This window comes from Noviluteimonas gilva (assembly GCF_009740395.1).
Lineage (GTDB): Bacteria > Pseudomonadota > Gammaproteobacteria > Xanthomonadales > Xanthomonadaceae > Noviluteimonas > Noviluteimonas gilva.
The window spans coordinates 612,139-665,489 of sequence record NZ_WOXT01000002.1 but is presented as its reverse complement, the minus strand read 5'-3'; the positions used below and the strand labels follow the sequence as shown (position 1 = coordinate 665,489).

The 53,351-nt window shown below is 62.8% G+C and carries 60 protein-coding genes and 1 tRNA gene (1 of these 61 running past the window's edge); 33 read left to right on the top strand and 28 right to left on the bottom strand.

From position 1 onward, the window contains the following. Positions 1–25: 25 nt before the first annotated feature. The 10 genes from metX (at position 26) to GN331_RS10240 (ending at position 6,495) form a co-directional block, all read left to right on the top strand. A complete protein-coding gene (gene metX, locus GN331_RS10285; protein WP_156641889.1) occupies positions 26–1,141 on the top strand; it encodes a homoserine O-acetyltransferase MetX in 1,116 nt (371 codons plus the stop codon). A gap of 48 nt (positions 1,142–1,189) precedes the next feature. Continuing rightward, positions 1,190–1,804 (top strand): cysteine dioxygenase family protein, encoded by a 615-nt coding sequence (locus GN331_RS10280; protein WP_156641888.1) that lies wholly within the window; start codon positions 1,190–1,192, stop codon positions 1,802–1,804. A gap of 4 nt (positions 1,805–1,808) precedes the next feature. Then, entirely contained in the window at positions 1,809–2,261 is a 453-nt protein-coding gene (locus tag GN331_RS10275; RefSeq protein WP_156641887.1) for a DUF2214 family protein, read from the top strand. A gap of 33 nt (positions 2,262–2,294) precedes the next feature. Next, positions 2,295–2,381, top strand: a tRNA-Leu gene (locus GN331_RS10270). 173 nt (positions 2,382–2,554) lie between these two features. Beyond that, entirely contained in the window at positions 2,555–3,769 is a 1,215-nt protein-coding gene (locus GN331_RS10265) for a tyrosine-type recombinase/integrase (RefSeq protein ID WP_156641886.1), read from the top strand. Positions 3,770–3,877: 108 nt separating this feature from the next. After that, positions 3,878–4,375, top strand: coding sequence for a hypothetical protein (locus GN331_RS10260; RefSeq protein ID WP_156641885.1), 498 nt, complete (start codon positions 3,878–3,880; stop codon positions 4,373–4,375). A 126-nt stretch (positions 4,376–4,501) separates the two neighbouring features. Then, positions 4,502–4,735 (top strand): helix-turn-helix transcriptional regulator, encoded by a 234-nt coding sequence (locus GN331_RS10255; RefSeq protein WP_156641884.1) that lies wholly within the window; start codon positions 4,502–4,504, stop codon positions 4,733–4,735. After that, a complete protein-coding gene (locus GN331_RS10250; RefSeq protein WP_156641883.1) occupies positions 4,732–4,929 on the top strand; it encodes a hypothetical protein in 198 nt (65 codons plus the stop codon). The genes GN331_RS10255 and GN331_RS10250 overlap by 4 nt, the downstream gene beginning before the upstream one ends. Continuing rightward, positions 4,926–5,393, top strand: coding sequence for a DNA primase (locus GN331_RS10245; protein ID WP_156641882.1), 468 nt, complete (start codon positions 4,926–4,928; stop codon positions 5,391–5,393). The genes GN331_RS10250 and GN331_RS10245 overlap by 4 nt, the downstream gene beginning before the upstream one ends. A 4-nt stretch (positions 5,394–5,397) precedes the next feature. Further along, positions 5,398–6,495, top strand: coding sequence for an AAA family ATPase (locus tag GN331_RS10240; RefSeq protein WP_156641881.1), 1,098 nt, complete (start codon positions 5,398–5,400; stop codon positions 6,493–6,495). Between the two features lie 91 nt (positions 6,496–6,586). Here GN331_RS10240 and GN331_RS10235 read toward each other — a convergent pair whose 3' ends face one another. From GN331_RS10235 to GN331_RS10225, 3 genes are all read right to left on the bottom strand, one after another. After that, positions 6,587–9,118, bottom strand: coding sequence for a S8 family peptidase (locus GN331_RS10235; RefSeq protein WP_156641880.1), 2,532 nt, complete (start codon positions 9,116–9,118; stop codon positions 6,587–6,589). Positions 9,119–9,129: 11 nt separating this feature from the next. After that, positions 9,130–10,110, bottom strand: a complete 981-nt coding sequence (locus GN331_RS10230; RefSeq protein ID WP_156641879.1) for an AAA family ATPase — start codon at positions 10,108–10,110, stop codon at positions 9,130–9,132. Between the two features lie 203 nt (positions 10,111–10,313). After that, positions 10,314–11,339, bottom strand: a complete 1,026-nt coding sequence (locus GN331_RS10225; protein ID WP_156641878.1) for a hypothetical protein — start codon at positions 11,337–11,339, stop codon at positions 10,314–10,316. A 234-nt stretch (positions 11,340–11,573) separates the two neighbouring features. Between GN331_RS10225 and merC the strand changes: the two genes are divergently transcribed. Together merC and GN331_RS16780 are read left to right on the top strand one after the other, a co-directional pair. Beyond that, complete coding sequence (gene merC, locus GN331_RS10220; protein WP_156641877.1) at positions 11,574–11,963, top strand: organomercurial transporter MerC; 390 nt, start codon at positions 11,574–11,576, stop codon at positions 11,961–11,963. Further along, the gene (locus GN331_RS16780; protein ID WP_231734443.1) at positions 11,951–12,163 is read left to right on the top strand and encodes a phage terminase large subunit family protein; all 213 of its coding nucleotides are present in this window, start codon (positions 11,951–11,953) and stop codon (positions 12,161–12,163) included. Before merC ends, GN331_RS16780 begins: the two co-directional genes overlap by 13 nt. Positions 12,164–12,331: 168 nt before the next feature. Here the strand turns inward: GN331_RS16780 and GN331_RS10215 are convergent, their stop codons facing one another. After that, a complete protein-coding gene (locus GN331_RS10215) occupies positions 12,332–12,955 on the bottom strand; it encodes a hypothetical protein (protein WP_156641876.1) in 624 nt (207 codons plus the stop codon). A gap of 224 nt (positions 12,956–13,179) precedes the next feature. Here GN331_RS10215 and GN331_RS17025 point away from each other — a divergent pair, with 224 nt between their 5' ends. The 3 genes from GN331_RS17025 to GN331_RS10200 are packed head-to-tail and all read left to right on the top strand — an operon-like array spanning position 13,180 to position 15,214. Then, entirely contained in the window at positions 13,180–13,788 is a 609-nt protein-coding gene (locus tag GN331_RS17025) for an ATP-binding protein (RefSeq protein WP_156641875.1), read from the top strand. 22 nt (positions 13,789–13,810) lie between these two features. Next, positions 13,811–14,644, top strand: coding sequence for a bis-aminopropyl spermidine synthase family protein (locus tag GN331_RS10205; protein ID WP_197427084.1), 834 nt, complete (start codon positions 13,811–13,813; stop codon positions 14,642–14,644). After that, the gene (locus GN331_RS10200; protein WP_156641874.1) at positions 14,645–15,214 is read left to right on the top strand and encodes a hypothetical protein; all 570 of its coding nucleotides are present in this window, start codon (positions 14,645–14,647) and stop codon (positions 15,212–15,214) included. It abuts the gene before it with no gap. A 2-nt stretch (positions 15,215–15,216) separates the two neighbouring features. Here the strand turns inward: GN331_RS10200 and GN331_RS10195 are convergent, their stop codons facing one another. Continuing rightward, complete coding sequence (locus tag GN331_RS10195; protein ID WP_156641873.1) at positions 15,217–15,864, bottom strand: hypothetical protein; 648 nt, start codon at positions 15,862–15,864, stop codon at positions 15,217–15,219. Beyond that, entirely contained in the window at positions 15,857–16,861 is a 1,005-nt protein-coding gene (locus GN331_RS10190) for an ImmA/IrrE family metallo-endopeptidase (RefSeq protein ID WP_156641872.1), read from the bottom strand. The genes GN331_RS10195 and GN331_RS10190 overlap by 8 nt, the downstream gene beginning before the upstream one ends. 231 nt (positions 16,862–17,092) lie before the next feature. On the opposite strand from GN331_RS10190, the gene GN331_RS10185 reads away from it, so the two are divergent. From GN331_RS10185 to GN331_RS10165, 5 genes are all read left to right on the top strand, one after another. Beyond that, the gene (locus GN331_RS10185; RefSeq protein ID WP_156641871.1) at positions 17,093–17,872 is read left to right on the top strand and encodes a hypothetical protein; all 780 of its coding nucleotides are present in this window, start codon (positions 17,093–17,095) and stop codon (positions 17,870–17,872) included. A 790-nt stretch (positions 17,873–18,662) separates the two neighbouring features. Further along, a complete protein-coding gene (locus tag GN331_RS10180; protein WP_156641869.1) occupies positions 18,663–19,127 on the top strand; it encodes a hypothetical protein in 465 nt (154 codons plus the stop codon). A 280-nt stretch (positions 19,128–19,407) separates the two neighbouring features. Continuing rightward, positions 19,408–19,749, top strand: a complete 342-nt coding sequence (locus GN331_RS10175; RefSeq protein WP_156641867.1) for an XAC0095 family protein — start codon at positions 19,408–19,410, stop codon at positions 19,747–19,749. 103 nt (positions 19,750–19,852) lie between these two features. Continuing rightward, positions 19,853–20,173: a hypothetical protein gene (locus GN331_RS16560; RefSeq protein ID WP_197427083.1), complete on the top strand. Its 321-nt coding sequence runs from the start codon at positions 19,853–19,855 to the stop codon at positions 20,171–20,173. 370 nt (positions 20,174–20,543) lie between these two features. Then, positions 20,544–20,783 (top strand): hypothetical protein, encoded by a 240-nt coding sequence (locus GN331_RS10165; protein WP_156641865.1) that lies wholly within the window; start codon positions 20,544–20,546, stop codon positions 20,781–20,783. A gap of 38 nt (positions 20,784–20,821) precedes the next feature. Here the strand turns inward: GN331_RS10165 and GN331_RS10160 are convergent, their stop codons facing one another. From GN331_RS10160 to GN331_RS10145, 4 genes are all read right to left on the bottom strand, one after another. Beyond that, the gene (locus GN331_RS10160; protein ID WP_156641863.1) at positions 20,822–21,154 is read right to left on the bottom strand and encodes a hypothetical protein; all 333 of its coding nucleotides are present in this window, start codon (positions 21,152–21,154) and stop codon (positions 20,822–20,824) included. After that, entirely contained in the window at positions 21,151–21,630 is a 480-nt protein-coding gene (locus GN331_RS10155) for a hypothetical protein (protein ID WP_156641861.1), read from the bottom strand. Before GN331_RS10155 ends, GN331_RS10160 begins: the two co-directional genes overlap by 4 nt. A gap of 94 nt (positions 21,631–21,724) precedes the next feature. Beyond that, positions 21,725–22,075 (bottom strand): hypothetical protein, encoded by a 351-nt coding sequence (locus tag GN331_RS10150; RefSeq protein ID WP_156641859.1) that lies wholly within the window; start codon positions 22,073–22,075, stop codon positions 21,725–21,727. A gap of 195 nt (positions 22,076–22,270) precedes the next feature. Further along, on the bottom strand, positions 22,271–22,657 hold the full coding sequence (locus tag GN331_RS10145) for a nuclear transport factor 2 family protein (protein ID WP_156642051.1): 387 nt from the start codon (positions 22,655–22,657) through the stop codon (positions 22,271–22,273). A 261-nt stretch (positions 22,658–22,918) separates the two neighbouring features. Between GN331_RS10145 and GN331_RS10140 the strand changes: the two genes are divergently transcribed. Then, the gene (locus GN331_RS10140) at positions 22,919–23,710 is read left to right on the top strand and encodes a L,D-transpeptidase family protein (RefSeq protein WP_425489286.1); all 792 of its coding nucleotides are present in this window, start codon (positions 22,919–22,921) and stop codon (positions 23,708–23,710) included. A gap of 513 nt (positions 23,711–24,223) precedes the next feature. Beyond that, a complete protein-coding gene (locus GN331_RS10135) occupies positions 24,224–24,460 on the top strand; it encodes a hypothetical protein (RefSeq protein WP_156641855.1) in 237 nt (78 codons plus the stop codon). A gap of 37 nt (positions 24,461–24,497) precedes the next feature. On the opposite strand, the gene GN331_RS10130 is transcribed toward GN331_RS10135, so the two are convergent. From GN331_RS10130 to GN331_RS10120, 3 genes are all read right to left on the bottom strand, one after another. Continuing rightward, positions 24,498–24,914, bottom strand: coding sequence for a hypothetical protein (locus GN331_RS10130; protein ID WP_156641853.1), 417 nt, complete (start codon positions 24,912–24,914; stop codon positions 24,498–24,500). Between the two features lie 161 nt (positions 24,915–25,075). Beyond that, positions 25,076–25,555, bottom strand: a complete 480-nt coding sequence (locus GN331_RS10125; protein WP_156641851.1) for a hypothetical protein — start codon at positions 25,553–25,555, stop codon at positions 25,076–25,078. Positions 25,556–26,148: 593 nt separating this feature from the next. Continuing rightward, positions 26,149–26,481 (bottom strand): MafI2 family immunity protein, encoded by a 333-nt coding sequence (locus tag GN331_RS10120; protein WP_156641850.1) that lies wholly within the window; start codon positions 26,479–26,481, stop codon positions 26,149–26,151. Positions 26,482–26,724: 243 nt separating this feature from the next. On the opposite strand from GN331_RS10120, the gene GN331_RS10115 reads away from it, so the two are divergent. Next, a complete protein-coding gene (locus GN331_RS10115) occupies positions 26,725–27,117 on the top strand; it encodes a hypothetical protein (RefSeq protein WP_156641849.1) in 393 nt (130 codons plus the stop codon). 37 nt (positions 27,118–27,154) lie between these two features. On the opposite strand, the gene GN331_RS10110 is transcribed toward GN331_RS10115, so the two are convergent. Continuing rightward, positions 27,155–27,628: a tetratricopeptide repeat protein gene (locus GN331_RS10110; RefSeq protein WP_156641847.1), complete on the bottom strand. Its 474-nt coding sequence runs from the start codon at positions 27,626–27,628 to the stop codon at positions 27,155–27,157. Between the two features lie 646 nt (positions 27,629–28,274). On the opposite strand from GN331_RS10110, the gene GN331_RS10105 reads away from it, so the two are divergent. Then, positions 28,275–31,103 (top strand): PAS domain-containing protein, encoded by a 2,829-nt coding sequence (locus tag GN331_RS10105; protein WP_197427081.1) that lies wholly within the window; start codon positions 28,275–28,277, stop codon positions 31,101–31,103. On the opposite strand, the gene GN331_RS10100 is transcribed toward GN331_RS10105, so the two are convergent. Then, on the bottom strand, positions 31,100–31,375 hold the full coding sequence (locus GN331_RS10100) for a hypothetical protein (protein WP_156641842.1): 276 nt from the start codon (positions 31,373–31,375) through the stop codon (positions 31,100–31,102). The two genes, GN331_RS10105 and GN331_RS10100, sit on opposite strands and share 4 nt — an antisense overlap. Before the next feature lie 194 nt (positions 31,376–31,569). Here GN331_RS10100 and GN331_RS10095 point away from each other — a divergent pair, with 194 nt between their 5' ends. Further along, entirely contained in the window at positions 31,570–32,709 is a 1,140-nt protein-coding gene (locus GN331_RS10095) for a calcium:cation antiporter (protein WP_156641840.1), read from the top strand. A 23-nt stretch (positions 32,710–32,732) separates the two neighbouring features. Here GN331_RS10095 and GN331_RS10090 read toward each other — a convergent pair whose 3' ends face one another. After that, positions 32,733–33,104 (bottom strand): hypothetical protein, encoded by a 372-nt coding sequence (locus GN331_RS10090; protein ID WP_156641839.1) that lies wholly within the window; start codon positions 33,102–33,104, stop codon positions 32,733–32,735. 92 nt (positions 33,105–33,196) lie between these two features. Then, positions 33,197–34,219 carry a histone deacetylase family protein gene (locus GN331_RS10085; protein WP_156641837.1) on the bottom strand — a complete coding sequence of 341 codons (1,023 nt, stop codon included), beginning with the start codon at positions 34,217–34,219 and terminating at the stop codon, positions 33,197–33,199. 142 nt (positions 34,220–34,361) lie between these two features. On the opposite strand from GN331_RS10085, the gene GN331_RS10080 reads away from it, so the two are divergent. Both GN331_RS10080 and GN331_RS10075 read left to right on the top strand, forming a co-directional pair. Next, a complete protein-coding gene (locus tag GN331_RS10080) occupies positions 34,362–36,200 on the top strand; it encodes a M28 family peptidase (protein WP_156641836.1) in 1,839 nt (612 codons plus the stop codon). A 98-nt stretch (positions 36,201–36,298) separates the two neighbouring features. Beyond that, complete coding sequence (locus GN331_RS10075; protein ID WP_197427080.1) at positions 36,299–36,580, top strand: hypothetical protein; 282 nt, start codon at positions 36,299–36,301, stop codon at positions 36,578–36,580. Positions 36,581–36,617: 37 nt separating this feature from the next. On the opposite strand, the gene GN331_RS10070 is transcribed toward GN331_RS10075, so the two are convergent. Then, positions 36,618–37,211 (bottom strand): DUF938 domain-containing protein, encoded by a 594-nt coding sequence (locus GN331_RS10070; protein WP_156641834.1) that lies wholly within the window; start codon positions 37,209–37,211, stop codon positions 36,618–36,620. 40 nt (positions 37,212–37,251) lie between these two features. Next, a complete protein-coding gene (locus tag GN331_RS10065) occupies positions 37,252–38,127 on the bottom strand; it encodes a VOC family protein (RefSeq protein ID WP_231734442.1) in 876 nt (291 codons plus the stop codon). Between the two features lie 139 nt (positions 38,128–38,266). On the opposite strand from GN331_RS10065, the gene GN331_RS10060 reads away from it, so the two are divergent. Further along, positions 38,267–38,878, top strand: coding sequence for a carbonic anhydrase (locus tag GN331_RS10060; protein ID WP_231734441.1), 612 nt, complete (start codon positions 38,267–38,269; stop codon positions 38,876–38,878). Then, positions 38,879–39,808 carry a transporter gene (locus tag GN331_RS10055; RefSeq protein WP_197427078.1) on the top strand — a complete coding sequence of 310 codons (930 nt, stop codon included), beginning with the start codon at positions 38,879–38,881 and terminating at the stop codon, positions 39,806–39,808. 69 nt (positions 39,809–39,877) lie between these two features. Here the strand turns inward: GN331_RS10055 and GN331_RS10050 are convergent, their stop codons facing one another. Both GN331_RS10050 and GN331_RS10045 read right to left on the bottom strand, forming a co-directional pair. Beyond that, positions 39,878–40,312, bottom strand: a complete 435-nt coding sequence (locus GN331_RS10050; protein ID WP_156641829.1) for a hypothetical protein — start codon at positions 40,310–40,312, stop codon at positions 39,878–39,880. 199 nt (positions 40,313–40,511) lie between these two features. Then, entirely contained in the window at positions 40,512–41,027 is a 516-nt protein-coding gene (locus GN331_RS10045) for a hypothetical protein (protein WP_156641827.1), read from the bottom strand. A 346-nt stretch (positions 41,028–41,373) separates the two neighbouring features. Between GN331_RS10045 and GN331_RS10040 the strand changes: the two genes are divergently transcribed. Then, positions 41,374–43,398 (top strand): peptide-N4-asparagine amidase, encoded by a 2,025-nt coding sequence (locus GN331_RS10040; RefSeq protein ID WP_156641825.1) that lies wholly within the window; start codon positions 41,374–41,376, stop codon positions 43,396–43,398. A gap of 4 nt (positions 43,399–43,402) precedes the next feature. Here the strand turns inward: GN331_RS10040 and GN331_RS10035 are convergent, their stop codons facing one another. Then, a complete protein-coding gene (locus GN331_RS10035) occupies positions 43,403–43,912 on the bottom strand; it encodes a M48 metallopeptidase family protein (protein ID WP_156641823.1) in 510 nt (169 codons plus the stop codon). Between the two features lie 72 nt (positions 43,913–43,984). Here GN331_RS10035 and GN331_RS10030 point away from each other — a divergent pair, with 72 nt between their 5' ends. Beyond that, positions 43,985–44,539, top strand: a complete 555-nt coding sequence (locus GN331_RS10030) for a DUF2058 domain-containing protein (protein ID WP_156641822.1) — start codon at positions 43,985–43,987, stop codon at positions 44,537–44,539. Between the two features lie 60 nt (positions 44,540–44,599). On the opposite strand, the gene GN331_RS10025 is transcribed toward GN331_RS10030, so the two are convergent. From GN331_RS10025 to GN331_RS10005, 5 genes are read right to left on the bottom strand one after another with little or no spacing between them, the layout of a single operon-like run. Next, positions 44,600–45,127 carry a hypothetical protein gene (locus GN331_RS10025; protein ID WP_156641820.1) on the bottom strand — a complete coding sequence of 176 codons (528 nt, stop codon included), beginning with the start codon at positions 45,125–45,127 and terminating at the stop codon, positions 44,600–44,602. A 55-nt stretch (positions 45,128–45,182) separates the two neighbouring features. Beyond that, complete coding sequence (locus GN331_RS10020) at positions 45,183–45,818, bottom strand: DUF2306 domain-containing protein (protein ID WP_156641819.1); 636 nt, start codon at positions 45,816–45,818, stop codon at positions 45,183–45,185. Positions 45,819–45,874: 56 nt separating this feature from the next. Further along, positions 45,875–46,273, bottom strand: a complete 399-nt coding sequence (locus tag GN331_RS10015; protein WP_156641818.1) for a hypothetical protein — start codon at positions 46,271–46,273, stop codon at positions 45,875–45,877. A 30-nt stretch (positions 46,274–46,303) separates the two neighbouring features. Next, complete coding sequence (locus tag GN331_RS10010) at positions 46,304–46,660, bottom strand: hypothetical protein (protein WP_156641817.1); 357 nt, start codon at positions 46,658–46,660, stop codon at positions 46,304–46,306. Between the two features lie 11 nt (positions 46,661–46,671). Beyond that, positions 46,672–49,005 (bottom strand): Tex family protein, encoded by a 2,334-nt coding sequence (locus GN331_RS10005; protein WP_197427077.1) that lies wholly within the window; start codon positions 49,003–49,005, stop codon positions 46,672–46,674. A 160-nt stretch (positions 49,006–49,165) separates the two neighbouring features. On the opposite strand from GN331_RS10005, the gene GN331_RS10000 reads away from it, so the two are divergent. Next, positions 49,166–51,403, top strand: coding sequence for a CocE/NonD family hydrolase (locus GN331_RS10000; RefSeq protein WP_156641816.1), 2,238 nt, complete (start codon positions 49,166–49,168; stop codon positions 51,401–51,403). A gap of 86 nt (positions 51,404–51,489) precedes the next feature. Then, positions 51,490–52,518 (top strand): alcohol dehydrogenase AdhP, encoded by a 1,029-nt coding sequence (gene adhP, locus GN331_RS09995; RefSeq protein WP_156641815.1) that lies wholly within the window; start codon positions 51,490–51,492, stop codon positions 52,516–52,518. Between the two features lie 22 nt (positions 52,519–52,540). Here the strand turns inward: adhP and GN331_RS09990 are convergent, their stop codons facing one another. Then, on the bottom strand, positions 52,541–53,351 hold the 3' portion of the coding sequence (locus GN331_RS09990) for an acetate/propionate family kinase (RefSeq protein ID WP_156641814.1). It continues 377 nt past the right edge of the window; only the last 811 of its 1,188 coding nucleotides appear in the window; its start codon lies off the right edge, out of view; the stop codon is at positions 52,541–52,543.

Genomic DNA, 53,351 nt, shown 5'->3' with positions numbered 1-53,351 from the left:
TCGCCGCCAAGGACCGACGGACCCCATGACCGAGTTCATCCCGCAAGGCACGCGCTTCCACGCCCTGCCCTCCCCGTTCCCGATGAAACGCGGCGGCGAACTGCGCAACGCGCGCATGGCCTACGAAACCTGGGGCACCCTCACCCCCGCGCGCGACAACGCCGTGTTGATCCTCACGGGCCTGTCGCCGAACGCACACGCCGCGAAGAATGCCGCCAACGCCGAACCCGGTTGGTGGGAAGACATGGTGGGCCCCGGCAAACCGATCGACACCGATCGTTGGTTCGTCATCTGCACCAACTCGTTGGGCAGCTGCAAAGGATCGACGGGCCCCGCCTCGTTGAACCCCGACACCAACGAACGGTATGGACTCGCGTTTCCCGAACTCGCGGTGGAGGACGGCGCGAACGCCGCCTACGAAGTAGTGAAAGGCCTCGGCATCGATTCACTCGCATGCGTCATCGGCAACTCGATGGGCGGCATGGTCGCCCTCGCGTACTTGCTGTTGCATCCGAACTCCGCACGCGCGCACATCAACATCTCCGGCAGCGCACGCGCGCTCCCGTTCTCGATCGCCATCCGCTCGTTGCAACGCGAAGCGATCCGCCTGGATCCGAAATGGAACCACGGCGACTACGACGATGACGTCTACCCCGAAGCCGGCATGCGCATGGCACGCAAGCTGGGCGTGATCACCTACCGCTCCGCACTGGAATGGGACGGGCGCTTCGGCCGCGTGCGCCTGGAATCGGACGACCGCGACGACGACGAACCCTTCGGCCTGGAGTTCCAGGTGGAGAGCTACCTCGAAGGCCACGCACGCCGCTTCGTCCGCAGCTTCGACCCCAACTGCTACCTCTACCTCAGCCGTTCGATGGATTGGTTCGATCTCGCCGAATACGGAGACGGCAACGTGGACGCCGGCCTGGGCCGGATCACGGTCGAACGCGCGTTGGCCATCGGGGTGGAGACCGACATCCTGTTCCCCCTCCAGCAACAGGAACAGGTGGCCGAAGGCCTGCGCGCCGCGGGGGCACAGGCCGAGTTCCTGCCCCTGCCCTCGCCGCAGGGCCATGACGCGTTTCTCGTGGATATCGCGCGTTTTGGGCCGGCGGTTAGCGAATTCCTCGCAAGGCTCTAGTTACAATCCCCGCTTGATTGCCGCCCCTCGCCCCACCCGGATCAGCCCATGAACGCGTCGCCCGCCGCCACCGACACCGCCTGTTGCCCGGACGTCGACTTCCCCGGCCGCGACAAGATGATCGCCGCGATCGACGAAGCCGTGGCCCAGGACGACGAACACAAGGTCACCGCCGCACTGCGCGACGCCCTGTGCCGCCTGATCCGCGACCGCGACGTGCGCCTGCCCGACTGCGTGCATGAGCCGATCACCGACCACTACGCCCGCCGCGAGCTCTATCGCAGCCCCGAACACGGCTACAGCATCGTCTGCATGACGTGGGGCCCGGGCCAGGGCACCCCGCTGCACGACCACTCCGGCCTGTGGTGCGTCGAAGGCGTGTGGGACGGCCAGCTGGAAATCGTGCAGTACGAACTGCTCGGCCGCGAAGGCGAGCGCTTCCGCTTCCGCGCCGCGGGCGGCATGCACGCCGGCCCCGGCAGCGCCGGCAGCCTGATCCCGCCGCACGAGTACCACACCATCCAGAACGCCAGCCCGGACCGCATCGCCATCTCGCTGCACATCTACAAGGCGCCGATGGAATGCTGCTCGAAGTTCGCGAACGTGAAGGACGAATGGTTCGTCCGCGAAAGCGCGATCCTCGAGACCGACGAAGCCGCCTGACCGCATGGCGACCGACCTCGGCCTGGCCGCCCTCCACCATCTCTTATTGTTCGGCCTCGTGGCGATGCTCGTCGCCGAAGCCGTCCTGCTCCGCGGCCCGCTGACCAGCGAGGCCATCCACCGCCTGGCGAAACTCGACGGCGGCTACGGCGCCTGCGCCGGCCTGCTGCTGATCGTCGGCCTGAGCCGCGTCTTCCTCGGCGTGAAAGGCGAAGACTTCTACCTGCACAACCCCTACTTCCACGCGAAGGTGGGCGCGTTCGTGCTGGTCGGCCTGCTGTCGATCATCCCGACCGTCAAGTTCCTGCGCTGGCGCAAGGCACAACGCACGCAACCGGCGTTCGTCCCCGCCGCCGCCGACCTGGCGAAACTGCGCACCGTGCTGCGGGTGGAACTGGCCCTGGTCGCGGTGATCTTCGTCCTCGCCGCCGCGATGGCGCGCTACGGCGGGTTCTGAAGCGCGAACAGCCGGGCTATACTTCACGCCCGCGCCGGAATGGCGGAATCGGTAGACGCAGCGGACTCAAAATCCGCCGCCCTTAAAAGCGTGTGGGTTCGAGTCCCACTTCCGGCACCAAAGATTGATCTCGGGACGTCCCACAGAATCCCGAATCACTGACAAAACCCCGCAAAACGCGGGGTTTTTTGTTGCCTAACGTCCCACCCCGCCCCACGACAGCCTGCCCCGCGAGGGGGTACGACCGGGGGTACAATCCGGCTCAATTGGGGAGTTGGGGGTACAAGGGCGCTATGGCTGCAAACACGAACAAGCTGACCGCTATCGCCATCAAGAACGCGAAACCGGGAAAACATTTCGACGGCGGCGGCCTGTTCCTCGACGTTCGCAAGAACGGGTCGAAGTATTGGCGAATGAAGTATCGGAACGGCAGCAGCGAGCAGTTGCTGTCGTTCGGCGTGTATCCGGAAGTTGGCCTTCCCGAAGCCAGGGCGCGCCGTGATGAGGCTCGCCTGTTGAAGCGGAACGGTACTGACCCTGCAACCGAAAAGCGCGCACGCAAGGTCGTCGTCAAACATGCCGCTGCGGAAGGCTTCGGCGTGATCGCCGCCGAGTGGCTGGCGAAGCAGAAGCCCAGCTTGGCCGAGGTCACGCACGCCAAGGCAGAGTGGATGATCAGTCTGGTCCCGACGTTGCACTCGTTGCCCCTCTCGCAGATCACGGCCCCCGAGGTGCTCGCCGCCCTTCAGAAGATCGAGGCTACCGGACGCAACGAAACCGCTCATCGCGTCAAGACGCGAATCAGTCAGGTTTTTCGCTACGCCATCGCGACGGGCCGCGCGCAGCGCGACCCCACCGCCGATCTTCGTGGCGCGCTGGCGCCCGTGGTTTCCAAATCCCATGCGGCCGTTACGGACCCTGCGGCGGTCGGCCAACTGCTGCGCGCGCTGCACGGGTACAAGGGGCAACCCGTCACGGCGGCCGCACTGAAACTCGCTCCGTTGGTGTTCGCCCGCCCTGGAAATCTTCGCGCGATGGAATGGTGCGAAATCGATTTTGATGCGGCGGAATGGCGCATCCCGGCGGGCAAGATGAAGATGCGCGAAGCGCACGTCGTGCCACTGCCGTCGCAGGCACTGGAAGTGTTGCGCGATTTGCACCCCCTTACCGGACACGGACGCTACTGCTTCCCTAGCGTTCGCTCGCTGCAACGCCCTATGAGCGAGAACACGATCAATTCCGCGCTACGTGGTCTCGGCTTTGACGGCGACACGATGACCGGCCATGGTTTTCGCTCAATGGCGTCAACCCGTCTTAACGAACTAGGTTGGAATCCTGACTGGATTGAAAGGCAGCTCGCGCATGCTGAACGCAACAAGGTCCGCGCCTCGTACAACCGCGCACAATACATGGCCGAGCGAGCGAAGATGATGCAGGCGTGGGCGGACTATTTGGACGGCCTGCGCGCTGGCGCCAACGTGATCCCACTCAAACGAAAGGCCGTCTAGCCGAGCGACGCCACGTCGCAGGCAAGGCCGTGCCCCCGCGTTGACTGGACGAATACAGCCCAGCATCGAACATCGTGAGCTCCCCCGCAGTCAGGGAGCGTACGTCGCGTGGCCCACGAGAATCCGAGAACGCCGATCACAAGTGGCTCGTCGGAAGACGAGCGTGAACTTCGTCGGTGGGAGCGGGTTTTCGCTTGGGCGCTGCGGCAGGAGAGGCACGAGCTGGCCGGATATGTTGCGTCGTTGGCGAACCAGCTTTTGGCCCACCGCCGCCTGGCGCGGCTGCAGCGCCGGCTGGAGCGTGCCCTGAAGGCGCAACAGTCGCGCATGCATGAGCGCGAGGCTGGGCTTACCTCCGCGGTCGCGGGGCATCGTGCGGCCCGACAAAAAGGCGCGCGTGTAAAGCTCGCCAACGACCCGAAGCAAGCCGCCAAGGTTGAGGTGAAGCGCCTTTGGTCGGACTGGCAAAGGGGGACGACGACGCACAGGTCAGGAGCCGCATTTGCGCGCTACGCCGTCGAACGGACCGCCATTGAAAGCCCCGACACCGTGACTCGCTGGGTCCGGGAATGGCAGAAGGAACGCAAGGGGAGAAGACACGACTGAGCTAGCTGCGTCAGTGTTGTTCTAGCTGCAGTCTTGGCGCGATTTTTTTATTGCATTTAATGGGTGCCGCTGCGTCCTGCAGCGCCGCGTGCCATTCGGCAGCGGCTCGCATACTAGGAAGCTACGATGCCCCGCAAGTTCAACTCGCCGCCCGTGGTGGCAGCAATTGCTTTAGAGCGGTTGCCGAGGGTCAAAGAACGGACCTGTCTGTCCCGGTCCGAAATCTACCGCCGCATCGCGACCGGCGACTTTCCCACGCCCGTAAAGCTTGGCGAACGCGCCAGCGCATGGGCTGCGCACGAGGTCAGCGCCTGGATCGCTGCCCGCATAGTCGCACGCAACGAGGCGCACTCGGAATGAAGAAGCGCGCAAGTAAAAAGGTGGGAATCAGCACAAGAGATGCGCGCGAAATGGCCATGCGACTTCTCATGGTGGCGGCAAGTCGCCAGCTGAATCATTACCTGAAGAACGTCGAGTTCCCTGACCCCCGTATTGCCGATGCTGCGGATTTGCTGAAGGCATCCAATCAAAGCTGGGGATGGGGACGCCGATGACGGATCAATCGATTATGCGGGCGCCACTTGGCGCCCGCGAGTTGCTCGCACGACTTGAGGGCGTTCGGAGCACGGGCAAGGGATGGCGCGCACGCTGCCCGGCGTGCGGCGGAAAGTCGGACAAGGTCAGCGTCAGTGAGGCCGACAACGGCGCCACGTTGTTGCACGCTTTTTGTGGATGCTCGCCGGCCGATGTATTGGGAGCGATCGGACTTGGACTTGCCGACCTGTTCCCGGCGCGGTTGCGTGCGATGACCGAACCAGAGCGCCGGGAAGCGCGCCGACGGGCAAAGGAAGCTGGCTGGGCGGCGGCGCTGGACGTCGTCGCCAGGGAAGCAGCGATCATCGAGATCGCGGGGCGGCAAATCGAAAATGGGCAGGGTCTGTTGCCTGAGGATCGCAAACGGCTCGTGGCCGCCTGTGAACGCGTGGGCGAAGCACGGACGGTGCTCAATGGACGCTGACCGCATGACGTTGGAAGAAAGGGCGGATCAAGCGGCCGCTGAGGCGCTGGCTCGCAACGCCGATTCGGCATATTTCGATGTCGCGCGGGATACGAAATGCATTGTGCCGTGCGCCCGCCCTGTTGTAGTCGGGGCTGCTGATCTGCTGTCGGCAACGTTCCCGCCTCGCGAACGACTGCTTTCGCCTTGGCTTCAATCGCAAAGCTTAAGCATGATCTACGCGCCCCGCGGCATCGGAAAAACGCACGTCGCGCTTGGCGTTGGATTTGCCCTGGCGAGCGCCGGCGAGTTCCTCGGTTGGCGGGCGTCCAAGCCGGTGCACGTGCTTTATCTGGATGGGGAGATGCCGGGAGCGGACCTTAAAGACCGACTCGCGGGAATCATCGCGGCCAATGGTGGCGGCGAAGCGCCGGACACGCTGAAGCTTATGACACCGGACCTGCAACCCGACGGGATCATGCCGAATCTGTACACGCCGGCCGGACAGGATGCCATCACGGCCGCTGCTGGCGACGCGCGGGTGATCATCGTGGACAACCTGAGCTGCTTGGTTCGGGGCGGCAAGGAGAATGAGGGTGAAAGCTGGCAACCGGTTGCGGAATGGGCACTGCGGATGCGATCAAACGGGCGGAGCGTGGTGTTCATCCATCACGCCGGCAAGGGCGGACAACAGCGCGGAACTTCGAAGCGCGAGGATCTTCTCGATACCGTAATCGCGCTGAAGCGGCCGGCCGATTACATGCCAGATCAAGGAGCACGATTCGAGATTCATTTCGAGAAAGCTCGCGCGCTCTACGGGCAGGAGGTCACGCCGTTCGTGGCGGCACTACAAGCGACGTCGGCAGGTGCGCAAGAGTGGGCCATACGTGCGGTATCGGAAGCGTCAGAAGCGCAGATGATTGAGCTTGCTGCACTTGGCCTGACCATGCGTGAGATCGGCAGCGAACTTGGCGTAAGTCATTCCACTGTAATCCGCGCATTGAACAAGGCGAAGGACGAGGGACGGTATTCGCCGAAGGCCAAAAAAGGAACGCGGTCGCAATCTATGCCCGCTAAGGATCACGGCGCTGATGCCTATCGCCGGGCGTCCGGCGGAGAATGAAAATGCTGGTGCATGGTGCGCCGCTAGGAAACGCACCATGCACCAAGCGATTGGCCACGCGCTTGGGTCGCACCCCCGATGCGTTCGCGGGTTAGACCGGGATCTCAATTGGAACCGCAACCTGCAGTGCCTGCTCAACTCCCACATACAGATCAACTTCGGTGGGCAGCTGCGGCGCGTGAATCGATACAACGAGCGAATACCGTGCCGTGCGCTCGAATCGCTGCAACGCCTCTCTGCTCTTCCACCATCCGCCTACCGGAAAAACCGCAATGTGTTCGCGCGAAGCGAGCTCCGGTGCCGAGCACGTCAAACGGTCGTGATGTAGGGACCCTCTAAATCGTTTGCGCGGACCCAGCAGCCAACGGGGATCCGCCCCCTCAAAACGCTCGAACGCTTCATCGTCTTCACGAGCAAGGGCGTTGATGCGTCTTTGAAACTGTCCAACAGTCTCGGCGGGACGCTGAACTGCGAATCTCAATCCGTGCGAGGCGTATCGAAAGCGGTCGCTACGTCCGCGCTGCCCGGGGTTCGGCTCGATAAAATAAGACAACGAAACGCGCAACTCGACATCCGTTTCCAGCAATGCCTGGAGCGCGTCACGCGGCCACGGCAAGCGGTGAAGCCGCATGTCATGCGCAGTAATAGATGCTCGCGGACGCCGACGGCCATAAGGTTGCAGCTCGGCCTGTGCGATCAACGTCAGAGAATCGGATCCGCTGTGGAGCGCCGACGCGAGATCCGGCTCGCCCCACCCGCAGTGTCGCAACCGACGCTCAATATTGTCTCTCCCGCCGGGAAACTGTGCCTGTAGCGCGGGGGTCCATTGCGCGCTATGGACCATTAGTGCGCGAACGGTTTCCGGCCACAGAGCGGGATACTCCGCCATCACTTGCGCAGCAAAACGCGAAGCCAATGCGGTTGCGGCGCTTGTCGCCCACGTCGTTGCAAACTGTCGATTGATGGGCCGATGGTGGGTCGTCAGAAGGCTCAAGCTATCCATCTGACTGCACAACATCCCGTCGTCACCCATGTTGCCACCTTCAAAAACAACATCAGGCTTGAATGGCGCTTCCCGGTCCCATGTGAAAGACGTGCTGCTGTATGGGCTCAAACCGCCAGATGGCGCAACGGGATCGTAAGCGTCGGCATAAGGCTCAGTGATATCAACCTTTGCAGTGATTGCGCCCACCGTGACGGCGTTCCAGGCGTTTGCTGGGTCCTCAATTGGAGATCCGGAATTGGTGGCGAAATACCCGCCTGGCTTGATCCCAACAACGTTGCCGCCGCTCAGGATCATGAGCCGTGGCGCCTCCCCGTTTCCACTCCAATCCGATGCCAACGCATCAACTTCAGCCGACCAAGCAGTTGGTCTGCCTGTCATCACATGAGTGTCGCTAGTAACGGCCATTGAGAACAAACGCCGCCGATGCGGTGCATGAATCTCCGGCCGACTAACTGCTTCTGCGGTCAACGGGCCGAAATGCTCCTCATCATTTGCACCTTCGTCCGGCAACAGCTTCACGGACTCCAGCCGATGCGCAATCCGAATTCGGTCAACACCTGACAACGCAATCGAAAGGTCGCCCCATAGTGCCAATCCCGACTGAGCTGTCCCGTGGCCGTCCTCGTCCCCGGCACCCCAATCCGCATCAACCGTGTGGACATCGTCTGCCGACAGAGATGCAGCAATCAACGGGTGACCCTGCGTGCATCCAGTATCCAGCACACACACATACGGCACATCTTCATTCGGCTGAGCAAATTGAGTTCGTGGAATGAGTTCATCAACCCAATCGCGTTGCTGTTCTGGGTTGAGCTCCATGAAAAACTCGGCAGGCTCCGGCGCGAGGCGCAGCTCCGCAAGTTGACCCAGCAAGTTGGCGGAATCTTTGAATTGGGCAATCGTCCCGCGCACCTGCAGAACAGCGCGCTCAGGAAATTGGAGAGCACGCTGGCTCACCCTTAGTTCAACCTGTTCGGCCACGGCCCGAAAGCGTTCGATGCGCTCCGTTGCGGTCAGACGCAGCGCATTGCGACCCGTAGCCACGAGGGGAATAACAGGCGTGCTAAACCATGCTTCGAAGGTCGCGACGCGGTCGTCCGCGGGGATCGGCGCCTCGTCGGTCCAAAGGTCCTCAATGGCGGCGGCGCGAATCTCGCGAATCGCATCCAGCAACTTCCGATTGTCCTGAACGGTAGCGGCAGCACCTGGCGCCGCAAGATACGCTGTGATCTTGCGCTCGAACAGCTCGAGCTGACCTTCCGGGATCCAGACAGTTGCCAGGGTGACGCCTTCCGATTCGCGCACATTGAGTAACTCAATACCGGCGCTCTTCAGGTCCAAGCTGTCGATTGCGAGCTGCACATCCGGAAAGCTCGAAAAAACCACGCGAAGCCCCAAGCCTTCCTGCCAGCCTGCTGCACGCTGCTGTTCGGAGGCAACTGGGAAAAGGTGCTCCAGCACCTCCAGATCGCCCCGCAGTTCGGCAGCATGCGCCGGCCGATACCGTGGGGGAATCAGCCCGCTACGACCGAAGGCATTTACAGCCTGGTACGGCTCGGTGCTTACGAATGTTTCGGGAAGAACGAAATGCGGGCGAGGATTTCTCGGCTCAGGCATTCATCACGACCTTAAGGTGAAAGCTGTCCCCATGCCGACCGCATGAGCTTTCGCTCTTCAAGCATTTCACCTACATGCCGCGGGTCGACTTCCTGTGCACCATGAATCAAGGCTTCCTTGATTGCATCTTCAGCCGCCTTTGAAATTTCGGCGTAGCTGAGGCTCTCTGCTTGTTTCACTAACGTTTTCCAAGGCGCACGGGATGGCATGAAGTTCGCCAGCCTCCCCCTAAGGAGCGATTCGATTTGCGAACCGTTGGGAAGTCGATAGTGGAGAACGTCGTCAAATCGACGCAGAAGCGCGGAATCCAAGATATCTGGATGGTTTGTAGCTGCGATAATGAGACTCTGCGATTGATCGTGCTCAAGCATTTGAAGAAAGCTATTCAAAATGCGTCGCACTTCACCGACGTCGTTAGGGGCGCCTCTTTGAGAGCCAATCGCATCAAATTCATCAAAAAAGTAAACGCCGCGCGTCGCAGCAATCGCATCAAAAACCTGTCGTAGGCGGGCAGCCGTTTCGCCCATGAATTTCGTAATCAACACATCTAAGCGAATCAAAAACAGCGGCAGCCCCAGCTCACCCGCTAGCGCAGTCGCCGTTAATGTTTTCCCCGTGCCCGGCGGCCCAACCAGCAACAGTTTGCGTCGCGGTGAAAGCCCGTGAGCAACAAATCGGCTCACGTTACGCTGCTCGCGAATCACTCGGGTCAGTTGCCGCTCAAGCACGGCGTCCGTAACGATGTCACTCAACCTGGTCGCAGGATATGACGCCAGCAAGAGAGCGCCGAGCTCGCCGCGCGGCTGGTGGAGAGCAACGGTCTTCGCGCGGGATTTGGCCGAGTCGACCAGCTGCCGAATCTCCTCCGCCAGCTTGGTATGCCCTCGGCGGGCTTCCTGTGCAGCCAATTGGAGGGCGACCGCATAGAAATGGGCTTCGTCGCCATCGCGATGGGATTGAACCAGTGCCCTTAGTTGTTCCGCACTAGACATGAGCCCTCCCCCCGAACAGCGCCTCGCAGGCAATCGTACCTGTCGGCACGGCGGTTTGCACGGCAGACCGGGCGGACTGCCCCCCCGGGCCACCTACTCGTACCGCCAACCGCAACCGCAACGGCCACCGCCACCGATGTTCACCCCGACTCGCGATGCGCATGCCAAGTCGATCTTCTCGCAGATGCCAGGTGATCGGCGGGTCAAACCGAAACAAGGTCGGCAAAGTCAGTCATCGGCCCAATTGACAAAAATGTAGGCTCAATGTTCGTCGGGATTCGTCGGCGAGGACGAAACGCAATTCGAAACTCCTTCTGGTACCCATAGCCGAAATGCTTCGCCATTTCCGGCACCCGGAACTTTGTGTAATCACGATACGGATCGTAGTAGATCACCTTTCCCTCCATGGGAACCCATTGGGGAAAGCGGGCCAAGAACGTCGAGATCAAACGCTGTTTGAAGAGGTTCGGATCGCGAATGACAATCGCCGCGTCCGCATCGAAATCCGTTGGCATTCGATAATGAATGTGCTCGCACAGACTGAAGAGAAAATAATCCTCGATGACGAGCGGAATCTCGAGATCGTCATCTCCAATTTCGATTCGATGTCCCTGCAATTCGATGTGCCGCTTGCCTTCAAGCCGTTCCTTGTAAGTCGGAATAAAAAACGTTCGGCTCGTTTCATCATCCCGAATGGCATCAATCAGGCTAGCTTGGTTGTACGACCTCGCATTAGCCAGCCGGATGGTGCCGAACTTCAGCATCGGTTCGAGAAACTCGCGCTTTCCGTACTTCACAAGGATCGGCGTTTTGGGCGCCTTGTACCCTTCGAACATCGTCACGCCAATCGGCGTGCCTTGGGCAAAATACTTGAAGAACGGCGCCCTCGCGGTCTGAATCAGATCCTTCGGAACATCACCACAACGCGACCCAAATTCCTCAAGCATGTGTGTAAACACCTGCATGTATTCATCGGTCTCTTCGAATGAAATCATTCGAATCCTTCCGTCCGACCCGATCTCGCACACGTTCAGGAAGATGCTACGGAATCGCTCGGCAACCCGTTCATCGTTAGCGCCGATTAGGTACGGCCTCGCCAGGTACGTGTGGCGCCACACCTCGTGACGGAACAGGCGATTGGGCTGCTCTGACTTCCATTCAAACCAACGACGCCGTTGATCGATAGATTCAAGCCGTCGGCGGATTTGCTCGGTTGCAACTTGTGTCATCGCGTGATTATGAGGAGCGAAGGTTCAGAGAGAAGCCCAGAAGGGCTGAAATTGAGCCAGAGGTATTTCTCACCGTGTGAGACGGGGGGGGGTAGAAGTTCAGACAAAATGCATCCAGACCGCGCGCCCCGTAGTTTCCGTACGGCCGCGAATTGATGCTTGGGGGGTCGCCTAGCACGGTGCGTTGCCGGCATTCTCATTGACGGCGCCGGCGATCCTCGCGACCATTTGCCAATGCAAATCACCAAAGCAATCGACAAGGCCAGCAGCGCCGGCGCGCTGTTAAGCGCGCTCTCCTGCGCCGGCTGCTTCCCGGCCCTCGGCTCGCTCGGCGTCGCCATCGGGCTGGGTTTCCTTGCGCCCTACGAAGGGTTGATGTTCCGCAAGCTCCTGCCCGCCTTCGCGGCGCTGGCGCTGCTGGCAAATCTCGTCGCCTGGTATCGCCACAAAAATCCCGTTCGCGGCGGCCTATCCGTCGTGGGTCCGGTGGCGGTGCTGCTGGCGCTGCTCGTGTTCTGGCACCACGACTGGGGCATCTTCCTGTTTTATGTCGGCTTGGCCCTAATGGTTTGTGTTTCGCTATTGGACCTGTTCAAGCCGGTGGCGCCCAAATGTCCGACGTGATCCTCGAATCGAAAATCACATGCCCTCATTGCGGACATTCGCAAGTGGACACGATGCCGACAGAGGCATGCCAGTGGTTCTATGACTGCGCGGGTTGCGGCAAAGTCTTGGAGCCGCTCGCCGGCGACTGCTGCGTCTACTGCTCGTACGGCACGGTGAAGTGCCCACCCATGCAACAAGATCGCGCCTGCTGCTGCTAGGCCGACGAAACTTGGGGGTATCTCTGGGGGTGCATTCCCAGACGAACTCAAGCAAGAGTCACTACAATCAGTGGCTTGCACCCACTTTGGGGCGCCCACTTCCGCACCAGTATTGAAGGCCCAGCCGAATGGTTGGGCCTTTAACTTTTGGGCATGCGGTCCGGAGCCTCATTGGGCCGAGCGCATGTCTGTGCCGAAGGCATCAACGCTGCGCCAGCCAAGCAGTGTCACAACTTCGAAAGCCAAATTCCGCGTTCGGTAAGCGGCGAATTGCGCGCCGCAATCTTTGGCTAGCGCATCAAAACATGCGACCACTGGGTCCCGCGGCTTTCCCTCTTCCCAATGCTCCGCCTGATTCCTAGCCTGAAGGACCACGGTGCTAAGCCCCTGGCTTCCTACCATGCGCCCAGTTGGCCAGTTCTTCGGTTCACCGTATGCCGCGGACAGACCTTGTTTCGCAAACTGCAGGAGACTTCCTGCGAGTGAAGAGCGTGAGAACTCTCGAAGCTTCAGCTTCTCTAGGATTCCAACGAGTTCCGCTTGCGTACGAGCTGCCGCTTTATCATCCCCGAAATAGGTTTCCCACTGCATCGCCGTTGCAAGCATTACATCGTCAGGCGTTTCAGCATCTCTGGCGATAGCTTCAGCGCGCCTATATTGATCTTGCACAGTTCTTTGCAAGGCATTGAGCTGCTTTTGAAGGTCATCAACGGCATCCTGCTCATGCCAGAGCGCATTAATCACGCCTGACAAGGCGTAATTCAATTCGTTCAAGTAGTCGTCGATAGTCACGTCGTCGCCAAACTTCCCATCTGCGTTGATATTGCTTACGTTCTAGCAGATGGCAATGCGGCCAAAATTCGCGGCAGCACATTCAGCGCACCCGCAGCCGCCGCCGTGTGCTCAGCACCCCCGAACGAGTGGCCTATCGGAACGTTGTACGACGTTTGATAGTGAGAGAATACCTGTCTGCTTTCGGTAGCGCCGGGTGAACTCCGAAGTAGAACTAAATTGCCATGCGACAAAGTCCAGGGGGACGTGTGGGCAAGATCGTTTACATCACAGGCGCGCCCGCGACTGGAAAGTCGACCCTATGCGATGCATTGGCTAGCGATCCCAGAGTCGTAGTGTTTAGCTATAGCCTGCGGCTTCGTGATCATATTAGTCGCCAATCGGGGGACGGGCTGACAGAAGTAGACGTGCGGAGCAGGTCCGCTCAGATCATCACTCCAACGCACGTCGCGGAAATCGATGACATTCTCCTCGCAGAGGCTCGGACTTGTCGCGATAACGACAAAGTCTTGCTCATTGATAGCCATCCCGTGACAAAAGAAGATTTTGGATTCCGCGTTACCCCATTCAAAACCGAGCAGCTGGCGAGGCTCGAAGTTGATCGCTTCCTTTGCCTCTACGCCTCGCCTGAAGAGCTAGAAAGGCGAATTACGCGGAGTCCTGAGGGGCGGCCAAGGCCCTCGCTGTTTGAACTTTCCATGCATGTCGAGTTGCAGGCCTCCGTGGTCGCAACTTACGCGATTCTTTCGGGGCGCCCTTGTCACCTGATTGATAGCGGAATACCTCGCGACGAACTGGTACTGCGAGTACGCGCCCTGATTGGGATGGACTGAAACTCAGCGGATGGAGTAGGACGTGGCCTCACGCGAAATCAATCTAAAAGACGCAATCAATGCGGTCTCTGACGTTGTGCAGAACCGACCGCGACCATTGCGCGACTTTGACCAGATCTACATGAAGACTGGCGACATGGTCATGCAGAGCGAGCTAGTGGCGCGATGGGCAAACGGCAAGAACCTGGCCTTCATTGGCGATGGAGACGCAATTAGCGTCTGTGTCGCGATACTCAAAGAACGCGGAATCTTCGATGAGGGGCCGAAGCAAATCACCGTGTTTGACTTCGACGAACGTATTTGCAGCGCCATCGCTCGCTTCGCCGATCACGAGGGCATCAGTTCCTTGGAGTCGCGGCTGTACAACTGCGCAGACGCCTTCCCCACGGAGTCGATTGCGCAGTTCGATTGCTTCTACACCAACCCCCCGTGGGGTGCCAGCAATGCTGGAGAGAGCGTGAAGGTTTTCATGCAGCGCGGCTTTGAGGCCACCGGCTATGCGGGCGAAGGGCTTGTCGTAATTGCCGACGATCACGAAAGAGAATGGCCCCAACAAGTGCTTGCGCAGGTTCAACGGTTCGCCTTGGATAACGGGCAGTTCGTGCAGAAGATGCAATCCAAAATGCACCTGTACCACCTTGACGACGACCCCGATCTGCGCTCTTGCAATCTGTTCTTCAAAGCACTGCCCGCGGACGCCAGGGTCGTATCGAGTTCGCCACTCGATCGCAACCGCCTCGATAACTTCTACGGCAAAGATCAGCCACTAAAAATCCGCTACGTTCGTGAACGCAAGCGCGTTGACTATGGCAAGGCTCATGACGAAGAGTACGCCATTGAATCTATGGAGCTATAAATGAGCGCTATCATTCAACCTGGCAACCACGTTCTTTTCATGAAGATCGGAATTCATGCCAAAGAGCCCCTAGAAAGCATTATCAAGCGAAAGCTCAAAGAAATTGACGACGCCGGCATGGCCTTCTGGGGGTATGGCGGCAGCACTTGCCACCCCACCGCCATGGTGCAGCCGTTTGCTCAGGAGCAGGCTAAGCAAGGAAATCCGATTCACTTGGTAATGCAAAAAATGGATTCCAATCATTGGGCAGAAGGCAATGCCCAGCAGTATTCCATCGATGGCCAGAGCTGGCTTGCAGTGCCGAAGGGAATTGAGGTGCGTGGTTCCCGCTACGCATTAGTTATCGATGATCTGCAAGAGGCAGATTTCGACCTCCCGCTGACTAGGACAATAATTGCTCGCGGACCTAGCATGGGTAAAAGTGGGCGAGCCTACATCCAAGGCCGAGTTGACAAAGCCTGCCTCGAGCTCGGGCCAGATGTGGATGTGCCGTTGGGGCCAGACGAGGAGGCAACCAACATTGGGTTGGTCGCGACACTCAAGGCGCCCTATGCTGTGTTTCTCAAATGAGATCAAGCAACAAGGATATCGCCCGAGTGCGAACGCAGGTCCTCAATGTGGCTTTCGAGACAAGCGAGCCATGACTCTTTCTCCACTTCAGGAGAAGCACAACTAAAGCAAACGCGCATGGCGATATCTACGTCCCGCTCGGCGCATATCGCGCTCTTGATAGGCGCCGCTCCCTTAGAGCTCATTAGGAAGCGAACCGCCTGCTCAAAGCAGATGAACTTTCCGGAGAGCTTCGCCGGGTCAATACCGGCGGCCGACGCGACAGGCCCTACCGCCACGAGTGCAGCTTTATCTCCGGTGAGCACATGATTAAGCGCCCGAACGACAAGTATGGCGATCAACTGGCACTCGCCCACGTGCATCGGAAGGCTAAGGAGCTGCGCTTCGTACTCAAGCTGCGCTGCTAACAGCGTCTCATCCGGCGTGGGTTCAAGGATCTCCAATGATTCGAGCGCAGTCGAAAGGTCACTTTTTGCTTCCTCTACGCGAACGGGCGGGCGCTTCTTCAGCACCTTAGGAAGGACGTACTTCGCTGTGCCCAGAACTCCGTAGTCGAACGGCGCTCCAGGGATGGAAGCGAGAAGGTCGTCGATGAAGCCATAGGAGACGCCCTTCAATAGCGCGTCATTATCAATCGCGGCGTCAGCCATGTGGCAGGCCCATGACTGCTCGCACAAAGCTTTCGGACTCGTCGGGAAAGTCACGCCAAGCGAGCTGCCCGCTAGCGATTGTGTTAACGACTCCCGACACGTCTAGTGGTCGTCCGTAGATATGCTGCAACGCTGCTATCGCTGTAGGCCACGCCTTGGCGGCGTAGCCGAAGGCAAGTGCGAGCGTTCCTGGTTCGATCCTTTCAATTTGCCCCACTCGGGCCGCCTCCCGCGCTAGCTGCTGCGCGCCTCGGCCTTCCCCTTGAACTACCAACTCCGGTTGCGCGCGCCCTGTAAGCAATTCAAGCGCAAAGGCATCCGCCTGCATCTCTTCCGAATCCTCAGCCGTGCCGAGGTCTTCAAGCATTTCCATGTCCACGATTGAGCAACCATCCTCAAGATGGCCCAATAGGATGTGACCCATTTCATGGGCAAGGTAGAAAGCGATTGGAGCAGGATACTGAGCATCGCGCGCCAGCAAGATGGCGTATCTATCGCCAACCCGAACACTCATTGCGCTCATGCGTTTCGCGCTAAGTGGGTACACGCGAAGATGGATGACCGGAATACCCAGCCCCCAGCACGTGGACAAGAGCTCAATCAGACCGACGCTTTGACTGGTCGCCAAGATCGCATTTCTCAAATCCGTCGCATGAATAGCCTCCGTATTTGGGGCGCCCGGAACTCCTTGCAGAAGTAGGCGCGTCAGGGCTGTACCAAATGACGAGATGATCGGCCTCTCACCTGGAGCTCCTTCCTTCAAGTTCTTAAAGCGAGCGGAGTCGTTCCAAATGAACCTAGGCTCATTTTCGGAAATCAGAGATCGAGGGTCGAGACCGAGCTTGCGCGCAATAGAAAATCGCAACTCGGCGGCGGCTGACGGAGACCCCTCCGCTTCTACGCTCCACCATTCGGGCCACGCTGCCGTGACGGCGTCTGAACTCAAACCGGTCCGCCGAATCAACCGCGCCTTAAATTCAGCCGAGCTCTCGGTCATATCGCTCTCCCCGTAGCAGCAGCGACGAGACTACCCACGGCACCGATTGAGACCAGGTGCCCCCTTTTTGAGTTACGTAGATTGCCAACGGGTCTAGCTGTTGCGCGTCAAGGCCCCTGTCTTGTGCCCGAAAATCTGGAACTGAGTCAATGATGACAGCGACGCCGATCCAAACGCATCGGCCGCCCGCCCGCCTCTATAATATGGCTCGGGTCAGGTACGCTAGCAGCCATGGGATCGATTCTCTCTTCACCGCGCGCGGCTCAAGAAGCGACCGAGCAGGAGATTCCACCTATTTTCTGTTGGACGAAAATGGGAGCGGAGTCAGGTCAGCCGCTCTCAGACATCATTCGTCGCAAGGACTTGGAGCGCGAGAGCGGCGGCGGCGTGTTTGGATGGGGCATTGGCAACTCTGTCGGGCCGGCCATCCAACATGCACGAATGGCGGAGCGCGTTTCCAACCTGCAAGCGCTGTTCACACCGATGAAGGCGGCACCCAAGACGATCGACTCGGCGCCTACGTCAATTGTCATGTGGCTCGCTCAGGTTGGACGCAATGAGCAAATTGAGCCATTACCGGAACACATGCTGATTACTAGTCGGGGGCAATCCGGTAGCGGTGAGGAGAAGAGAGGTCACTACGCGCTGATTTGCCGTTCCACCGAGCCCCTTGCTGCTCAACGCCTCCGGCACTCGATCGATCATCGCGCTGTTTGCAATTTGGTGAGTTCAAACCCAGTTGGTTCCTCCCAGGTCACTTCGGTCGTTCGCTATTGCAACAAGGCTTCAAGTGGAATTCGCGAGTATCCCGTCTTGTTCCGAGCAGACCTGATAGGGCAGGCATTTGTTCGCTTGGCACACCCTGTAACCCTTAGTGGCGAATTGCTCGACAAGTACCGCGCACTCTGTGACTCCAGCGGTCCGGATGAATGGATGATGGGCATCAAGGGTCTTAAGCGAGCTGCATTGAACGCCACGCCTGAGAAGCGACAGCAGCCGCAACTTTTCTAGCCGCCTCCCAGTGGCCAATGCGCGCAACGCTGCTATGGCCCAACTGTCTGTTGCAACTCGCGCACTCGCGCAGCCTGAGGTTGGCGCAGGCACCTGGCGGCTCTGTCGCAACCGCTCCGATGCCCCGTCCTTACCGCTCGACGCGCTAATCCATTGTCCGAGGTCCGAGCACATGCCTCATAGGTCTTGCGCAAGCCTCTGGGTCTCGTCGCACTAGCCTCAGAAGTCGTATGGCAAGCCTCCGAGCTCCTAGCGCAAGCATCCGGGCTCCTAGCGCAAGCCTCCAAGGTCCTACCGCAAGCCCCTGAGGTCCTATCGCAAGCCTCTGAGGCCCTAGCGCAAGCATCCGTGGTCCTAGCGCAAGCCTTCGTGGTCCTACCGCAAGCCTCCGTGGCCCTAGCGCAAGCCTCCGCGGTCCTAGCGCAAGCCTTCGTGGTCCTACCGCAAGCCTCCGTGGCCCTAGCGCAAGCCTCCGTGGCCCTAGCGCAGCCCTCCGCGGTCCTAGCGCAAGCCACCGTGGCCCTACCGCAAGCCACTGCAGTCCTAGCGCAAACCAATTCGGTCCTAGCGCAAGCTTCCGTGGCCCTAGCGCAAGCACTTCAGGTCTTAGCGCAAGCCTCCAAGGCCTTAGCGCAACGTTTTGAACCTCATCGCAATCTCGCAACACCCCATCGCAACCCGCGTCTCGCCTGCGAACAGACGAAATACGCACGCGAACTTTCCTCTGTTGCCTTCCACTTTCTTGCGATCAAACACTCCGTGCGAGATTTCTCTCAACGGAGTTACCGCAATGACGCAAGACCTCGCCTCCATGAAGATCACGCAGGAAATCGAGGACCAGGTGATGGCCCTCTTCGCGCAGATCGAAGCCCTGCTTCCCGGGTTGATCAACACGCCCGACAAGGACCGTTCGAACTCGATGGGGGCGAAGAGCGAGCGCTACGTGCGCGCCACCATGGACCTGGCGAATCAGAACGCCGGCCTGATTCCGCCGGACGCCGACCTGGCCGGCGCCAATGCAGACCTGGAAGCGCGCGACCGTATGATGCGCATCACCCAGCGCGCAAAGCAGTTCCTCGACAAGTGCGAAGACACGACGTACGCGCTCGGCAGCGACCTGATGGTCTTCTCGCAGATCGCCTACGCGGTGCTCAAACTGCTCGGCAAAGCGACCGGGCTGGACGAGGCCGTCAAGGATCTGGGACATCGCTGGTCGCGGGGCAAGAAGAAACCCGCGCCGGCCAACGAGCAATGATGCAACGGTGGTGATTCGTCGGACGCGCGTTGCGCGCGCGTCTGATTACGTTGCGCACCTCTCGACGGTCACGATGGCGATGCGAGGTTAGAAGGCTTCGCTTCGACCAGCATCAACGACATAGTCGCAACGCATGTCCTCTGCGTCGGGAGGGGACCAATACAAGACCTCGTTCGCGAGGGAATACGTCCACCGCATTGGTCGAAGCGCGGCTTTCTACCTCCCGACACTCTTGCGCCGCACGCGCGGCGCAAGTCATTTCCCGTCCGAGGAGACTGTCATGTCCAAAGTAGACGACACGCGCCCTGCCCCCACTGTCTATACGATCCCCGAGCAAGCGCACATCGCGCTCGTGGAGATGGCCTACTTCCTGCGCATGATGGCGCACCTCACCGAGCCTGGTTCCAAGGCCAGCGACTACGAGGCGAAACTCCGCCCGACTGCGTTGAGTTGGTGTTTTTCCAGTCTGTCGAAGGAGATCGATACGATTCTTGGGGCTACGTATTGCGCGGAGGAACCTGCGAAGGCTTCGCGTTCGGCTAAAGCGAGGAAGCGGCTCTCCACGATTGCGGCCAGGATTGGGCAATCGCAAATGCCGATGCGGCAGAAGCGGGCGCTCTGAGTTGACGCTTCAGAGACACGGAGTTGAGCGCCCGGGCAAGGGGCACCCGAGAGGCGAAGACTCGCTGGCACCGGGATACCCGATCGAGGATCTGATCGCACAGATGACTAAGGAAAACAGCCACGCTCTGCACGAGATCGGCGATCGCGGTGCCGAGCGCAAGCTAGCGGATGCCCCGGTCTGGCGCTATTCTCAAGGCGTGAAATACGTCACCGTCGTCATCGCCAAAGATCCGTTGACCGGTCAGCTGACCATCGACAAAGCAGCCACCCAAGCGCGCGTGGCTGCGGTCAGGAAGGCTGCGACAACGCGCGCGCCAAGCGGGCTTGGCACCTCCAGGAAGGTGGCGAAGAAAGCCGCCACCAAGGCAGCCAAGAAGGTTACGAAGAAGACCGCCAAGAAAGCTGCCGCCAGGAAGGCCTGATGGATCGCCCCGGTCATCTGCTCGTGGCCTACCACGGCTGCGACGAAAGCGTGCGCGACATGTTGCTCGCCTCCGGCGAGGAAACGATCGATGTCAAAGAGAGCAAGAACCCCTACGACTGGTTAGGGACGGGTGCCTACTTTTTCGAGGATGACTGGAAGCGCGCACTCCTTTTCGCGCAAGCCGCCAACGAGCATCCGATATTGAGTAAGGGCGCGATAAAAACGGCCGCGGTGATCGGCGCGGTGGTCCGGGTCCACCGTTGGCTGGACCTGGCAACATCTGAAGGGCGTCTTGAGTACTCCGAGGCCATAAACGACCTCAAAGCCCAGGGCAAACGCTTCAAAAGAACGGCCCCAGCCCCAATCAATTGGGCAAGGACGACATCCTCCGCAAGTTGGATCGGCAGGTCATCAACCACATCCACGCCATGCGAAAGTCGTTGGGCAAGCCGCCCTACGACGCGGTTCGCTCTTACTTTCCGCAAGGCGACGCTGTTTCGGACTCGTCAGCTTTCCATCAAGAGACGCACATCCAGTTCGCGCTGCGCAATCCGCACTGCGTGCTGGGCTACTTCCGGGTTCGCGATGCCGAAGTGCGAGCGATCTGACGACCAGCTTTACGCTATCGGCCGGTGCGGGCCCTCGATCACTTCGAATGCGCAACGGAATTCAGTGCGCTGTCCAGCGCGATTCGAACGTGCCCGCCGAGAATCGGCGATTGTTCGCAGTGGGAAACGATACAAGCTAGAAGCCCTGAAATCGCTTCGTCATCGTCGCGCGCATGTGCACCCCAGACGCGATGCTGGATCTCATTGAGCCACTTTAGTGCGTTCAATTGGGCATCGCGGTCCAAGCCGTGGTCGCTCCAGATATCGCGTCCCGCGAGCGTCAGCTCGAACCAAAGGCGGATGCAGAAGTCCTTGGCCTTTTGGCCTCTCAAGTTTCGTAACTGATCTCTCATACGGTCGTTAGCAGTCACTTCGCATCCGCCGGGAACAAACCAGGCCAGCCTTTCGCTGGTCGATCCACTTGCACGAACTTGGCACTCGCGCGCGGGAAGCAGCGGCCCGTCAAATTACTGAAGTCGCCGGAGCGGCGCGGGTGCTCCGCATAGCGAAGCACCGATTTGCCCTGCACGAAAATCAGCACTGAGATGCCGTCGTTGCGTGCGATGTCCGTCAGGGTTTCAGCGGGCCAGTCGAACCCGAGCGCCTCGGCGGCCGAGGCATTGGTGGAGTACGGCCCGAGCACGCACACGCGATTCCAATTGCCCGGAACAGCGGACGCGAGATCTACGGTCTTGCGCCCCGATTCCGAGAATTGGTCTGCGATGGACGACGACAACGCGTCGCCGCAACCGCAGAGCGTCGCCAGCATGAGGACCAACGTGCAGCAGCGGATATGCGAAAGCATGACGGAATCCAGGGTGCCGGCTGTCGGGAGCGTGCAGGCCATGGAACGCTCAAATGTCCGCTTTCGGCCACAAGCGGACATTTGTGGCGCTGCTAGACGCCGCCATCTGGGTAGCGCGGTCGTTTGGCTGCAACGATCACGCGCCGCCACTTGCAAGATTCGGCAGGTAGAAGTACGAAACGACCAGCGCGACCGAGAAGTACATCGCCAGGAACAAATTGAGGGCGGCGATCACCGCGGCCGCGAACAGGCGCGTCTCCAACGGCCGACGTGAGCGCCACAAGTAGATGCCCAGCGCCGCGGACAGCGCCGCGCTTCCCCAAAGCCATGTGGGCGCATTTGCAACCATGTTGGCGAAGGCAACCGACACGGCAGGCTCGACGGGGCGCGGATACATTGAAAGAACCCGTGCCAGGAATGTGCCGGTGGTGACGGCGCCCACGAGACCGCAGAGGTATATCCAGACGGCGATGACGATTCTTGGCATGCGTCTATTTCAGCAGAATGGGAAAGCGGGAGTCAGGGTACCAATTTCCAAGTGACCGCTATCGGCCAACAGCGGACATCTACGACTCTTGGGGTCTCCGCCTACACGCCGAGAATGAAACCAGAACCAGACCGATCACAAACATTGGCAACGCAACGAAAACAGTGACCCCGAAGCGAGTTTCCTCATCTCACGTCACCTGTTGCTCCCACCAACCGGCGTGAGATGCGTCAGCATGCAGCGCCACTGTCCATCTACTTTGCGGTAGATGTCGGTGATGTACTCATCGGCCTGCATGGGCTGCCTGTTGAAAGTGCCGGTGTTCTGTCCGCGACCAGTGACCCAGGCCATGTCCCCGATGACACACGCATGCGTTGGAACTTTTGTCATCGTGGCATGGCTCAAAAGCCCGGAGCCGATGACGTCGAGGATGCGAGAGCGAGGAATTGGGCCGGCCTCCGGTGTTACCAGGATCCAATCGTCCGTGACGCAACGCGAGATCTGCTCCACGTCATTGGAGATCATGGCCCTGTTGAAGGCGTCCTCGAGGTCTACCAGGAACGCCGGAATTTCTGTCTGCATCGCTTTCACGCACGATCCTCCTTGTCCTGGCGCACTCCCCACCCTTGCGCATGCGCAATCTGTACTGCGATGCGGACGTTACACCGGCTCGCGGTGCGCTCGCGACCCTACCGTCGGTCACCTCTCGTCCGCCGCCTTGCTCCGCGGCAATCCAAGGGCTATACAGCGACTGAGCCACATGTGCTGCAGCGACGTATATCGCCTGATCCACGCCACGCGACAGTCGAGGGAATCGCAATGACATCCAACGTACCGCGCGCCCTGCGCTCCGCACGCGCGGCGCTGGCCCTGCTGCTGTTGCTGGGGGCGTCTTGCTCGATCGTGGGTACGCGACAGGCGCCGGCCTGGCAGAGTGCCGAGCAGATGGTGGTCGTCACCACGAGCGGCTGGGACGCGACCGGCGGCGAATTGCGGCGTTTCGAACGCGATGCCGGATCGACGCGCTGGCGCCAGACAGGCGCAACGACGGCCGTGACCGTGGGGCGCGCGGGAAGCGCCTGGGGTCTTGGCCTTCATCCGCTGCAAGAAGGCCCGGGCCCCACCAAGCACGAAGGCGATGGCCGCTCCCCGGCAGGCGTGTTCGCGTTGGGGAGCGCGTTCGGCTACGCCCCCGCGGCCGCCACCGCCATGCCCTATCTCGCGATGCAGGCCGATGACTACTGCATCGACGTGCCGGACTCGCCGCTCTACAACCGCATCGTCAGTGCGGCCGAGGTGGGCACGAACGCGGTCGAGGGGTCGACCGAACCGATGCGCCGCGACCTGCACGCCGATGGCGACATGCGTTATCGCCGCGGGTTGGTGATCGAACACAACCCGAACGCGCGCCCCGGCGCCGGCAGCTGCATCTTCGCGCACCTGTGGAATGCGCCGGGCGAAGCCACGGCAGGATGCACGGCGATGGCGGAACCCGCCATGGACGAAATGTTCGCGTGGCTGGTTCCCTCGAAGCATCCCGTGTTCGTCCTCCTGCCGCGCGCGGAATACGCGCGCCTGCAGGGCGCCTGGGCGCTTCCGGACATCATCGACGCGAGCGGACCTGCGGTTCGGTGACCCCGGAAGCTGCCCACATGCGACTCACTCGGAGTAGTAGCAGGTGACGCTCGCTACTTGCTTGCGAGGGTCGAACGTAAAGCTCAACTCCGGATGGCCGCCCCCTCTCTGCTCTGCGGGAATCGGACTGGAAAAAAAGTAAGTCCAGGTCTCGCCCACGTCCATGTCGGGCGCACCAAGTGCATTTCGGATCTGGGTCTTCTTCAAGCCCACGAGCCGTGGTGCATCACTCGGGCAGCGGGCGTCGGTGGGAGCCCCGACCGGCAATGCGCGAAGGCGCCGAAGCTCTGTCGCAAGCGATCGAGCAGCGGGTCACTCGCGGGAGCGTGCGCACAACTCGACTGCGCCACGAGAAGACAAGCTAGCCCCGTCATTACGCACGATCTACCAAGCATGCCTTCCCCCGTTGCCGCTTCCGAAGCAGTTTGTCATGCATTCAAAATGTCCGCTTTGGGTCGATAGCGGCCATCCAGTCCTTTGACCCTGCCCAGTGTGCCGTGCAGACTCTCGCGCATGCGCAACCCCCGCGAAGCGATGGCATGGCTGGTGACCGGAACCGGGCTGTTGATCCTGGCGCTTTCGGCGGGCCTATTCGTGCTGACGCTCGTCTTCCCGGGCGGTGAGTCTCCGGATGCCGGAGGCATGCTCGGGGGCATCGCGATCCTCGCCTTCCTCTTACTAGCGCTGCCGTTGTTGATCTTGGGCGGCGTGTTGTTCGCGTTTTGCGAGCGAGACACAGAAGCCGATTGAAGCGCTGATTAGGACGTCCGCTTTCGGCCAGAAGCGGTCATTCTCGGACACGGCGCAGTGTGGAAACCAGGATGTGCAGGACCACAAAAAGAGCGAGGGCTGGAAGCACCAACCAAAGGTAGCGGAGTGGACTCTCGTCGGTAAGCGAGGCCCCAATGCGGAACACCAAGCCGTTCTCGTCGTACCAGAGCCAGTTTGGATATGGCGGGATGCCCACCAAGGCTGCGCCCAGGAGTGCGAACGGCCACCGCGCCTGGGGCAGCCAGACTGCCGATGCGATGGTCAGCGCAATGGCTCCGAGTGCAACGAGGAAGTTTACGGGCGTCCAAACCAGCGCGGTCAGCACGCCGGGCAGCAGCAACAGGCAAGCAACAACTGCGGCCAACAGCACTCGCCGAGCTTGCTGACCAAGGGATAGCGATGTTTTGGCATTGCCGGAAAGCACTCGGTCCACGGCGCCAAGCTCCAGATTTGATCTGAGCTTATCGGCGCGGGGTCTTGCCAACAAGCAAGAGGGGGACGCAGGGCACAGCGCGCATCGAGCGATGTCCGCTTTGGGTCGGAAGCAGTCACCCGTCCCAATGTCCGCTATCGGCCACAAGCGGACATCCTCAACTACATTTTGTATTCGTACGTTTCGAGATCGCCGGTCATGGTCTTGTAGGTGTGCCTCCACGCGACCAACACACCCGTTCGGCTCACGAAAAACGCGAACTCACCGCTGCCTTGCGGGGACCGGATCTCGCGAACTTCAGTGCTCGCACCGCCGACTCGCAGCTTGGAATCTCTGACGTAGTGGAAGTCAAACCCTTCTGCTGTCCAATGACTCGATGCTTGGGTCGTGCGCGGAACGACCACGGTCATGTAGTCAGACTTGATGCAGACAAGCCAACTTGTGGCACACGGCGAGAGCGAGAAAAGATCGCCCGACACCATCAGCGTGTCGTCGTCGAAGTCCAGCACTGCGGCGGTTCCGTCGTCGAGCGGTGATCCGTTCAAAACGTACACGGTCGTATCCACAGCTACGGCGGGAGGGCTCCAGGGCGTCAGCGCCAGCACGAGAGCCAGGGCGGTCAATCGATACAACCGTTGCATGGTGATGTCCCTTGCCGTCGCCAGTTACTGTACCGGACCGGTGCCCAGGTCAAAGGTGCCGACAGAGCGCAGGTCGAATGTCCGCTATGGGTAGAAGGCGGACGCTGCCGTAGCGAAAACGATCGGCTTCCTGCGGCGCGCCAATGATGGTGTCGCGCTCCGGTTTGTGCCGGCCACGCGTTAACCCCCTGAAACAGCCCGACGTTCGACGGCTTGCCGCTATGGCAGCGCGAACAAAAGACCCAACGCCGCCACTAGTGCAAGCGAGATCGCCTGCATGAGCCAGGCCCCCGTAGATTCCCGCTGATGTAGTCGACCCGACGCGAACATCGCAAGCGCGACAGGCGCCAAGAACAGCCCAGAAAACATTGCGAGGAGGCCACCATGCGAATCGGAAGCAAGCGGGTGCAGCGGACTTGAGATGAGGTAGAGGCTCCAAGCGCCTATACCGGCCGCCACGAAGTAGTTGGCGTAGGCCACAACGTTGCGGACTTGAGGCGTCATCAACAGAATCATAAGACCTCGCGTAGCCAGTTCGAGCGCATAGGGACGCAGCGGCACGATGTCCGCTTTGGGTCGAAAGCGGACACTCATTACTCAACGTAACGTTCCGGCTCCCAACGCAGATAGACGAGGTACTCAAGCTGGGACAGCCCGCCTGAGCGAGGTGCAGCGACATGCTGCTCGTCCAGCTCCCACGTCGCGGGAAAACAGGCAAAGACCTCGCTCGCGGCGCAAGAACCACATTCAAGCGCATCCAGTGATGGCTCTCCGTCATATTCGAATCGAACGCGCACCGTTCTGGTCGCGCGATCGGCCTCGATGGACGCCTGCCTCAATTGCGGATGCACTTCACCCCATAGTCCTCGCATCAAGTAGAACTCAAGGGCCTGGCGGCGGCTGACTTTCTCGTCGACATCTTGCATGGGCTCGGCAACTCCCGATATGGCGGACGCATTGGTGACGGCAACTGGGGCGCCAGTGAGGCTACAACATGACCGCTTTGGGTCGAAAGCATCCACTGAGCCGGTATGTCCGCTATCGCCAAAAGCGGACATTAGCGGCTGCCTGCTAAAGTTTGGCGCAGGTTGAAGGGGACAGACATGCGATTTCTAGCCGTTCTCGCAATGACGTTGCTTACCGGTTGCACGGCGACGACGAAGTACCACATGGCTGCTAACCAGGTTCATGCCGACATCGGAGACGACAATACGAGTTGGGTCAAATTGAAATGCATGACCCCAGCGTCTTACCCCAGAGCTGAAGAAAAAACATCCGCGGACACCTTCACACCCTTGACGCTCGAAGACATCGCGGTAGTGGAGGATGGCTGCATCTGGGAGGCAAACGAATCGGTTATTGATGGTTGCGCCCTGACGCTGGGGAAGACAGCAATCGTCACTCCAACTCTGGCCAACGCACGACAGCAGATTGAGGCGTGCCTGATTCGTCAGGGCTACGAACGCTCGGTCGTGGTTCGGACACATCAGCCTCCGCCTACGCCATGCACCAGTAGTTACCCGCTGGAGCGTTGTCCGATGCCTGTCGAGCCGAAGCCATAGTTGAATCGACGATGCCCACAGACATCACGGCCGCGAATCAGGCCCGCTCTCTGGCAATAGCAAGATTCCGCAGGCACATCGCTTTCAACGCACCAGCCGCTCCCTTGGATGCGGAGCGATAGCACTCGATTGCCTTCGGGAAGGCATCAAGGTCGAAGTAGGCGTTACCAAGGTTGTAGAAGAGCTCAGGCTTCTGCCCTCGGCGCCGCAATGCCTTCTCCAGGTAGTAGGCACTCCATCTGGGACGACCTAGTTCCGAGTAGCAGTTTGCAATCGCCATCATTGCGTCCCGGTCGTCGGGCCTGTGGCGCCATGCTCGCCGGAATGCAGCGACCGCGCCCACCATCCGCCCGCGTCGATATCGAATATCGCCTACGACATACCAAGCGTGGTTGAGGTCGCCATTGAACGGGGGGCGGATGCGAGCTCCCTCGTTGCCCAGCAGCAAGCGTTCCGCAGATGCAAGCCTTCCCGCCCTGATTTGTCGGTAGACCTTCTCGATTTCTTGCATGACCGACTCCCCCGATCCGCGTCATTCCATGAGTCTGCCGGAACGTCGCGCCGAATTTCCGCTTTGGTGATCAATGGCAGCTATCGGCCAAGAGCGGACATTCGCTGGGAGCGCCATTTCGGAAGATAGATCAGAGCCAGCGGCAGAACATCAACAGGCTTCCGGCAGCCGCGACCACAGTGCTTGCTGCCAGCATTCGCTTTCGGCTGCCAAGCACTCCCCAAACCGGAGTACACCAGGCAAGCAACCAAGCCGACCAAAGAACAGCGGTGGCCGTGGGCGTGAGCGCCAACAGGGGGCACATCATGTCGCAATGAGGAGGGCGCGCAATCCACACGACGTAGTTCGTAAAAAGCGCAAAGCCAGCGACAGCCGCCCCAATGAGCAGACTCGGGATCGAGAGTGCGACTCCAGTAACCTGACGGTGCGACATGAGGTGTCCGTCGAGTGGTCTTAGGCCCAACAGAGCATAGCCGGTGGGCGAGCAGACCGACGACACCAGGCCGTCCCGGAAAACCGGCCACAAAGAGCGCTAACCACCGCGGCGTCACCAGGGACTTCCGTATCATCCCCGACCGAAACCCCGGCCGGAAGCGCAGTAGCGATGCCTCACACGGAACTTCACGTACTTTCAGGCGGTGGCCAGATGGGCGCGCGGCTGCGCGAGATGGATTGGCAGCGCACGTCGCTCGGCCCCGTGGAGAGTTGGTCAGAGGCGTTGCGTACGCTGGTCGCACTGATGCTGGCGTCCAACCAGCCGATGTACATCGTGTGGGGACCCTCGAGGACCTTCCTCTACAACGATCACTACGTGCCGTTCCTCGGGGCCAAGCATCCCTGGGCGCTCGGGCGCGACATCCTCGAAGAGGTTTGGCCCGAGATCCGCAACGAGCTCGAACCGCTGATCGCCTCGGCCGCTGCCGGCGACCCGGTGCACATTTCCAGCATGCACCTGATGCTCGAGCGCAACGGCTATCCCGAGGAAACCTATTTCTCGTTCTTCTTTGCCCCCGTCCGCGATGCGTCGGGCACGGTGGCAGGCATGTTCGGCGCGTGCAGCGACATCACCGCCCAGATGCAGCTCGAGCGCGACCTGTCCGCGAGCGATGCGCGGCATCGGCAAGTGCTGGAAAACATGGATGAGGCGTTTGTCCTCTTCGATCGCGACTTCCGCGTGGTGGAGGTGAACCCGGTCACCGAACGCCTGACCGATCTCCATCGCGATGCGCTGCTGGGTCGACTGCACTGGGATCTGTTCCCCGGCACGCTGGAGTCGCCGCTCGGACAGATGTATCTGCGTGCGCTAGCCAGCGGCCGCGCGGAGAGCATCGAGCACCAGTACACGTTCGAGAACGGCCGCCAGTGCTGGTTCGAAGTTCGCGCCTTTCCCGTGGAGGAAGGTTTGGCGGTGTTCTTCCACGACATTACCCAACGCCGCGAAGAGGCGGAGACGGCTTCGCTGGCCGCCGAACGCGTGCAACTGGCGTTGGATGCCGGGGCGATCCTGGCGACCTGGGTGTGGTTGGTCCCGGAAGACCGCATCAGCGGCGACGAGCGATTCGCCCACCTGTTCGGGCTGGATGAGCGGGCGTGTCGCGATGGCATCCCGCTGGCGATTGCCGTCGACGCCATCCACCCCGATGACCGCGACCGCGTAAGCGCGGCGGTCGAAGGGGCGCTGGCGCGCGGCGGCCCTTACCGTTGCGAATACCGTGTGCTCACTCGGGACGGCACCTGGGCCTGGGTGGAAGCGAACGGGCGCGTGGAGATGGACGAAAACGGCAGGGCCGTGCGTTTCCCAGGCGTCTTGTTGGGCCATGACGAACGACACCGCGTCGAGGCCGAGCGCGACCGCGCCCTGACGCTGCTGCGCACGTTTACCGAGACCGTGCCGGGTGTGGTGTACGCGAAGGACCGGGAAGGCCGACTCGTCGTCGGCAACCACGGCGTGGCGGACCTGCTCGGCGTGCCGCAGTCGTACTTCCTGGGCCGCACCGACCTCGAACTCCTTGCCGACAAAGCGCAAGCCGAGGGGGTGATGGCCAACGACCGTCGCATCATGGAAAGCGGCGTCGCCGAGCAGGTCGAAGAGGAGATCCAGCTGGCCGACGGCTCGCCGGCGATCTGGCTGTCGACGAAGGCCCCGTGGTTCGATGAGGACGGCAAGGTGGTCGGCCTGATCGGCGCGTCGCTCGACATCACCGAGCGGCGGCGTCTCATCGAAACGCTCGAAAACGCGGACCGACGCAAGGACGAGTTCCTTGCGATGCTCTCCCACGAGTTGCGCAACCCGCTTGCGCCGATCCGCACCGCCGCCGAGCTTCTGCGCTTGGCGCCCAGCGACGAGGCGCGCGTCAGCAGGTCGGCCGAGATCATCTCCCGACAGGTTGCGCACATGACCGATCTGGTCGACGACCTGTTGGATGTGTCGCGGGTCACTCGCGGGCTTGTCGATTTCGATCGCAAGCCCGTGGACATGCGTACCGTCGTCGCTGCGGCGGTCGAACAGTCCGAGCCGACCGTGCAGTTGCGCCGGCACACACTGACGGTGGAGACCACCGGCGGTCCGGCCTTCGTGCTCGGCGACTGGCATCGCCTGGTCCAGGTTGTGACAAACCTGTTGACCAACGCCGCCAAGTACACGCCGCAAGAGGGCGCCATCCGTGTTGCGCTGACGGTGATGGAAAGCGAAGTGGCGATCGAGGTGACCGACAATGGCGTCGGCATCGAGCCCTCGCTGTTGCCGCATGTGTTCGACCTGTTCACCCAGGCCGCACGCACGCCCGATCGCGTGCAGGGCGGGCTCGGCATCGGTCTTGCGCTGGTCCGCAGCATCGTGAGCGCACACGGCGGCAGCATCGCCGCGTCCAGCGGAGGCCTTGCGCGCGGCAGTACGTTCCGACTTGTGCTTCCACGGACCGAGGTCGACCTCGAGCCGGTGGCGGAAGCCATGACGTCGCGCGCACCCGTCCAGGCGCGCACCGTGATGTTGGTCGACGACAACCGCGACGCCGCCGATACGCTCGCGACCGTCCTGCGTCTGCTCGGACATGACGTCACGGTCGCCGCCGGCGGCCACGAGGCACTGGGCTTGCTGACGCTGCGCCCGCGCTGGGACGCCTTCATCCTGGACATCGGCATGCCGGACATGACCGGGCACGAGCTGGCGAGCCGACTCCGCGAGCGCATGGGCGACCAGCCTGCCTGCTTCATCGCGTTGACCGGATACGGGCAGCAGTGCGACGAAGCAGAATCCCGCGCAGCGGGCTTCCATCACCACTTGGTGAAGCCGGTCGACGTCGAACGCATCGTGGGTTTGCTTGCGCTTGGAGTCCCGTCGGATGAGGTTGGACGGCGGTCGAGCGCCCGTCCTGCCGGCGCCGTCCGAAGTGAGTCTCGGAAGCAGTCAATGCGTGACTCGCCGTCTTTCGACAGGAATTCAATCAAGTCGTCTACCGACGGTGGCTCAACCTAGCTGCTCACGCCGAATATCGAGATTGGGAACAGGACGACGCTCATCAGCTTCGGAAATGCGTAGCCCAGGATCGCGCAGCAAATCATCGCGCCCAATCCCCAGAGGACGACCTCGGCGAAACCGACTGGCGTCGCGCCGAGCGCGATGCGCCCAAGGAGCCCGATCCAGAAGCCGCCTGCCCCACCAATGATCAAACCTGTCACTCGATCCCTGGGCGTAATCGGCGCGTGCCACCACTCGCGAAATGTCAGTGATCCACGTTTGAAAATCACTTGAACGAATCCGTTCCGAGGAACGGCGAATCCTACCCTGCTCCAATGTCCGCTATGGGTCGAAAGCGGACGCTGAGTTAGCGAAAACGATCGGCTCCCTGCAAAGCTCGCGCTTTGCGACCTCAGCGAGACCTCGATTCCGCAGGGCTTGCCCCGGCCTTCGGATTGACCAGCCCTTCACGCCACATGCCCTGATGTACCGCGTGGCCGCCAACTTCAGCCGGGGCGCGATCGCCGCCTGGATCACCGTCGTTGCGCTGTTCGTGACGACGGGCCTCGACGTGCCCTGGAAAACGCCGTGGGTCCTCGCGGCGCTGTTCGCCTGGCTGTTCGTCGTCGTCATCTGGAGCGCGCTCGGCGCGGTCCACGAGGCCGAGGGCGTGGCGCGCCTGATCCGCGAACCCTTCAGCACCCTGGTGCTCACGCTCTCCGTGTCCGTGACGGAAGTGGTGCTGATCGTCGCAGCCATGATGGTCGATCGCGAAGACTCGACGATGGCGCGCGATGCCATGTATTCGGTGTTGATGATCGTGCTCAACGGCGTGGTCGGCCTGGGGCTGCTGATCGGCGGCAGGCGCCATTTCGAACAAGTGTTCAATCTCCAGGGCGCCTCGGCCTACTTGTCCGTCGTGATCCCGTTGTCGGCGATCACCCTGGTGCTGCCCACGTTCACCGCCTCGTCGACAGGCGGCACCCTGACGGCGCTACAAGCGGTGTGCTTCGCGCTGATGACGCTGCTCCTCTACGGCCTGTTCCTGTTCCTGCAAGTCGGACGGCACCAACGCTATTTCGTCGATCCCGGTTTCGCCGACCGCGCCCCCGGTGTGTCGCCGACCTCCGCGTCGGAAAACGTCGCGCACGACATCGCGCCCACGCCTGCGAAACAGGTGGTGATCGGCGGCATTCGGTTGCTCGCGTGCATCCTGCCGATCTCGCTGCTCGCCACGCCGCTGGCGACCCTGTTGGATCACGGTCTGTCGGCGCTGGACATCCCCGCCCCGGTCGGCGGCATCGTGATCGCGATCCTGGTCTTCGCACCGGAAGGCCTCTCCACGCTGATCGCGGTCACGCGAAACGAGCTGACGAAGGCGATCAACGTCAGTCTCGGCGCGACGTTATCCACGCTGGGCATCACCGTGCCGGTCGTGCTCCTCATCGGCCTGTTCACCGGACAGGACGTGATCCTCGGGTTGCCACCGACCAGCATCGTGCTGCTCGCCACCACGCTGATCCTGGCGACGCTGACGTTCTCCCGCGCACGCACGACGATGCTGGAAGGCGGCGTGCACCTGGCCGTGTTCGTGGCGTTCCTGGTGCTCGCCTTCGAGCCTTAGGGGCGCAGCCGATATCGTTGGCGTCAGCTCCGAAGCCGTGCGGCGTGTTTGCGACCCGCCGCCAGGACGAGATTCGATACGAGCTCGAACGTCAGATAGCAAACGCCGAACTGCGCAACGAAGAACCAGCCACTGGCGCGGTTGGCGCCGCATCGCATCTCTGTAAGGCAGCGAAACACACCTGCAATCAGTGGCACGCCGTATGCGATGGCCGCAACTGCAGCAACCCCCACGACAATCAGCGAAACCCTGCCGGACGCAGACGAATGCCACAGGAATGCGTTGCGCCTGAGTGCAATCGTTGCGCGCATGGGGAGAAGGGAAATGCCGAACAGCCCCAGGAACCCAAAGCCGTAGATGGCTGACGCAAAAAGTATGTAGGACCAATCAGTCATCGCTGTCTCGCGTCTGGATCCACCGTCGCAGGAGCTTATGCAAGCGCAACCCGGCCAACAAGTCGACGAAGTTCCGAGAAGTGACGGTGCGCTCAGGCGAACGCCGCCAACACCCCCGCCACATTCGCCCCGATCGCCTCCACCGCATACCCACCTTCCTGCGCCAGCACGGTCGGACGCCGTAGCGCCGCGATGCGCGCGCCCATCTCGACGAAGTGCGCCGTTCCCAGGGCGAAGCTGCTGATCGGGTCGTCTTCGAACGTGTCCACGCCGAGCGACACCACCAGCGCGTCGGCGCCGAAGCGATCGATCGCGCGCAGTGCCACGTCGAGCGCCTGCGCGTACGCCGCCCACGCGGTGCCACGCGGCAGCGGAAGGTTGAGCGTGGCGCCCTCGCCTGCGCCCTCGCCGCGTTCGTCGGCGTAGCCGAGGAAGTACGGATACTCCGTCTCCGGCGTGCCGTGCAGCGAGGCGAAGAACACATCGCCGCGTGCGTAGAAGATGTCCTGCGTGCCGTTGCCGTGGTGGTAGTCGATGTCGAGCACGGCCACGCGCGCGAAGCCGGCGCCGCGCAGGGCCTGTGCCGCGAGCGCGGCGTTGTTGAGATAGCAGTAGCCGCCGTACACCGAACCCGCCGCATGGTGTCCGGGCGGCCGGCACAGTGCGTACGCCGCGCGTTCGCCTTCCGCGACCAGGTGGGCCGCCGTCAACGCGCAGCGCGCAGAAGCGAATGCCGCCTCCCACGTGCCTTCGACGATGGGCGTTCCCGCGTCGAACGCGTAATACCCCATCGCCCCGTTGACCCCTTCCGGAACGCGATCGCGACGCAGGCTGCGCGCCGGAAACCCGCTCGGCAACATCGATCCGCTTCGCCCCTCCTCCTGCCAACGCGCATACGCGGTGCGCAGGAAAGCGACGAACGCCGGATCGTGCACGGTGTGCAGGCTTTCGATGGGGTAATCGCGCGGGAGGCCGATCGGCGCATTCGCGGCCTGCAGCGCGCGCAGGATGTGGTCGATGCGGTCGGGGGATTCGAAGCTGGGGACGAGCTGCCCGCGATGGAGTTCGACGCCGCCGGCGTGCCGCGCGTGGAGGGGCGAGTGGACGACGTGCATGGGGCGATCCGGTTGGGTTTGTCGACAAGGGGTGCGGCTGGCACGCTGACGATAACCCGACTCGCCCGCGTCGGTGACCGCTTGGGACGCAGGCATAATCGATCCGCGCACGCCCGCCGGCGCGCCGTGCTTCGGAGCCACCATGCGCCTGCCCGTCCTGCTCTGCTTCGGCTTGCTCTCCCTCGCGCCGCTCACATGCCTTGCTTCGCCAGCGGATGCGCTTGCGCTTCCGGAGCAGGACGTCGCCGCGATCGCGCGCGAGGTCAATGGCGAGATGGCGATGCAGACCCTCGAAGGCATCGTGCAGCAGCATCGTGAGCGTGGCTCGCGCGGTTTCCACACGTCGGCCGAATGGGTGGCCAGTCGCGCGCGATCGTTCGGGCTGACGGATGTCGAGATCCTGCAGTTCCCAGCCGACGGCACGATCTTCTACGGCACGCAGCGTTCGCGCCGGGCCTGGGATGCGGATGCGGGCGAACTGGTGGAGGTAAGCGATGGCAAGCAGGCGCCGATCGCGAGCTACGCCGCGGTGCCCATGGTGCTTGCAGAGGACAGCGAATCGGCGGACGTGACCGCGTTGCTGGTCGATGTCGGCGCCGGCAACACCGAAGCCGACTACGCGGGCAAGGACGTGAAAGGAAAACTCGTGCTGGTCTCCGCTTCGCCCGGCGAAGTGCAGGACCTGGCGATCGGCAAGTTCGGCGCGGTGGGCATCCTCAGCTATCAGCAGAACCAGCCCAACGGTTGGTCGGGCGACAACATCGAACAGATCCGCTGGGGTCATCTCGACAGCTTCTCGGCCCATCCGACCTTCGCCTTCATGCTGTCGATGAAACAGGCGAATGCATTGAAGGCACGTCTGTCCGCCGGCGAAGCGATCCGATTGCATGCGTCGGTGAAAGCCGGCCAACACGCCAGTCCTTACGAAGTGGTGACGGCCACGATTCCCGGCGCCGATCCGCGCCTGAAAGAACAGGAAATCGCGTTCACCTGCCACCTCGACCATCCCAAGCCCGGCGCCAACGACAACGCCAGCGGTTGCTCGACCATCCTGGAAGTCGGACGCACGCTGCAGACGTTGATCGCGCAGCGCGCACTCGCACGGCCGGCGCGCACGATCCGATTCATCTGGGGGCCCGAGGTCGAGGGCACGGTGGTCCTGCTCAACGCGCGTAAGGATTTCGCCCGGCGCATCAGGGCCGTGGTGCACATGGACATGGTCGGCGGCGGGCCGCGGACACAGGCGGTGTTCCATGTCACGCGCGGGCCGGCGAGCCTGCCGTCCTTCATCCATGACGTGGCGTGGGGCTTCGCGCAATGGGTCAACGTGCAAAGTTACGACTTCGCCGCGACCGGCAAAGCGCAGTTCCCGATGCTCGCGCCGTCGGGCGGCAAGGAACCCTTGCGCGCGGAGGACTCGCCCTTTGCGTTGGGGAGCGACCACGAGGTCTACCAGGATTCCAGCTACGCGATTCCGGCGATCTATCTCAACGACTGGCCCGATCGCTACATCCACACCACGCTGGATACCGCGGCGAACATCGACCCGACCAAGCTGGGTCGCGTTGCCTTCATCGGCGCGGCGACGGGCGTCGCGCTCGCGAACGATCCACGCATCGGCACGCCGGCGGCGACTCCCGCACCCATGCGCGCACCGGGCCCCGCGGCGAGCGGCGACGGCAAGCGCGTCTTCCGCCGCAACCCGGAACCGCGCGGCCCGCTCAGCGTGTTCGGCTACGACTGGTTCGACGACCACGCAAAGCGGCTGGCGCTGCCGCGTCCGAAGCTGCTCGATTTCGAGGGCCCGCACGGTGGCGGCGGCGACTATGCCTACGAGGTGCTGAATTTCGCCGACGGAACGCGCGATGCGCAGCAGATCACGAACGACGTGTCGGCCGAGTTCGGCCCGGTGCCGTTGGCATTGGTGATCGAATACCTGCAGGCGCTGGAGCGCGTCGGCGTGGTGGAGCAGATCCGCTAGGACCAATGCGTGGCCGATTTGCGCCGGCTGCGCCGTGCCCTAAGACACTCGTTGGATGGCGATCAGTCCCCGACTCCCTCGACACAAGCGCCCGAACCATGAAACGCGAACTCACACGCTCCAGCGCCGTTCCCGCAAAGGCGGTCGGTGCGCAGTCCGTCGGCGCCATGGCGCTGGGCGGGATGACGCTGGGCGCGATTGCGATTGGCGCGGCCGCCATCGGCGCATTGGTCGTCGGTCGCCTGGTCATCGGCCGAGCACGCATCAAGCGACTGGAGATCGACAGCCTTGTCGTGCGTCGACTACAGATCACGGAACAGCTCACGACGCCGTCTGATGCCAAGCTTGGGGTCGAAGTGGATGACGCGCCAAGCATGTAGTTTCAAATTTTTTCCCGTGTCGCCCCTCGCCAGCACATCAGCCCCGCCGCCAAACAAGACAGCGATTGTTCGCCGGCATCGCCACATCATCGACCACCTGCAGCCCGGCCTGCGCAGCAAGCTTCTGCACCGCCTCGACATCGCGAATCCCGGAACGCGCATCGCGCGCCTTCAACCAGGCATCGAACTCGCGATTGCTCTCACTCGTGTAACGCCCGCCCGTGTTGAACGGCCCGTACACGACGAGCATGCCGTCGGCACCGAGCACGCGCCCCACCCCGTCGAAAAACGCCTCGACCTCCGGCCACCCGACGATGTGCAGGATGTTGGCGCTGAACACTGCGTCGTACGGCCCGGTCGGCCACGGCCCACCCACGTCGAGCGCGAACGGCGGCGGCGTGTTGGGCAGCCCGGCCTCGTCCAACCACAGCCGAATGCCGGGCAATTGCGCGGGCAGATCGGCGCACTGCCACGACAGCCAGGGCATCGCGGCGGCGAAATACACCGCGTGCTGCCCGGTCCCGCTGCCCACCTCGAGGACGCTGCGGCGGTCGGCGAACTGCGTTCGCAACACTGCGAGGATCGGATCACGATTGCGCTCGCAGGCAGGCGCGAAGGGTTTGGCGTCCATGCCGCACAGCATGCCGCATCACGGCTTATCAGATGCGGACCTAAAGGCCCGACACCATGCGCTGGCGTGCTTCACGCGCGCCATCGAAGACACGCTTGACAGGGCCCAGTGCCTGCACGAACTCCAACTGCTCACCCTCCGATCCCTTGCAGTAGATCAGCCGCCAGCCGTTCGACTTCCCCTCGGTAATGCCGTTGCTGTTCGCATCCAGTGGCGCGGCCTTGCGCTCCTGCTCCGTCGTGACCGTCACGACGCGATTGGCACGAACGTGTTGCATGCCCCGGCGCGCGGCTTCGGCTTCCAGGTCTGCGATGAACTGATTGAAGTCCACCTCGTCGCGGATGTGGAAACAGATGTGCATCATCCTGGGGAACGCCGGACTCATGTGGTCGAGCGGTTCGGCGAATGCATTTCCGTTGCCGGCCGGCTGTGTTGAGTCGCGGTACTGCAGCAGCTCGATCACCACGTTGTCGAACTGGATGAACCGGACATCCAGGCGCTGCGCGCCGCTCCGCAGGTCCGGTATGCCCATCGTCAGAGGGTTGACCTTGCGCGCATTCGCCTCGATCACCTGATCGGTGAGAAGCGTGTTATGGATGCGCTCGCCCTGGAAGTCGCCATCGCGCATCACCTCGGTGCCCCCGAGGACTTCGGTGTAGAACTCGAACGCGCGATCCATGTTCTGCACAGTCAGTCCGAAATGCTGCACCCCCCGCAGGCGGCCACCGATCGAGCCAAGGGCTTGGCCCGTCCCCGCCTTTGCCGTGGTTCCCTGCGCGAATGCGGAGGGAAATGCCGCCGCTAGACTGCCGCCAACTGCGATCCCGGCTGCCTGCAGCACGCTGCGCCTTTGCAGATCGGTGCGATCGGACTCTGACTTGTTGGCCATGGCTTGTTTTCCATTGGGAGTGGACATGCGACTGGACCTGCAGCTCGCAGAAGCATGCCCAAGCTGTTTCACCGGCGTATTACCCGATCGGGTTATGCATGGGCGCGTGTCCGTGCCCCACGGCCCTGATGCGTTGCTTGAAGAGCGCCTTGCCGGAAACCCATCCATGGAAGCGGTGCCCGACACACCCGACGATGCCATCGCGCTCGCGTTGGCCGGCAACCGGCGATTCGTGGAAGGCCAGTCGACCGTTTACCACCAGGACATGGACCTGCTGCATGCCCAGACGGCCGACCACCAGCATCCGTTCGTCGCGATCCTGGCCTGTGCCGATTCGCGCGTGCCCGTCGGCTTGGTGCTGGACGAACACATCGGTCGCGTGTTCGTCACCCGGATCGCAGGCAACACCGCGTCCACGGAAGTCATCGCCAGCCTGGAATACGCGGTGGCCATCCTTGGCGTGAAAGCGATCATCGTCATGGGCCATACGAACTGCGGCGCGATCAAGGCGGCGATCCGGAACGACGAAGTGCCGGGCCAGATCAGCGCGTTGTTTGCAGGGATCCTGCCCGCCATCAGCCTGGCGGGCGGAGACGATGCAGATCCGGGTGAGGTCACGCGGCAGCACGTCCTCAACCAGGTGGGCGTGTTGACGCATGCGTCCACGGTGATCGATTCGCGGGTGAAGGACGGCTCGCTCAAGGTCGTGCCTGCGCTCTACGACGTTGCGAGCGGCGTGGTCGCGCTGTTGCCGGAACGCGCACCAAGGGCCGGATAGGTGCGCCCTCTGCCCTCGCGCCCGTTGTGCGCCGCCACAGCCGGCGTGCTTGCACTGGTGGTCGCGCCGTCGATCGCGCTGGCGCAGGACATCGAACCCCGCGCCTATTCCAATGCGCCGATCGGTGTGAACTTCGCTGTCGCGGGCCTCGTGCAAACACGCGGCGGCCTGGCGTTCGACGCGTCGCTGCCGATCACCGACGCGCACATCGAAACCACGGGCGCGGTGTTCGCGTATGCGCGCGTGATCGACTTCGGCGGCCGCTCCGGCAAGTTCGACGTGATCGTGCCCTACATGCGCTTGTCGGGCGACGCCGATTACCTTGGTCAACCCGTCTCGCGCGAGATCAGCGGTTTCGGTCGACCCGCCTTCCGCGTGTCCATCAACCTGCACGGCGCGCCCTCGCTTTCCCTGCGCGAGTTCAAGGGCTGGAAGCAGGACCTGATCGTCGGCGCGAGCCTGCAGGTGTCGCCGCCGTGGGGCCAGTACGACGGGAGCCGGCTGTTGAACATCGGCACGAACCGCTGGTCCATCAAACCGGAGATCGGCGTTTCGAAAGCGGTAGGCCGATGGACGCTGGAGGGCCAGGCCGCCGTCGTGTTCTTCACCGACAACGACGACTTCTACGGCGGCAACACGCGCTCCCAACGTCCGCTGTATGCATTGCAGGCCCACGCGATCCACAGCTTCAGCTCCGGCAAGTGGGTGTCCCTCGACGTCAACTGGTTCGCGGGCGGCCGTTCCGAAATCAACGGCGCCCTCCGCAACGACCTGCAACAAAACTGGCGCTTGGGCCTGACGCTCGCGTTGCCCATCGATCGCCTGAACTCGATCAAGCTCGCCGCCAGCAGCGGCGTCTCCGCGCGCACCGGCAACGACTTCGATGCCATCGCGATCGCGTGGCAGCACCGTTGGGGTGGAGAACTGTGATGCATCGGGTGAGCGACGCAGGGCCCGCCTTGACGGGCTCTGGTTATCGCAGGCCGATTTGGTTGATTGTTAGAGGTTGATCTTGTTCAGAACTGCGCCACCCGTGAACCCCGTCGCCGGGTTGCTGATGAGCGCCTGGAGTTGCGGACTCGTGGGTGTCCCCGACGCGACGAACGAAAGCGAGATCGTGCCGGCGGCAACGCCGTTCTCCTTGAGCGCGATCGACGCCGTACCGCGGCAATATTGGTCGACCTGGTAGCTACCGTAGCCCGTGAACACGCGGACGCTACCGTCCTGCCCTTCCTTGTAGTTCGAAATGGAGACGGCGTTTACGCCATTGAAGTAGACATGGGCCACGCCGAAGGCGGCATACGTCGAGAAGTACGATCCGCCGCCGCTTGCCGCGAAGTAACCCTTGATGGTGGCGGCCGTGCAAGCGGCGTGGGCCGCGGGGAAAATCGCGCAAGCAGCAACGACAGCGAGAACGCGAGGAAGTAGGTGCATGAATGTTTCCCCTGATCGGATGTGAGCGAATGTTTGCAGAGTTGCGCCTCGCCTTCGCAGGACGAGCAGCACCGACTCTTGCGTGGTGAGTCGCTACTCCCCAGCGGCGCTCACGATCGCAGGATGGGCCACGGCAACGGCGGAAGGAAGCAAAAGATCGGTCGCCTCGCCAATCCACACGATTCGGCGCTGCGCTCTCTCACTCCATCGGCATCCACTGGAAGTCCCGCGTATCGAGTGTCAGCCGTTCGATGGTCATCAACGGCGGAATCGTGCAGGTCAGTGCAAAGCTGGTCTGCCCATGTCGATCCTGATCTGGGCGGATGTCCATCACTGCGCGTCCGTTCCTGGGAACTGTCACATTGGCAATGACCGGATCGGGGCCGCCGGGGCCATTGTTGAACCTGACCAATCGGCAGCCGATATTCCGACTCGCCGTCGCACCGTTGAACAGCGCCAACCGCACGCGTACGACATTCGTGGAGTCGTTCGGCGGGATCATGAGCGACACGATCGGCACGGAGCATGTGATGACCACGCTGGTCGTGGATTCGTTGGTGGCGCCGCTGGTGCGCTTGCGCAGCGCGTTGTCGTCTTGCGCGGTATTTCCCACGCATGCCGTACTGCCCGGTTCTTCGACGCGCGCAGCTTTCGCGGGAGCGCTCAGGACAGCGGCCACCAACAGGATCGCCGTCAAAGCGTGGGTTGCCTTCATGTTCATCTCCTTTCGCCAGGTCGGCTAGAGAGATAACGGCGTCAGTCGCGACTCCGGCCGCATTCGCGCGGAAAAACTGTTCGAAAGCTGACCCGTTAAGGCTCCAGAAAAAGAGATGAACTCGTAGCGCGCAAGTCTCGCCGAGGCTTGCATTCGCGCATCCGATCTATTGCGCTGCACAAGCCACCGCAGCGCACCACGCGAATGTCGTTCATCGACACGCGCATGCACCCATTCAGACCGCACACGAACTCTGCCGTCGCGTTCAACATTTTCTTTCCACACAAAACACACGTTCCTAATCCCAGCGTCCTCGTGCCGCCTCGCGGCACAGGGAGAGGGAACGATGAAAACGCAAACTGCATTGCGCGCATCCGTGCTCGTCGGCGCGTCGCTGGTCGTGTTGGGCGCGGGCGCGTTCGTCGCGACGCATACGGAATCACACGCCGCGGCAAGCGCCCGCCAGGTTCAACCCGACAAAAGCGCGGCAACGAATGCCGCGGGCCTCGTCGCCGCAGCCCTCGACCCCGCCGCTGCCGGCGCAGATCCGTTGCAAGTCGAACCGCGCCTGCCGCGCGCAGCCGGTACGCCGTGCGTCGTGAATCTGCTCCGCGATTCGCAGATCCCCGTCAACTCCATCTTCAGCACGAACTTTACCTACGCACCGCCCGCGGGATGCCCGGGCGCATGGGCGAAGGTCAAGCTCATCATCGAACTCGAAGGCCCGCGGCAGAACGGCAACCCGGTCAGCGCACTGTCGTTGCAGCTCACCGAAACCGGAGATCCCAATTCGGGATGGACGAGCGGCGCCTTGTGGGCCGGCGCGCCGCAAATGACCGACGACGTTCCCGTGTGGCACATGGAGCGAGACGTGACGGAATACGCCTCCCTCCTGCGCACCTCGCACCCCGGCGTGCTGTCCGGACGCTACGACAACGTCAATTTCGATTTCGACGACTTCCTCGAAACACCGAGGGCGACAGCGCTGCTCGTCTTCTACCCGGCGACGGCGCAGACGCCCGCGCAGCGCGTCGCGGATCTCGTCGTTCCCATTTCGTCTTTCGAAGCGCACGACCATTTGCCGATCGCGGCGTTCACCGGCACGTTCCCGCGCAACATCGAACGCGCGTACCTGGACGTGGTCTCGCACGTCTCGGGCACCGGCGGCGGCGGAAACACGCGCTACTGGTTCGCTTGCGCGCCGGAGTCCGTGCTCGCCGAATTCCCGTACCTGCACAACTCCTTCGCCATCGGCGATCTGCGCCACAACTTCGTGAGCCACATGCAGGGCTGCGGCGGCGGGAATTACCGCGAAGTCGAAATCCGCATCGACGGCCGGCTCGCGGGCCTGGCGCCCGTCTTCCCCTGGCTGGGCAGCAGCATCAACAACGGCTTCCGCAATACGGTCGACACCCCTGCCCCGGCCGCGCAGGCCTTGAACTGGATGCCGTTCCGCGTGGATCTCACGCCCTTCGCCGGTCTGCTCAACAACGGTGCGGAACACACGGTGCAGGCGCGCCTGCTCGGTGTGGACAGCGGTCTGGTCTCAGGCCACCTGGTGCTGTATCGCGACAGGAATCGCGCGATCGTGCCCGGCGCGGTGACGAGCAACACGCTGGCCGAATCGACGCCGTCGATCACCGACACGCTCGTCGAGACGACGGCAACGAACGAGGGCATCGTGACCCGGCATCTCACCGGCGAGGTCAGCACGCGTTCGGTGCGGTCGTTCCGCATCTCCGGTTACGTCGACACCTCGCGCGGCCGCATCGTCAGCACGGTCCAGCAACGCAACTACTTCGTCAACCGCAACATCTACGACGTGCTGGCCACCGGTACCGTCGCCCTCTGGGAAGATTTCGACGTGAGCCACGACCAGAAGGTGCGCCTCACCAGTTCCGTCGACGTCACCAGCCGGCGCGTGCTGGGGACCACGTTGCTGAGCGAAGACAAGTCGTACACGACCTACCCGTTCACCCTCGACTATCTCAACGCGGGGCGGCACCGGTCCGACGGCGAGTTCTCGTTTGCGATCCCGGAAGAATTCAGCGCGCTCGTCCACCAGGTGCGCGTGCAACGCACGTCGCAATTCCGGCGCGGCACGGCGCGGTTCGAGACATCGTTGCGCGACGCGTTCGACGGCACGCGCGAGTTCATCGATCCCACCGGATTCTTCAACTGGGGCAGCGCACGCGACTATCTCTACACCGATAACCGCGGCGGTTGTTTCAGCGCCGGCCTCACCACCATGGACGGCGTGCTCGAAACGCGTACGCGCGGCCAAGGCTGTTCGAACGGCGTCAACAGCCTGCGTTGGTACTCGCACCCGGACGGCTCGCCGGATTCGATGAACTGGGCGCCAGCCCCCTGAGTTCCTATGAACCGGGCACGCGGTGCCCAACATCGAGATGCGTCAGATACAGGCGCAGATCGAATTCCAGCTGGTGGTAGTCCGGCTCCATGTGCGTGCACAACTGATAGAACGCCTTGTTGTGTTCGGCTTCCTTCAAGTGGGCCAGTTCGTGCACGGCGATCATCCGCAGGAATTCGGCGGGCGCATCGCGAAAAACGGTGGCGATGCGAATCTCGCGGCTCGCCTTGAGCCGATCGCCCTGCACCCGGGAAATGGCGGTGTGCGTGCCGAGCGCCTGCTTCATCACCTGCAGTTTGCTGTCGTAGATCACCTTGCCCAGCGGTACCGCCCTGCGCAGGTGCTCGTCCTTGAGGGCCTGCACGTAGTCGTACAGCTGGCTGTCGCTGCGCACGGCGTGGGGCTGGGCGTACTTGTCGGCCAGCATCGGGCCCAGGCGGCCCTGTTCGATCAGCGCCTGCACCCGCGCGAGCACGTGCTCCGGGTAGCCCACGAGGTACTTCAACGGTTCCATCGGCAAAAGGCGGCGAAAGCGGCGGCGACGGCAAGTATCATGGGCCGAAAACGCACGGCAAGACACCGCGATATGGCGAAGGCGAACCCGCTCCAGGAACAATTGCTCAAGGCCGGCCTGGTCAAGAAGTCCAAGGTGGCCGAAGCGGCGCGCGAGCAGAACAAGGCCCGGCACGCCAAAGCGCCGCCCGAGCCCAACGAGATCCAGCGCGACGCCGAGCGCGCGCGGGCCGAAAAGGCCGAGCGCGACCGCGCCCTCGCCGCCGATCGCAAGGCGCAGTCGCGCATCGCCGAGCTGCGCGCACAGGCCGTGCAGATCATCGAGGACAAGAAGGTGCCGCGCGCCGGGGAGAGCGAGTACCGCTTCAGCGCCGACGGCGCCATCCGCACCCTGCTCGTCAACGACGACCTGCGCAAGAAACTCTCCTCCGGCGCACTGGTGATCGCCCGCCTGGGCGACCGTTACGAGCTGTTGCCGCGCGCGGCCGGCGACAAGGTCCGCGAACGCGACGCCAGCATGATCGTGCTCGATCACGGACAGGACACGGGCGCGGCGCCCTCCGCCGGAACGTCAGAGGACGATGCGTATTACGCGCAGTTCCAGGTGCCCGACGACCTGGTTTGGTGAGTGGCCGCGAACGACCGGTCGACGCGATCGCGCCCGGGCAACTAGGCGGATCGTGCAAATTCATCGCTTACGCGGCGGCGGCAACTGTGGAAACGAGCCGGTCCGCGTCATTTGCTGGTCGACATTGAAATACTCGGGAAAGGGTGTCCCGTCGCGAAGGTAGTTGGCGACGTGGAAAATCCAGGTCTGTCCCGGGCGCTTGTGCGGCACCGAGTAAGCGAAGTCATCGCCGACGTCGAGCATCGAATTTTGCCCACGCACAGGCTTGAGTACGGTGCCCGATTGTTTCGTCGCGGCAGCGTAGTAACCGCCAACCCGCAGCACCAATTGGCCGCAGTTGCCCTGCTCCCAGGCAACCGTCGTGAATCGCGGCTGGCCCTTGAGCACGCGTACCGTTTCGATTTCGCCGACAACCTCGCGCGCCCCTTCCGCCCTATTGATCAAACGCAACGAGAGGAGGCGGAAGACGAAGACGTGCCGAGCTGAGGACAGCTCTTGCCGATACGAAGGCAGCTCGGGATCGACGCAGGCCTGGGCGCGTCCTGCGACGAAGGCGAGCAAGATCGGGGCAACAAAGCGGTACTTCATGGACCTATCCCTTTGACTTGGGCCGTAAGCGGAACGCCGTGCGAGCACGCATGAATCAAGCAGACCCGCGCAGGGCTTTCGGTTTGAACGCATTCTCCCGCGCCCGGTTGAACAACCGCTCCGCCACCAGAAGATTGGGCACCCAACAAAGCCACGCGATCGCGGGATAAGCAACCCCGAAAGGAATGCCGGCAATCGCCGAGGCCGGAAGCAGGATGCGGAGCGTGACGGCCGCCAGCGTCAGCGAAAAGTTGCGGACCATCCATCTGCGATGCTCGATCACATCGTGACGCCGGATGGCAAGGTATGCGCGAAGACCGGTGTAAAGCCAGAGCACGGCCAGCAACGCGAATCCGAGTTTCGACACGATGCCGCCGAATGCGAACGTGGCCATGTAGAGCCCGGCCAAACCGCCCACGAGAACGCCGATGCCCAGGTAGGTCCGCCCCATCCAACGATGGAGCCGGACGAAACGCTGTCGCATGCCAGGCAGGAACTGGAACGGGCCGAGCGAGATCGCAACGACCGAGGCGAAGATGTGCGCGTAGATGCCCACTTTGTGAGTGAGGAAGGAAGCTTTCATGTCCGGATGGACCAGGCTCCCCAATGGCAGGACGCCATAGGCAAACACTGCATAGCCGGCGACGCCAAAGGCGAGCAAGAACAGACTGCAGGTGCCAAGTAGCTTCATGCGCGCATCCCCCCTTCGCCATGCGGCAGATTAGCGACGCAACCTGCGGCGAACAATCAGCACGTCCAATAGATCCGCTTTTCCAGATCGACGACTTCAGGTCCGTCGGAACACCCACCCACTTCCCTCGCCTCCTGGTCGGCAGGCGTGCGGGCGATGATCCATTTGCCGACCTTGCCGTTCCACAGCAACTGCCCTTCCGCGACGACACCCAGCGGGAACGGCGTGCCCGGCGTTGTGTTGGTCACGACGATGCGGCCCTCGCCGAATCGCACCCGCATGTCGATGCTGGGCATCGACGGGTGCTCGGCGAATCGATGATGGAACGTGTACTCGCCGTCGGGGAGCGGTGGTGGCGCGCCGCCCATCGGACGCGCGGGTGTCGCCGAACAACACGCCAGCGCGGCCACACAGGTCAACGACGCTGCCAACAACGACGCTTTCGGATTCGACATCTGGATTCCAATGGAGGCGCTTCGACGAATCTAACCACGAAACTCCTGCACGACCTCGATCAGCCCGACGATATTGTCGTTGAGCGCCTCGAGTTCGTCCGCGGGGATCCACCACTCCGTGTGGTGCGACGCGCCGACCTGCTGGATCGCGTATCGGTCCATGAACGACGACAGCACCCGGAAGCGTGTCACGGCGCCGTACCCGCTGTCCTTGACGTTCCACCGCTCGGCGATCTCCGCGGCGTATTGCGCATTCGTCACCGGATAGAAGATTGGTTGTTCCGGCAGCCGTGGTGGCCAGCGCGTAAAACCACTGCGCTCCAGCAAGGCCAGCTCTTCGGGGCCGACCGGGCGGAACAAGATCGTGGTGGACTCGAAATCCGTCATTTCATTGCTCCTCAATCCCGCTTCGCACGGGCGAACGCGGCGGCAAGCGCGTTGTTCGCGGGCGGTTGCGCAGCTCCCGTGGCGCGCGCGCCGCGCCCATCGTCGCGCTTGTCCCGGGTCGGCGCGTCACGCTTGTGTTCGCGCGCGGGCGGCGGCGTGTCGTCGAGGCGTCGGGTGAGTGCGATGCGCTTGCGCTGCACGTCGACCTCCAGCACGCGCACCTTGACGATGTCGCCCGACTTGACCACGTCGCGCGGATCCTTGACGTATTTGTCCGCCAGCGCCGAGATGTGGATCAGGCCGTCCTGGTGCACGCCGATGTCGACGAAGGCGCCGAAGGCAGCGACATTGCTGATCACGCCTTCGAGGATCATGCCGACCTTGAGGTCCTTGATGTCCTCCACGCCGTCGGCGAAACGCGCGGCCTTGAACTCGGGGCGCGGATCGCGGCCGGGCTTTTCCAGTTCCTTCAGGATGTCGCGCACGGTGGGCACGCCGAATTGCGTGTCGGTGAATTGCTCCGCCTTCAGGCCACGCAGCAGCGCGGCATCGCCGATCAGCTGCTTCACTTCGCACCCGCATTTTTCCAGGATGCGCGCAACCACCGGGTACGCTTCGGGATGCACCGAGGATGCGTCGAGCGGCTGGTCGCCGTCGGCGATGCGCAGGAAGCCCGCGCACTGCTCGAAGGTTTTCTCGCCCAGGCGCGGCACCTTCAGCAGGGTCTTGCGATTCTTGAAGGCGCCGTTTGCATCGCGATATTCGACGATGTTTTCGGCCACCGTCGACGACAGGCCCGACACGCGCGTGAGCAACGCGGCGGACGCCGTGTTGACGTCCACGCCCACGGCGTTCACGCAATCCTCCACGCGCGCATCGAGCGCACGCGCGAGGCGGTATTGATCGACATCGTGCTGATACTGGCCGACGCCGATTGCCTTGGGTTCGATCTTCACCAACTCGGCAAGCGGATCCTGCAGGCGCCGCGCGATCGACACGGCGCCGCGCAGCGTGACGTCGAGGTTCGGGAATTCCTTCGCCGCGAGTTCGGACGCCGAATACACCGACGCACCGGCTTCGCTGACCACGAGTTTCTGCATTCCGGCCACCGGCGTCCGCGCGATCAGCTCACCGGCGAGTTTGTCGGTCTCGCGCGATGCGGTGCCGTTGCCGATGGCGATCAGCTCGACGCCGTGCCGCGCGCACAGTGCATGCAGGACCGCCAGCGACTGATCCCATTGGCGCCGGGGCTCGTGCGGAAAGATCGTCGCCGTTTCCACGACCTTGCCGGTGCGATCGACCACGGCGACCTTGACGCCCGTGCGCAGGCCCGGATCGAGACCGAGCACGGCCTTCGGCCCGGCGGGCGCGGAGAGCAACAGATCCTTGAGGTTGTCTCCGAAGACCTGGATCGCCTCGGCTTCGGCCTTCTCGCGTGCCTGCGAGAACAGATCGAACAGCAGATGCAGGTGCAGTTTTGCTTTCCAGGTCAGGCGGCAGGTGTCCTGCAACCACTTGTCCGCGGGCCTGCCCTGCGCCCTGACGCCGACGTGATGCGCGACACGCCCTTCGGCCAGCACATGCCCGGCGTCTGCATCCGTGCCGGGATCGAGGTCGATGAACAGGATTTCTTCGCGACGCGCGCGGAACAGCGCGAGCAAACGATGCGACGGAATGCGGGCGAGCGATTCGCGATGATCGAAGTAATCGCGGTATTTCGCGCCTTCGGTTTCCTTGCCTTCGGCCACGCGCGCGCGGATCACGCCGACCTCGTGCAGCCATGCGCGCAGCTCGCCCACGAGCGCGGCGTCTTCGCCCCAGCGTTCCATCAGGATCCAGCGCGCACCGTCCAGCGCGGCCTTGGCTTCGTCGACGCCCTTGTCGGCATCGACGAAGCGCGCGGCGCAGTCCTCCGGCACCTGCGTCGGATCGCCCAGCAGCGCATCGGCCAGCGGCTCCAGGCCCGCCTCGCGCGCGATCTGCGCCTTGGTCCGGCGCTTGGGCTTGTACGGCAGGTACAGGTCTTCCAGGCGTGACTTCGAGTCCGCGGCCTCGATCTCCGCCCGCAATGCATCGGTGAGTTGGCCCTGCTCGGCGATGCTGGAGAGCACCGCGGCGCGGCGGTCCTCGAGTTCGCGCAGGTAGACCAGGCGCGTTTCGAGGTTGCGCAGCTGGGTGTCGTCCAGTCCCCCGGTCACTTCCTTGCGGTAGCGCGCGATGAAGGGCACCGTCGCGCCCTCGTCCAGCAGGGCGATGGCGGCCTGGGCCTGGGCGGCCTGGGCGCCGATCTCGGCGGCGATGGTGGAAGCGATCTGGCGGGCGAGCTGCGGGGACATCTGGGGCATTGCGTCGGTCTGCGTGTTGCGGAGTGCTGGGCCGATTGTGGCAATGCCTTGGGCGTCGCGTAAGGATTGACAGGCGCCGCGTATTCCGAAGCAACAGGGGCAGAGGCGCCAATCACGGGTGCTAGCATCCGCCGACTCGACATCCGCGCATCAGCCCGACATGAAAGCCTGCCTGGCCCTCCTGCTGATCGCGCTGTCGTTGCCCTCGATCGCCCGGGCGCAGGATGTCCACGTTCCGGCGGGCCTGCACGCGGATTCCGTCGATCGTGCAATGCCGGCGCTCGCGCGCGACACGCTGCGGGCCTATCGCGACGACGACCGCCAGCGCTACCTCGGCACGCTGTTCCGCCTGCAGATAGCCGCCGGGCAGTACCCGCAGGCGCTGAAGAGCATCGAGACGCTGCGCGCATTGCGCAATGACCCCGCCTCGCAGCCACCGCTCTACCTGCAATACGAAATCCATGCGCGGGCGAAGGTGTCGCAGGCGCAGTCCAGTGCGCCCTTCGCACAGGCCTGGCGCACCGCGTTCGACGAACGTTTCGGTGCGCTGGAGGACAGGGTCGCGTTGCAGGCGGAGTTCGCATTGGGTGGTTATTTGCCGCGCATGCGGGGCGATCTCGACGCGGCGTTGGCGAAGGCCGTCGGAAAGGATCGCCTGCCCGTCGCCGATGCGATCGAGTTGATCCGCGCCTGGCAGGTGCATTCGGCCTACAGCGCGTTCCAACCGTTGTTCGCTTCGGCACTCGCGGCCGACGATGCGCGTCGTTACGCGATCGACCGCGACACTCTGGTGCGCACGCCCGATGGCGCCAGCATCGCCGCGCTGATCGTGCGCCCGGCGCAGGCGTCGCCACTGCCTGCGTTGTTGACGTTCACCATTTACGCCAACGACGACTGGGCCTGGGCCGATGCGAAGAAGGCCGCCGCATACGGCTACGCGGGCGTGGTCGCTTATTCGCGCGGCAAGGGGCGCAGCCCCGATGCCATCGTCCCGTACGAACACGATGGCGCCGATGCCGCTGCGGTGATCGACTGGATCGCGCAACAGCCCTGGAACGACGGCCGCGTGGGCATGTACGGCGGCAGCTACAGCGGCTTCACGCAATGGGCCGCGCTGAAGTACAGACCCAAGGCGTTGAAGGCGATCGCCACGTCCGCCACGCTCGCACCCGGCATCGACGTGCCGATGGAAGGCGGCGTCTATCTCAACTTCATGTATCCGTGGCCGTTGTATGCCGCGAGCAACCGATGGCTCGACGATGCACGCTACGGCGACAACGCGCGCTGGGCAGCGCTCAACCGCAACTGGTACGCCAGCGGCCGCGCGCATCGTGAAATGCCGGCCATCGATGGCAGCGCAAACCCGGTGTTCGACCACTGGCTTCGGCATCCGGGTTACGACGCGTGGTGGCAAGCGCTGATTCCACAAGGCGATGCATTCGCCGGCATCGACATCCCGGTGCTCGCCACGACCGGCTACTTCGACGGTGCACAGATTGGCGTGCTGCATTATTTTCGCGAGCACTTGCGGCATCGACCGGACGCCGACCACACGCTGCTGATCGGCCCCTACGAGCACTTCACGATGCAAACCGGCGTGCCGCCGCAGATCCAGGGGTATGCGCCCGACCCTGCCGCGCGGATCGACCTGCAAGTCTTGCGGCTGGCATGGTTCGACCATGTGTTGAAGGGTGGACCGAAGCCGGACGTACTGGCCGACCGCGTGAACTGGCAGGTGATGGGCGCGGACGCGTGGCGTCACGCGCACACCCTGGAGACGATGGCGACGCGCACGCAACGGCTGTGCCTGGTGCCGGGCGCGACGGCCGATGCGAACACCTTGTCCCCGCATCCGCAGCCGAAGGCGATCGTCACCCAGCGCGTGGACTTCAGCGATCGCAGCGACGCCGACTGGACGCCATCCGCCAACGTGATCAACACCGCGCTGGATCCGCATGCGGGCCTGGTCTTCATCGGCGATGCCCTGCCCCATGACACCGAATTGGCGGGCGCGTTCGAAGGCGTCCTCGACTTCACCGTCAACAAGCGCGATGTCGATGTCGCGATCGGCGTGTACGAGCGCAACGCCAAGGGCGAATACCTCGACCTCGCGTGGTGGTTGCAACGCGCCAGCTACAACGCAGATCGCCGCCAGCGGCACCTGTTGCAGGCCGGCGTGCCGCAGCGCCTCGTCGTGGACGACACACGTTTGATCGGCCGCCAACTGGCCGCCGGCAGCCGCATCGTGGTCACGCTCGGCGTGATCAAGCAACCCGACCGCCAACTCAACCTGGGCAGTGGGAATGCGCCGTCCGATGAAGTCATCGCCGACGCGGGTGCACCGCTGGAGGTTCATTGGCGCGGGAGCAGTTGCCTGGAATTTGGCGTGCGCGAGTGAGTTGAAACCGCGCTTGATCTGCGCCAATGCACGGCCCGCAAGACCGGCGTAACGTTGCATCCGACCTTTCCCCCGAAGGAGTCGCGATGGACAGGACCATGAAGGCCGCGGTGGTGCGTGCATTCGGCCAGCCGCTCGTGATTGATGAGGTCCCCGTACCGCGGCCCGGCCCCGGCGACGTACTGGTGAAGATCGAAGCCTGCGGCGTGTGCCACACCGACCTGCACGCGGCCGAAGGCGATTGGCCAGTGAAGCCGTCGCCGCCTTTCATCCCGGGTCATGAGGGCGTGGGCACCGTGGCCGCGGTCGGCGCCGGCGTCAGCCACGTCAAGGAAGGCGATCGCGTCGGCATTCCGTGGCTGCATTCGGCTTGCGGCTACTGCGAACACTGCCTCGGCGGTTGGGAGACGCTGTGCGAGCGCCAGCAGAACACCGGTTATTCGGTCAATGGCAGCTTCGCGCAGTACGCGCTCGGCAACGCGGGATACATCGGCCATTTGCCGAAGGGCATCGGCTTTGTCGAGATCGCGCCGGTGTTGTGCGCGGGCGTCACGGTCTACAAAGGCCTGAAGGTGACCGACACCCGGCCAGGCGATTGGGTCGTGATCTCCGGCATCGGCGGCCTGGGTCACATGGCTGTGCAGTATGCGAAGGCGATGGGCTTGAACGTGGCCGCGGTCGACGTGGACGACGACAAGCTCGAACTCGCGCGGCGCCTGGGCGCCACCGTCACGGTCAACGCGCGCACCACCGATCCGGCCGCGTTCCTGAAAAAGGAAATCGGCGGCGCGCATGGCGCGTTGGTCACCGCGGTGTCGCCGAAGGCGTTCGAGCAGGCACTGGGCATGATGCGGCGTCGCGGCACGGTGTCTCTCGTGGGCCTGCCGCCGGGCAGCTTCCCGCTGGATATCTTCGGCATGGTGCTCAACGGCATCACGGTGCGGGGCTCGATCGTCGGCACGCGCCTGGATCTGCAGGAGTCGCTGGAGTTCGCCGCGCAAGGCAAGGTCGCCGCGACCGTCGCCGCCGAAAAGCTGGAGAACATCAACGACGTCTTCGCGCGCATGCACAAGGGTGAGATCGAGGGTCGCATCGTCCTCGACATGGCGGCATAGCCCCTGCCCGCGGCGGCGTTGTTTACGGTCGCCCTTCCAGGGTCGACAGCGTGTGCCGCGCGATCATCCATTCTTCGTCGGTGGGCACGGTCCAGGCCCGCGTGCGCGCATCGGCGGTCGAAATGCACGGGCCTCCGCGTTCGTTGGCTTCGGGATCGAGCTCCACGCCCAGCCATTCCGCGTCGCGGCAAACGCGTTCGCGAATCACCGCCGAGTTCTCGCCGATGCCGCCGGTGAAGACGACTGCGTCGAGTCCTCCGAGCGCGGCGGCAAGCGAGCCCAGCGCGCGACCGATGCGGTAGACGTACAGGTCGACGGCGCGCTTGGCGCCCGGTTCGGCGGAAGCGAGCAACGTTCGCATGTCGCTCGACACGCCGGAAACACCGAGCAGCCCCGACGCGTTGTAGATCATCGTCTCGATCGCGCGCGCATCCATGCCGCGTTCGTCCATGAGGTAGAGGATCACGCCCGGATCGATCGAACCGCTGCGTGTTCCCATCGGCAGACCGTCGACCGCAGTGAACCCCATCGTGGTCGCGACGCTTCGCGACGCGTGCATCGCGCACATGCTCGCGCCATTGCCCAGGTGCAGCACGACGGTTCGGCCTGTCGCGGCGATCGGATCGAAATGCGCCAACTGCGAAGCGATGTACTCGTACGACAGGCCGTGGAAACCGAAACGGCGAACGCCCTCGACGTGCAGCGCATGCGGCAACGCGAACATCTGCGCGATCTCGGGGATGGTGCGATGGAAGGCCGTGTCGAAGCAGGCGACCTGCGGCAGGTCGGGTCGCGCCGCGAGCAGCGCGCGAATGGGCGCCAGGTTATGCGGC

Excerpts from the sequence above, each read along its gene's own strand:
- GN331_RS10105 (WP_197427081.1), top strand. The coding sequence starts at position 28,275 with ATGGGCGCGCGGCTGCGCGAGATGGATTGGCAGCGCACGTCGCTCGGC.
- GN331_RS10155 (WP_156641861.1), bottom strand. The coding sequence starts at position 21,630 with ATGGCCTGCACGCTCCCGACAGCCGGCACCCTGGATTCCGTCATGCTT.
- GN331_RS16560 (WP_197427083.1), top strand. The coding sequence starts at position 19,853 with ATGACTAAGGAAAACAGCCACGCTCTGCACGAGATCGGCGATCGCGGT.
- GN331_RS10185 (WP_156641871.1), top strand. The coding sequence starts at position 17,093 with ATGGGATCGATTCTCTCTTCACCGCGCGCGGCTCAAGAAGCGACCGAG.
- GN331_RS10035 (WP_156641823.1), bottom strand. The coding sequence starts at position 43,912 with ATGGAACCGTTGAAGTACCTCGTGGGCTACCCGGAGCACGTGCTCGCG.
- GN331_RS10095 (WP_156641840.1), top strand. The coding sequence starts at position 31,570 with ATGTACCGCGTGGCCGCCAACTTCAGCCGGGGCGCGATCGCCGCCTGG.
- GN331_RS10065 (WP_231734442.1), bottom strand. The coding sequence starts at position 38,127 with ATGTCCACTCCCAATGGAAAACAAGCCATGGCCAACAAGTCAGAGTCC.
- GN331_RS10255 (WP_156641884.1), top strand. The coding sequence starts at position 4,502 with ATGCCCCGCAAGTTCAACTCGCCGCCCGTGGTGGCAGCAATTGCTTTA.
- GN331_RS10280 (WP_156641888.1), top strand. The coding sequence starts at position 1,190 with ATGAACGCGTCGCCCGCCGCCACCGACACCGCCTGTTGCCCGGACGTC.
- GN331_RS10110 (WP_156641847.1), bottom strand. The coding sequence starts at position 27,628 with ATGCAAGAAATCGAGAAGGTCTACCGACAAATCAGGGCGGGAAGGCTT.
- merC (WP_156641877.1), top strand. The coding sequence starts at position 11,574 with ATGCAAATCACCAAAGCAATCGACAAGGCCAGCAGCGCCGGCGCGCTG.
- GN331_RS10230 (WP_156641879.1), bottom strand. The coding sequence starts at position 10,110 with ATGTCTAGTGCGGAACAACTAAGGGCACTGGTTCAATCCCATCGCGAT.
- GN331_RS10190 (WP_156641872.1), bottom strand. The coding sequence starts at position 16,861 with ATGACCGAGAGCTCGGCTGAATTTAAGGCGCGGTTGATTCGGCGGACC.
- GN331_RS10050 (WP_156641829.1), bottom strand. The coding sequence starts at position 40,312 with ATGCACCTACTTCCTCGCGTTCTCGCTGTCGTTGCTGCTTGCGCGATT.
- GN331_RS16780 (WP_231734443.1), top strand. The coding sequence starts at position 11,951 with ATGTCCGACGTGATCCTCGAATCGAAAATCACATGCCCTCATTGCGGA.
- GN331_RS10025 (WP_156641820.1), bottom strand. The coding sequence starts at position 45,127 with ATGAAGTACCGCTTTGTTGCCCCGATCTTGCTCGCCTTCGTCGCAGGA.
- GN331_RS10225 (WP_156641878.1), bottom strand. The coding sequence starts at position 11,339 with ATGACACAAGTTGCAACCGAGCAAATCCGCCGACGGCTTGAATCTATC.
- adhP (WP_156641815.1), top strand. The coding sequence starts at position 51,490 with ATGGACAGGACCATGAAGGCCGCGGTGGTGCGTGCATTCGGCCAGCCG.
- GN331_RS10120 (WP_156641850.1), bottom strand. The coding sequence starts at position 26,481 with ATGCAAGATGTCGACGAGAAAGTCAGCCGCCGCCAGGCCCTTGAGTTC.
- GN331_RS10030 (WP_156641822.1), top strand. The coding sequence starts at position 43,985 with ATGGCGAAGGCGAACCCGCTCCAGGAACAATTGCTCAAGGCCGGCCTG.
- GN331_RS10010 (WP_156641817.1), bottom strand. The coding sequence starts at position 46,660 with ATGACGGATTTCGAGTCCACCACGATCTTGTTCCGCCCGGTCGGCCCC.
- GN331_RS10045 (WP_156641827.1), bottom strand. The coding sequence starts at position 41,027 with ATGAAGGCAACCCACGCTTTGACGGCGATCCTGTTGGTGGCCGCTGTC.
- GN331_RS10020 (WP_156641819.1), bottom strand. The coding sequence starts at position 45,818 with ATGAAGCTACTTGGCACCTGCAGTCTGTTCTTGCTCGCCTTTGGCGTC.
- GN331_RS10250 (WP_156641883.1), top strand. The coding sequence starts at position 4,732 with ATGAAGAAGCGCGCAAGTAAAAAGGTGGGAATCAGCACAAGAGATGCG.
- GN331_RS10090 (WP_156641839.1), bottom strand. The coding sequence starts at position 33,104 with ATGACTGATTGGTCCTACATACTTTTTGCGTCAGCCATCTACGGCTTT.
- GN331_RS10080 (WP_156641836.1), top strand. The coding sequence starts at position 34,362 with ATGCGCCTGCCCGTCCTGCTCTGCTTCGGCTTGCTCTCCCTCGCGCCG.
- GN331_RS10180 (WP_156641869.1), top strand. The coding sequence starts at position 18,663 with ATGACGCAAGACCTCGCCTCCATGAAGATCACGCAGGAAATCGAGGAC.
- GN331_RS10015 (WP_156641818.1), bottom strand. The coding sequence starts at position 46,273 with ATGTCGAATCCGAAAGCGTCGTTGTTGGCAGCGTCGTTGACCTGTGTG.
- GN331_RS10000 (WP_156641816.1), top strand. The coding sequence starts at position 49,166 with ATGAAAGCCTGCCTGGCCCTCCTGCTGATCGCGCTGTCGTTGCCCTCG.
- GN331_RS10115 (WP_156641849.1), top strand. The coding sequence starts at position 26,725 with ATGGCTGCTAACCAGGTTCATGCCGACATCGGAGACGACAATACGAGT.
- GN331_RS10265 (WP_156641886.1), top strand. The coding sequence starts at position 2,555 with ATGGCTGCAAACACGAACAAGCTGACCGCTATCGCCATCAAGAACGCG.
- GN331_RS10240 (WP_156641881.1), top strand. The coding sequence starts at position 5,398 with ATGACGTTGGAAGAAAGGGCGGATCAAGCGGCCGCTGAGGCGCTGGCT.
- GN331_RS10195 (WP_156641873.1), bottom strand. The coding sequence starts at position 15,864 with ATGGCTGACGCCGCGATTGATAATGACGCGCTATTGAAGGGCGTCTCC.
- GN331_RS10235 (WP_156641880.1), bottom strand. The coding sequence starts at position 9,118 with ATGCCTGAGCCGAGAAATCCTCGCCCGCATTTCGTTCTTCCCGAAACA.
- GN331_RS10125 (WP_156641851.1), bottom strand. The coding sequence starts at position 25,555 with ATGCAACGGTTGTATCGATTGACCGCCCTGGCTCTCGTGCTGGCGCTG.
- GN331_RS10175 (WP_156641867.1), top strand. The coding sequence starts at position 19,408 with ATGTCCAAAGTAGACGACACGCGCCCTGCCCCCACTGTCTATACGATC.
- metX (WP_156641889.1), top strand. The coding sequence starts at position 26 with ATGACCGAGTTCATCCCGCAAGGCACGCGCTTCCACGCCCTGCCCTCC.
- GN331_RS10245 (WP_156641882.1), top strand. The coding sequence starts at position 4,926 with ATGACGGATCAATCGATTATGCGGGCGCCACTTGGCGCCCGCGAGTTG.
- GN331_RS10145 (WP_156642051.1), bottom strand. The coding sequence starts at position 22,657 with ATGCAGACAGAAATTCCGGCGTTCCTGGTAGACCTCGAGGACGCCTTC.
- GN331_RS10150 (WP_156641859.1), bottom strand. The coding sequence starts at position 22,075 with ATGCCAAGAATCGTCATCGCCGTCTGGATATACCTCTGCGGTCTCGTG.
- GN331_RS10200 (WP_156641874.1), top strand. The coding sequence starts at position 14,645 with ATGAGCGCTATCATTCAACCTGGCAACCACGTTCTTTTCATGAAGATC.
- GN331_RS10275 (WP_156641887.1), top strand. The coding sequence starts at position 1,809 with ATGGCGACCGACCTCGGCCTGGCCGCCCTCCACCATCTCTTATTGTTC.
- GN331_RS10005 (WP_197427077.1), bottom strand. The coding sequence starts at position 49,005 with ATGCCCCAGATGTCCCCGCAGCTCGCCCGCCAGATCGCTTCCACCATC.
- GN331_RS10070 (WP_156641834.1), bottom strand. The coding sequence starts at position 37,211 with ATGGACGCCAAACCCTTCGCGCCTGCCTGCGAGCGCAATCGTGATCCG.
- GN331_RS10135 (WP_156641855.1), top strand. The coding sequence starts at position 24,224 with ATGCGCAACCCCCGCGAAGCGATGGCATGGCTGGTGACCGGAACCGGG.
- GN331_RS10075 (WP_197427080.1), top strand. The coding sequence starts at position 36,299 with ATGAAACGCGAACTCACACGCTCCAGCGCCGTTCCCGCAAAGGCGGTC.
- GN331_RS10040 (WP_156641825.1), top strand. The coding sequence starts at position 41,374 with ATGAAAACGCAAACTGCATTGCGCGCATCCGTGCTCGTCGGCGCGTCG.
- GN331_RS17025 (WP_156641875.1), top strand. The coding sequence starts at position 13,180 with ATGCGACAAAGTCCAGGGGGACGTGTGGGCAAGATCGTTTACATCACA.
- GN331_RS10060 (WP_231734441.1), top strand. The coding sequence starts at position 38,267 with ATGGAAGCGGTGCCCGACACACCCGACGATGCCATCGCGCTCGCGTTG.
- GN331_RS10085 (WP_156641837.1), bottom strand. The coding sequence starts at position 34,219 with ATGCACGTCGTCCACTCGCCCCTCCACGCGCGGCACGCCGGCGGCGTC.